Annotated in this window: 53 protein-coding genes and 1 other RNA gene (1 of these 54 cut by a window edge); 36 read left to right on the plus strand and 18 right to left on the minus strand. The window is 68.3% G+C overall.

All coding sequences use genetic code 11. From position 1 onward, the window contains the following. Window positions 1-1179, plus strand: partial view of an aminotransferase class I/II-fold pyridoxal phosphate-dependent enzyme gene (locus FBZ89_RS09980; RefSeq protein ID WP_145749853.1) — the 3' portion only. Its footprint begins 3 nt before the window's first position; only the last 1179 of its 1182 coding nucleotides appear in the window; its start codon lies beyond the left edge, outside the window; the stop codon is at window positions 1177-1179. Next, complete coding sequence (bioD, locus tag FBZ89_RS09985) at window positions 1176-1874, plus strand: dethiobiotin synthase (RefSeq protein ID WP_145749854.1); 699 nt, start codon at window positions 1176-1178, stop codon at window positions 1872-1874. Before FBZ89_RS09980 ends, bioD begins: the two co-directional genes overlap by 4 nt. A gap of 3 nt (window positions 1875-1877) precedes the next feature. Here bioD and FBZ89_RS09990 read toward each other — a convergent pair whose 3' ends face one another. The 7 genes from FBZ89_RS09990 to FBZ89_RS10020 form a co-directional block, all read right to left on the minus strand. Next, the gene (locus FBZ89_RS09990; RefSeq protein WP_145749855.1) at window positions 1878-2285 is read right to left on the minus strand and encodes a type II toxin-antitoxin system HicB family antitoxin; all 408 of its coding nucleotides are present in this window, start codon (window positions 2283-2285) and stop codon (window positions 1878-1880) included. A gap of 21 nt (window positions 2286-2306) precedes the next feature. Next, a complete protein-coding gene (locus tag FBZ89_RS31895) occupies window positions 2307-2501 on the minus strand; it encodes a type II toxin-antitoxin system HicA family toxin (RefSeq protein ID WP_281292013.1) in 195 nt (64 codons plus the stop codon). A gap of 44 nt (window positions 2502-2545) precedes the next feature. Then, entirely contained in the window at window positions 2546-2776 is a 231-nt protein-coding gene (locus FBZ89_RS10000; protein WP_145749856.1) for a hypothetical protein, read from the minus strand. A gap of 83 nt (window positions 2777-2859) precedes the next feature. After that, window positions 2860-3069, minus strand: a complete 210-nt coding sequence (locus FBZ89_RS10005) for a hypothetical protein (protein WP_145749857.1) — start codon at window positions 3067-3069, stop codon at window positions 2860-2862. Beyond that, complete coding sequence (locus FBZ89_RS10010) at window positions 3066-3401, minus strand: plasmid mobilization protein (protein WP_145749858.1); 336 nt, start codon at window positions 3399-3401, stop codon at window positions 3066-3068. The genes FBZ89_RS10005 and FBZ89_RS10010 overlap by 4 nt, the downstream gene beginning before the upstream one ends. Before the next feature lie 18 nt (window positions 3402-3419). Beyond that, window positions 3420-4811: a class II fumarate hydratase gene (fumC, locus tag FBZ89_RS10015; RefSeq protein WP_145749859.1), complete on the minus strand. Its 1392-nt coding sequence runs from the start codon at window positions 4809-4811 to the stop codon at window positions 3420-3422. Window positions 4812-4872: 61 nt separating this feature from the next. Next, on the minus strand, window positions 4873-5910 hold the full coding sequence (locus FBZ89_RS10020; protein ID WP_145749860.1) for an AIM24 family protein: 1038 nt from the start codon (window positions 5908-5910) through the stop codon (window positions 4873-4875). 245 nt (window positions 5911-6155) lie between these two features. Between FBZ89_RS10020 and FBZ89_RS10025 the strand changes: the two genes are divergently transcribed. The 24 genes from FBZ89_RS10025 (at window position 6156) to lpxC (ending at window position 33534) form a co-directional block, all read left to right on the plus strand. Further along, window positions 6156-7043: a TerB family tellurite resistance protein gene (locus tag FBZ89_RS10025; RefSeq protein WP_342780601.1), complete on the plus strand. Its 888-nt coding sequence runs from the start codon at window positions 6156-6158 to the stop codon at window positions 7041-7043. Between the two features lie 26 nt (window positions 7044-7069). Further along, on the plus strand, window positions 7070-8887 hold the full coding sequence (locus FBZ89_RS10030) for an ATP-binding cassette domain-containing protein (RefSeq protein WP_145749861.1): 1818 nt from the start codon (window positions 7070-7072) through the stop codon (window positions 8885-8887). A 54-nt stretch (window positions 8888-8941) separates the two neighbouring features. Next, complete coding sequence (locus FBZ89_RS10035; protein WP_211115179.1) at window positions 8942-9247, plus strand: type II toxin-antitoxin system TacA family antitoxin; 306 nt, start codon at window positions 8942-8944, stop codon at window positions 9245-9247. 8 nt (window positions 9248-9255) lie between these two features. Beyond that, window positions 9256-9786: a GNAT family N-acetyltransferase gene (locus tag FBZ89_RS10040; RefSeq protein ID WP_145749862.1), complete on the plus strand. Its 531-nt coding sequence runs from the start codon at window positions 9256-9258 to the stop codon at window positions 9784-9786. After that, a complete protein-coding gene (locus FBZ89_RS10045) occupies window positions 9783-10655 on the plus strand; it encodes a DMT family transporter (protein WP_145749863.1) in 873 nt (290 codons plus the stop codon). The genes FBZ89_RS10040 and FBZ89_RS10045 overlap by 4 nt, the downstream gene beginning before the upstream one ends. A 6-nt stretch (window positions 10656-10661) precedes the next feature. Beyond that, window positions 10662-11357: an N-acetylmuramoyl-L-alanine amidase gene (locus FBZ89_RS10050; RefSeq protein WP_145749864.1), complete on the plus strand. Its 696-nt coding sequence runs from the start codon at window positions 10662-10664 to the stop codon at window positions 11355-11357. A 54-nt stretch (window positions 11358-11411) separates the two neighbouring features. Further along, an RNA gene (gene rnpB / locus FBZ89_RS10055) (RNase P RNA component class A) lies at window positions 11412-11842 on the plus strand. Between the two features lie 673 nt (window positions 11843-12515). Further along, on the plus strand, window positions 12516-13010 hold the full coding sequence (locus tag FBZ89_RS10060; protein ID WP_145749865.1) for a division/cell wall cluster transcriptional repressor MraZ: 495 nt from the start codon (window positions 12516-12518) through the stop codon (window positions 13008-13010). After that, window positions 13007-13990, plus strand: coding sequence for a 16S rRNA (cytosine(1402)-N(4))-methyltransferase RsmH (rsmH, locus tag FBZ89_RS10065; RefSeq protein ID WP_145749866.1), 984 nt, complete (start codon window positions 13007-13009; stop codon window positions 13988-13990). Before FBZ89_RS10060 ends, rsmH begins: the two co-directional genes overlap by 4 nt. Further along, window positions 13987-14691, plus strand: coding sequence for a cell division protein FtsL (gene ftsL / locus FBZ89_RS10070; RefSeq protein WP_145749867.1), 705 nt, complete (start codon window positions 13987-13989; stop codon window positions 14689-14691). Before rsmH ends, ftsL begins: the two co-directional genes overlap by 4 nt. Next, window positions 14688-16439, plus strand: coding sequence for a peptidoglycan D,D-transpeptidase FtsI family protein (locus tag FBZ89_RS10075; protein ID WP_145749868.1), 1752 nt, complete (start codon window positions 14688-14690; stop codon window positions 16437-16439). The genes ftsL and FBZ89_RS10075 overlap by 4 nt, the downstream gene beginning before the upstream one ends. Window positions 16440-16544: 105 nt before the next feature. After that, window positions 16545-18026, plus strand: a complete 1482-nt coding sequence (locus FBZ89_RS10080; protein WP_246172125.1) for a UDP-N-acetylmuramoyl-L-alanyl-D-glutamate--2,6-diaminopimelate ligase — start codon at window positions 16545-16547, stop codon at window positions 18024-18026. Next, window positions 18023-19492 (plus strand): UDP-N-acetylmuramoylalanyl-D-glutamyl-2,6-diaminopimelate--D-alanyl-D-alanine ligase, encoded by a 1470-nt coding sequence (locus FBZ89_RS10085; RefSeq protein ID WP_145749869.1) that lies wholly within the window; start codon window positions 18023-18025, stop codon window positions 19490-19492. Before FBZ89_RS10080 ends, FBZ89_RS10085 begins: the two co-directional genes overlap by 4 nt. Window positions 19493-19505: 13 nt before the next feature. Then, a complete protein-coding gene (gene mraY, locus FBZ89_RS10090) occupies window positions 19506-20588 on the plus strand; it encodes a phospho-N-acetylmuramoyl-pentapeptide-transferase (protein ID WP_411861186.1) in 1083 nt (360 codons plus the stop codon). Window positions 20589-20597: 9 nt separating this feature from the next. Further along, window positions 20598-22037, plus strand: coding sequence for a UDP-N-acetylmuramoyl-L-alanine--D-glutamate ligase (murD, locus tag FBZ89_RS10095; protein WP_145749870.1), 1440 nt, complete (start codon window positions 20598-20600; stop codon window positions 22035-22037). Continuing rightward, on the plus strand, window positions 22034-23158 hold the full coding sequence (locus tag FBZ89_RS10100; RefSeq protein ID WP_145749871.1) for an FtsW/RodA/SpoVE family cell cycle protein: 1125 nt from the start codon (window positions 22034-22036) through the stop codon (window positions 23156-23158). The genes murD and FBZ89_RS10100 overlap by 4 nt, the downstream gene beginning before the upstream one ends. Window positions 23159-23169: 11 nt before the next feature. After that, window positions 23170-24261: an undecaprenyldiphospho-muramoylpentapeptide beta-N-acetylglucosaminyltransferase gene (gene murG, locus FBZ89_RS10105; RefSeq protein WP_145750109.1), complete on the plus strand. Its 1092-nt coding sequence runs from the start codon at window positions 23170-23172 to the stop codon at window positions 24259-24261. 106 nt (window positions 24262-24367) lie between these two features. Then, entirely contained in the window at window positions 24368-25798 is a 1431-nt protein-coding gene (gene murC, locus FBZ89_RS10110) for a UDP-N-acetylmuramate--L-alanine ligase (protein WP_145749872.1), read from the plus strand. A gap of 1 nt (window position 25799) precedes the next feature. After that, window positions 25800-26774 (plus strand): UDP-N-acetylmuramate dehydrogenase, encoded by a 975-nt coding sequence (murB, locus tag FBZ89_RS10115; RefSeq protein WP_342780602.1) that lies wholly within the window; start codon window positions 25800-25802, stop codon window positions 26772-26774. Window positions 26775-27022: 248 nt separating this feature from the next. Continuing rightward, window positions 27023-27955, plus strand: a complete 933-nt coding sequence (locus FBZ89_RS10120) for a D-alanine--D-alanine ligase (RefSeq protein ID WP_145749873.1) — start codon at window positions 27023-27025, stop codon at window positions 27953-27955. Then, window positions 27943-28893 carry a cell division protein FtsQ/DivIB gene (locus tag FBZ89_RS10125; RefSeq protein WP_145749874.1) on the plus strand — a complete coding sequence of 317 codons (951 nt, stop codon included), beginning with the start codon at window positions 27943-27945 and terminating at the stop codon, window positions 28891-28893. The genes FBZ89_RS10120 and FBZ89_RS10125 overlap by 13 nt, the downstream gene beginning before the upstream one ends. Before the next feature lie 13 nt (window positions 28894-28906). Beyond that, entirely contained in the window at window positions 28907-30184 is a 1278-nt protein-coding gene (ftsA, locus tag FBZ89_RS10130) for a cell division protein FtsA (RefSeq protein ID WP_145749875.1), read from the plus strand. 130 nt (window positions 30185-30314) lie between these two features. After that, a complete protein-coding gene (gene ftsZ / locus FBZ89_RS10135) occupies window positions 30315-32081 on the plus strand; it encodes a cell division protein FtsZ (protein WP_145749876.1) in 1767 nt (588 codons plus the stop codon). A 496-nt stretch (window positions 32082-32577) separates the two neighbouring features. After that, the gene (lpxC, locus tag FBZ89_RS10140) at window positions 32578-33534 is read left to right on the plus strand and encodes a UDP-3-O-acyl-N-acetylglucosamine deacetylase (RefSeq protein ID WP_145749877.1); all 957 of its coding nucleotides are present in this window, start codon (window positions 32578-32580) and stop codon (window positions 33532-33534) included. A gap of 172 nt (window positions 33535-33706) precedes the next feature. Here the strand turns inward: lpxC and FBZ89_RS30795 are convergent, their stop codons facing one another. The 7 genes from FBZ89_RS30795 to FBZ89_RS10145 all read right to left on the minus strand — a co-directional run bounded on the left by FBZ89_RS30795 (window position 33707) and on the right by FBZ89_RS10145 (window position 36647). Continuing rightward, on the minus strand, window positions 33707-33844 hold the full coding sequence (locus tag FBZ89_RS30795; RefSeq protein ID WP_186457281.1) for a hypothetical protein: 138 nt from the start codon (window positions 33842-33844) through the stop codon (window positions 33707-33709). 77 nt (window positions 33845-33921) lie between these two features. Continuing rightward, a complete protein-coding gene (locus tag FBZ89_RS30800; RefSeq protein ID WP_186457282.1) occupies window positions 33922-34059 on the minus strand; it encodes a hypothetical protein in 138 nt (45 codons plus the stop codon). A 362-nt stretch (window positions 34060-34421) separates the two neighbouring features. Beyond that, window positions 34422-34553 (minus strand): hypothetical protein, encoded by a 132-nt coding sequence (locus FBZ89_RS31905; protein WP_281292014.1) that lies wholly within the window; start codon window positions 34551-34553, stop codon window positions 34422-34424. A 78-nt stretch (window positions 34554-34631) separates the two neighbouring features. Further along, window positions 34632-34769 carry a hypothetical protein gene (locus FBZ89_RS30805; RefSeq protein ID WP_186457283.1) on the minus strand — a complete coding sequence of 46 codons (138 nt, stop codon included), beginning with the start codon at window positions 34767-34769 and terminating at the stop codon, window positions 34632-34634. 367 nt (window positions 34770-35136) lie between these two features. Further along, a complete protein-coding gene (locus FBZ89_RS30810; RefSeq protein ID WP_186457284.1) occupies window positions 35137-35295 on the minus strand; it encodes a hypothetical protein in 159 nt (52 codons plus the stop codon). A 33-nt stretch (window positions 35296-35328) separates the two neighbouring features. Continuing rightward, entirely contained in the window at window positions 35329-35466 is a 138-nt protein-coding gene (locus FBZ89_RS30815) for a hypothetical protein (protein ID WP_186457285.1), read from the minus strand. A gap of 257 nt (window positions 35467-35723) precedes the next feature. Next, complete coding sequence (locus tag FBZ89_RS10145) at window positions 35724-36647, minus strand: AAA family ATPase (protein WP_145749878.1); 924 nt, start codon at window positions 36645-36647, stop codon at window positions 35724-35726. Window positions 36648-36937: 290 nt separating this feature from the next. On the opposite strand from FBZ89_RS10145, the gene FBZ89_RS10150 reads away from it, so the two are divergent. The 10 genes from FBZ89_RS10150 to FBZ89_RS10195 all read left to right on the plus strand — a co-directional run bounded on the left by FBZ89_RS10150 (window position 36938) and on the right by FBZ89_RS10195 (window position 53379). Continuing rightward, window positions 36938-37960 carry an outer membrane protein assembly factor BamD gene (locus FBZ89_RS10150; protein WP_342780603.1) on the plus strand — a complete coding sequence of 341 codons (1023 nt, stop codon included), beginning with the start codon at window positions 36938-36940 and terminating at the stop codon, window positions 37958-37960. Between the two features lie 129 nt (window positions 37961-38089). Next, complete coding sequence (gene recN, locus FBZ89_RS10155; protein ID WP_145749880.1) at window positions 38090-39775, plus strand: DNA repair protein RecN; 1686 nt, start codon at window positions 38090-38092, stop codon at window positions 39773-39775. Between the two features lie 41 nt (window positions 39776-39816). Continuing rightward, on the plus strand, window positions 39817-42075 hold the full coding sequence (gene ligA, locus FBZ89_RS10160; protein WP_145749881.1) for an NAD-dependent DNA ligase LigA: 2259 nt from the start codon (window positions 39817-39819) through the stop codon (window positions 42073-42075). Between the two features lie 227 nt (window positions 42076-42302). Then, window positions 42303-43115: a GIN domain-containing protein gene (locus FBZ89_RS10165; protein WP_145749882.1), complete on the plus strand. Its 813-nt coding sequence runs from the start codon at window positions 42303-42305 to the stop codon at window positions 43113-43115. Between the two features lie 149 nt (window positions 43116-43264). Further along, window positions 43265-43684 (plus strand): VOC family protein, encoded by a 420-nt coding sequence (locus FBZ89_RS10170; protein WP_145749883.1) that lies wholly within the window; start codon window positions 43265-43267, stop codon window positions 43682-43684. A gap of 70 nt (window positions 43685-43754) precedes the next feature. Further along, window positions 43755-44156, plus strand: a complete 402-nt coding sequence (locus FBZ89_RS10175) for a hypothetical protein (RefSeq protein WP_145611471.1) — start codon at window positions 43755-43757, stop codon at window positions 44154-44156. Window positions 44157-44276: 120 nt separating this feature from the next. Next, a complete protein-coding gene (locus FBZ89_RS10180; protein WP_145749884.1) occupies window positions 44277-47270 on the plus strand; it encodes an EAL domain-containing protein in 2994 nt (997 codons plus the stop codon). A gap of 238 nt (window positions 47271-47508) precedes the next feature. Continuing rightward, the gene (locus tag FBZ89_RS10185; protein WP_145749885.1) at window positions 47509-49758 is read left to right on the plus strand and encodes a DUF1302 domain-containing protein; all 2250 of its coding nucleotides are present in this window, start codon (window positions 47509-47511) and stop codon (window positions 49756-49758) included. A 113-nt stretch (window positions 49759-49871) separates the two neighbouring features. Further along, complete coding sequence (locus FBZ89_RS10190) at window positions 49872-50942, plus strand: WD40/YVTN/BNR-like repeat-containing protein (protein WP_145749886.1); 1071 nt, start codon at window positions 49872-49874, stop codon at window positions 50940-50942. Between the two features lie 58 nt (window positions 50943-51000). Beyond that, entirely contained in the window at window positions 51001-53379 is a 2379-nt protein-coding gene (locus FBZ89_RS10195) for an efflux RND transporter permease subunit (protein WP_145749887.1), read from the plus strand. 143 nt (window positions 53380-53522) lie between these two features. Here the strand turns inward: FBZ89_RS10195 and FBZ89_RS10200 are convergent, their stop codons facing one another. From FBZ89_RS10200 to FBZ89_RS10215, 4 genes are all read right to left on the minus strand, one after another. Next, window positions 53523-54032 (minus strand): hypothetical protein, encoded by a 510-nt coding sequence (locus FBZ89_RS10200; protein WP_145749888.1) that lies wholly within the window; start codon window positions 54030-54032, stop codon window positions 53523-53525. 107 nt (window positions 54033-54139) lie between these two features. Beyond that, window positions 54140-55987: an autotransporter domain-containing protein gene (locus FBZ89_RS10205; protein WP_145749889.1), complete on the minus strand. Its 1848-nt coding sequence runs from the start codon at window positions 55985-55987 to the stop codon at window positions 54140-54142. 218 nt (window positions 55988-56205) lie between these two features. Continuing rightward, window positions 56206-56580 (minus strand): c-type cytochrome, encoded by a 375-nt coding sequence (locus FBZ89_RS10210; protein WP_145749890.1) that lies wholly within the window; start codon window positions 56578-56580, stop codon window positions 56206-56208. A gap of 198 nt (window positions 56581-56778) precedes the next feature. Further along, window positions 56779-57270 (minus strand): hypothetical protein, encoded by a 492-nt coding sequence (locus FBZ89_RS10215; RefSeq protein WP_145749891.1) that lies wholly within the window; start codon window positions 57268-57270, stop codon window positions 56779-56781. Between the last annotated feature and the right edge of the window lie 58 nt (window positions 57271-57328).

Genomic DNA, 57328 nt, shown 5'->3' on the forward strand with positions numbered 1-57328 from the left:
CAGTCCCTGACCGAATTCGCCGAGGCCAAGCTGGCCGAGATGGACGCCGCCTCGCTGCGCCGCCGACTGGTGGAGAGCGACCGGGACGGCGACGGCGGCCTTTGGATCACGCGCGGCGGCCGGCGCCTGCTGTCCTTTTCCTGCAACGATTACCTGAACCTGGCCCACGACCCTCGGGTGAAGGCGGCGGCCGTGGCGGCGGTGGAGCGGTACGGCGTGGGGGCTGCCGCCTCACGCTTGGTGACCGGCAACCACCCGCTCTATACCGTGCTGGAGCAGAAGCTGGCGGCCCTGAAGGGGACGGAGGCGGCCTGCGTCTTCGGCTCCGGCTATCTGGCCAACGCCGGCATCATTCCCACCTTCGTGGGGCCTAAGGATCTGGTGGTGGTGGATGAGTTGGCGCACGCCTGCATCTGGGCGGGCGCCAAGCTGTCCGGCGCCACCCTGCGCGTCTTCCGCCATAACGACGTGGACCATGCCGCCCAGGTGCTGGCCACCTACCGGCCCCGCCACGGCCGCGCCCTGCTGGTGACGGACGGCGTCTTTTCCATGGACGGGGATCTCGCCCCCCTGCCCGCCCTGGCCAGCCTGTGCGAGCGGCACGACACCTGGCTGATGACCGACGATGCCCACGGTATCGGCGTGCTGGCCCAGGGCCGGGGTTCCAGCTTCGCCTTTGGCGACAAGCCGCTGGTACCGCTGCAGATGGGCACCTTGAGCAAGGCGGTGGGCGGCTATGGCGGCTATCTCTGCGCGTCCCAGGCGGTCATCGACCTGGTGAAGACCCGCGCCCGCACGCTGATCTATTCCACCGGCCTGCCCCCCGCCACGGTGGCGGGCGCCATCGCGGCGCTGGACATCATCCAGGGTGACCCCGGCCTGTGCGCCCTGCCCGTGGCCAAGGCCCGGCGGTTCACCACCCTGTTGAACCTGCCCGCCGCCGAAAGCCCCATCGTGCCCATCGTGCTGGGCGGCGCCGAAGTGACCTTGCGGGCCCAGCGCCTGCTGGAGGAGGAGGGCCTGCTGGTCACCGCCATCCGCCCGCCCACCGTGCCGGACGGCACCGCCCGCCTGCGCGTCACCTTCACCGCCCGCACGCCGGATACGGAGATCGAGCGCCTGGCCGGCCTGATCCGCGACCGCATCCTGCCGCTTCAATGTGTCGAGAACCTCGAATGACCGTCCCCGCCTTCTTCGTCACCGCCACCGGCACCGACATCGGCAAGACCTTCGTGACATCCGGCCTGGTGCGCCGCCTGCGCGCCAAGGGCATCGCCGCCGCCGCCCTTAAACCGGTGGTCAGCGGCATCGATGTGGAGGACGCCGCCAGCCTGGCGGCCAGCGACCCCGCCCAGCTGCTGGCCGCCATGGGCCGCCCGGTAACACCCGCCGAGGTGGCACGCGTCAGCCCGCACCGCTACGCCGCCCCCCTGTCGCCCGACATGGCGGCGGCGCGCGAGGGCCGTCCCCTGGATGTGGACGGCATGATCGAATGGTGCCGGGAAAAGGCGGCCTTCGCCGCCGCCCCGCTGTTCGTGGAGGGCGTGGGCGGCGCCATGGTGCCGCTGGACGACAGCCGCACGGTGCTGGACTGGATGGTGGCGCTGGACCTGCCCCTCCTCTTGGTCACCGGCAGCTATCTCGGCACCCTCAGCCACACGCTGACCGCCCTGGACGTGCTGGCCCGCCGGGGCCTGAAAGTCGCCGCCATCGCCGTCAGCGCCACCCCCGGCGCCACCGTGCCCATGGCCGAAACCCTGGCCACCCTGACCCGCTTCGCCCCCGGCATCCCGCTGGCGGCGGTGCCGAGGGTGGACCGGGTGGAAGAGGCGGACGCAGCGTTCGACGCGCTGCTGGCGACGTTGGGGCTGTGAGGATCAGGCGCTCTTGCGCCCCGCGTCCCGCAAGGTCAGGGAAGATATATAGCCGGACCGGGTTTCCCCCGCCGCCTTGGCCAAGTTGTCCAGGCGGCGCAGGATGCGGCGCGGCAAGGTGATGTTCACCCGTTCCACCTTGTCATCCAACAGGGCGGGATCGACCTCGATCATGGCGAATATCCAGCCGGCATAGTCGGGGTTGGCCCGTAGCGCCTCCAGGGGAGAGGCGGATGGAACAGCCCCCCCCTCATCCAGCGTGGCGTCCAGCCAGGCGGCGGCCGCTTCCGCCGCTGCCTCCAGCGCCTCATCCAGAGTATCGCCAGCGGAGAAACAGCCGGGCAGATCGGGAACGACCACGCCATAGGCGGTGGCCTCATCACCCGGCTCGATCACTACGGGATACCGCATCCTGTCCTCCGACGTTGGGCGTCACAGCACCGCTTGCTTGCGGATGGCGGCGACCAAGCCCATGCCCAAATCCTTCTTGGGGTGCGGCACCACAACAGTGCCCGGGCGGTGCGGGTATTTGAAAATGTGATGCGATCCCCGCACCCGATCCAATACCCAACCCGCCGCTTGCAACTCCCGAATGAGGTCGGCGCTTCTTATGTGTATGATACACACCGACTGGAAGGTGGGACAGGGAAAACGCCGAAGCGGATTAAACCTCAGCTCAGCGCCGTCTCCGCCCTGATCTCACGGATCAGGTTTTCCATGCGGCGCAGCAGGGCTTCGGCCACCTTGAGCGGCACAACCACCACATCATCCTCGGCATCGAAACCGCCCTGGCGGCGGATGACGATCTCATCCCGGGGGTTGGCGTAGACCGCCACGGCGGTGGCCATGTCGGCCACGATGCTTCCCTGGTCCAGATGCCCCCATTGAAACGCGCCGGCCATATCGTCCTCCATCGCTGACAATGCGAAAGAACAAACTGGGAACAATCAAGGCACAGAACAGGAATTCTAGCAAGGGGAATTTGCTATTCAGTCCCAGAGGCCGGCTTCGCGATACGCAGCGCCGCCCCATCCGGGCGGGCGATCTCAATAATCGTCTCAACACGCACCTGGCGACGGTCGAGGTCCCGCATATCCTTGGTCAACTCGGGAACCGCCGTGCTTACCGAGACGACCTTGCTGTTCAATTCGATGGTCGTCTTGAGACCGTTCAAAATATCCTTGAGCGTGCTCATGCGCGGGTCTCAGCGCGTAACTGTTGGCGAGTCAATTCAATGTCCGCCAACGCCTTGTCCAGGGCCGCCGACGCATCCCGATTGCTGCGATCCAATTCCGCCGCCAGCGCCGCCAACTGGGTGAGCAATGTCGCTTCCTCAGGATCGAACGCGTCAACCGACCGCCGCACGAACTCCCCCACCGACACGCCCACCTTGCGAGCCTTAGCCTCCAGGTTGGCTTTCTCAGGCGGCGTCATGAGTGTGGTGACTCTTTCCGTCGCCAGTTCCTGCCCGCTCACAGCATGGATCACCTCATTATCATAACCTGCACATGATAATGAGGTGATCATCTTCCTCCGCAAGCGCGCTCAACTGGGGTGGATCATGTCCTCCGGCCTCACCCAGGCGTCGAACTCCGCCTCGGTCAGGAAGCCCAGGACCAGGCCGGCGGCCTTCAGGGTGGTGCCTTCGGCATGGGCCTTCTTGGCGATCTTGGCGGCCTTGTCATAGCCGATGTGCGGGTTCAGGGCCGTCACCAGCATGAGGCTTTCGTGCAGCGACTTGGCGATGCGGTCCTCGTTCGCCGTGATGCCCACCACGCAATTGTCGGTAAAGCTGACGGCGGCGTCCGCCAGCAGGCGGATGGATTGGGCGACGTTGTAGATGATGACGGGCTTGAAGACGTTCAGCTCGAAATGGCCGGTGGCGCCGGCGATGGTGACGGTGGTGTGGTTGCCCATCACCTGGGCGCACACCATGGTCATGGCCTCGGACTGCGTCGGGTTGACCTTGCCGGGCATGATGGAACTGCCGGGCTCGTTCTCCGGCAGGCTCAGCTCCCCGATGCCGCAGCGGGGGCCGGAGCCCAGCAGGCGGATGTCGTTGGCCACCTTCATGAGCGAGGCCGCCAGGGTGTTCAGGACGCCCGACACCTCCACCAGGCTGTCATGGGTCGCCAGCGCCTCGAACTTGTTGGGCGCGGTGACGAAGGGCAGGCCGGTCAGGTCCGCCACCTCGGCCGCGAAGGCGACATCGAAGCCCTTCTTGGCGTTCAGGCCCGTGCCCACCGCCGTGCCGCCCTGGGCCAGGCGCAGCAGCGCCGGCAGCGCCGCCTTCACCCGCTCCACCCCATAGGCCAGCTGCTGGGCGTAGCCGGAGAATTCCTGGCCCAGGGTCAGGGGTGTCGCGTCCTGCAGGTGGGTGCGGCCGATCTTGACGATGCCCTTGAACGCGTCGGCCTTGGCGGCCAGGGCGTCGCGCAGATGCTCCAGCGCCGGCACCAGGGTGCGGTGCAGTTCCACCGCCGCCGCGATGTGCATGGCGGTGGGGAAGCTGTCGTTGGACGACTGGCCCCGGTTCACATGGTCGTTGGGGTGCACCGGCTTCTTGGATCCCATCTCCCCACCCAGCAATTCGATGGCGCGGTTGGAGATGACCTCGTTGGCGTTCATGTTGGTCTGGGTGCCGGAACCGGTCTGCCACACCACCAGGGGGAAGTGGTCGTCCAGCTTGCCGGCCGCCACCTCCGCCGCCGCCTGGATGATGGCGCGGCCCAGCGCCTCGTCCAGCTCACCCAGCTTCACGTTGGCCTGGGCCGCCGCCTGCTTCTGGATGCCCAGGGCGTGGACCAGGGCCGGCGGCATGCGCTCCCCCCCGATCTTGAAGTTGCCCAGGGACCGCTGGGTCTGGGCGCCCCAGTAGCGGTCGGACGGTACCTCCAACGGGCCGAAGCTGTCGGTTTCGGTACGGGTTGCGCTCATGGGAATGCTCTCCAGGCTGTGTGGGGCGGAGTTTACCCAAGTCCCCTCGGGACCCGCCATGTCAGCGCTTGTCGAGGATGTTGCCTATGGCGCCAAACACACCCCCCTCTTCCCGGGTTCCCACCAGGGAGGAGGCCAACATGCGGCCGGCCAGGCGGGAGAAGGGCAGGCTTTGCAGCCACACCTTGCCGGGGCCGCGCAGCCGGGCGAAGAACAGGCCCTCGCCGCCGAACAGCATGGACTTGATGCCGCCCACCTGCTCCACATCGAAATCGATGTCGGCGGTCATGGCGGCCAGGCAGCCCGTGTCCACGTGGATGACCTCCCCCGGCTGCAGTGTGCGTTCCACCAGCGTGCCGCCCATGTGGATGAAGACGATGCCGTCGCCTTCCAGCTTCTGCATGATGAAGCCATCGCCGCCGAACAGCCCGGTCAGGATGCGGCGCTGGAAATAGATGCCGATGGCGACGCCGCGCGCCGCCGCCAGGAAGCTGTCCTTGTGGCAGATCAGGCGCCCGCCGTAGTCGGCCAGCTTAAGGGCGGAAATGGTGCCGGGATAGGGCGCGGAAAAGGCCACCGTGCCCGGGCCGCCACCGCGCTGGGTGAAGACGGTGGTGAACAGGGTGGAGCCGGAGAGCACGCGCTTGCCCGCCCCCCACAGCTGGTCCAGCACGCTGCCGCCGTCGCGGCTGGAACCGTCACCGAAGATGGTGTTCATGTCCACGCTGGCGTCCTTGTACAGCAGGGCGCCCGCCTCGGCGATGGCGCTCTCGCCGGGTGCCAGGCTCACCGCCACATACTGCATCTCATGGCCATGGATGGTGTAGTCCAGGGCGCTGGCCGGGCCGGGCGGCGGCGGGGTGAACGGGTTGCCACCGCCGGCGAAGGCGCCCCAGATGCCGCCGCCCGGCGGGGGCGGTGGCGGCGGGGACGAGGCGGTGCCGCCATACAGCTCCGCCACCTGGCCCACGGGCAGCCAGTCGGTGAAGCCCTCCCGCCAGCAATGGGCGCCCGGATTGGCGCGGGCGAAGTTGCGCGCTGCCGCGTCATCCAGCGGGCCCGCCTGCTGCTGACCGTTGTGGAAGAACCATTCCGTCATGGCAACGCACCCCTTCTCTGTTCAACCGGGCCGTTCGTGTCCCCCGCGGACCGGCCCTTGGTATCGCCCCCTTTTACCAAGATGGTGCCGCCCTCACCAGCGCTGGCCCCATTCCCGCCCGGCCATCTGGCCCCTTTGCCGCGGGGTCGCGCCATGACGGCGCCTTGGGGAATATTCCCCCGGCCAGGGCGTCTTTCCAATAGGGCCGGCCTGTGCCGGTCCTTCCCTGCTGAAGGACGCGCATCATGATCACGGTCGGTTCGGGGCATTGGCGGGAATGGATGGGGCAGCTATGGTGCGGCCCGGCCCCCCGCTTCCGGTGGGGCCGGCTGTGGCCGAGGCTGAAAGCGATGAGCATCTGGGGCAAGGTGGTGGGGGGTGTCGCGGGCTTCGCCGTGGGCGGTCCCTTGGGCGCACTGCTGGGCGTGGCCGCCGGCCATGCCGCCGATGCCTGGGCGTCGCAGCCGCCGGCACCCCCGGGTCCGGACGGCCAGCCCGATCAGACCCGCAGCATGGCCTTCACCATCGGCGTCATCGTCCTGGGCGCCAAGATGGCCAAGGCCGACGGCGTGGTGGACCGGGCGGAAATCGACGCCTTCAAGCGCGTGTTCCAAATCCCGGCGGAGGAAGCGCGGAATGTCGGCCGCATCTTCGACCTGGCCAAGCGCGACAGCGCCGGGTTCGAACCTTACGCCCGCCAGCTGGCCGGCATGTTCCGGGACCGGCCGACAGTGCTGGAGGATTTGCTGGGCTGCCTGTTCCACATCGCCACCGCCGATGGCAGCCTGCACCCGGCGGAGCTGACCTTCCTGGCCGGCGTCGCCCGCATCTTCGGCATTTCCGAAGCGACATTCGAGGGCATCCGCCGCATCCACGGTGGCGCCGCCTGCGGGTATGAGGATCCGTTGGATGATCCCTATGCCGTGCTGGGCGTGCCCCGTACCGCCAGCGATGCGGAAATCAAGCTGGCCTGGCGCCAGGCCTTGCGCGACAACCATCCGGACACCGTCATGGCCCAGGGCCTGCCGGCGGAGTTCGTGGACGTCGCCACCCAGAAGACGGCCGCGCTGAACGCCGCCTATGACAAGATTCAGAGCCAGCGGGCCGGTGCGCCCGCCGGTCCGCACCAGTAACCCGTACCCCAGAGCTTATCGCTTCCATGGCCCCCACCCCGCCCATCGTCGCCCTGAAGAACGCCCACATCACCCTGGGCGCCACCATCCTGTTCGAGGGCGTGGACGTCGCCATCGGCCGGGGGGACAAGATCGCCCTGGTCGGCCGCAACGGCAGCGGCAAGTCCACCTTGCTGAAGGCCCTGGCCGGCGTCGTCGACCTGGACAAGGGCGAACGCTACATCCAGCCGGGTGCCCGCATCGGCTACCTGCATCAGGAACCGGACTTCAGCGGCCACGCCACGGTGGCGGACTTCGTCAGCGCCGGCCTGGTCGAGGACGCGCCCTATCGCGTGCAGGCGGTGCTGGATGAGCTGACCCTGCCCGGCGACCGCGCGGCCGCCACCCTGTCGGGCGGCGAGGCGCGCCGCGCCGCCATCGCCCAGGCCCTGGTCAGCGACCCCGATGTCCTGCTGATGGACGAGCCGACCAACCACCTGGACCTGCCCACCATCGAGTATCTGGAAAAGGCGCTGCAGGCCTTCCGCGGCGGGCTGCTGCTGATCAGCCACGACCGCGCCTTCCTGAACAATCTGGCGCGCAAGACGATGTGGCTGGACCGGGGCACCATGCGCGAAACCGAGCGCCCCTTCGCCGAGTTTGAAGCCTGGCGGGACGAGGTGTTCGCGGCCGAGGACCTGGCCTACGCCAAGCTGGACCGCAAGATCGCGGTGGAGATGAAGTGGCTGCGCGAGGGTATCAGCGCCCGGCGCACCCGCAACATGGGCCGCGTCCGGGCCCTGCACGGCCTGCGCAAGGAGCGGGCGGACCGCAACCGCCAGGGCCAGGTGAAGCTGGCGGTGTCGGACGCCGAGAACTCCGGCCGGCTGGTGATCGAGGCGACCAACGTCGCCAAGAGCTTCCAGGATGCGGAAGGCAACACCCGAATCATCGCCCGCGACTTCTCCACCCGCATCCTGCGCGGCGATCGGGTAGGCCTGATCGGCCCCAACGGCGCGGGCAAGACCACCATCCTGAAGATGCTGATGGGGGAACTGGCGCCCGACAGCGGCACCATCCGTCTCGGCACCAACCTGGAAACGGTGGTGTTCGACCAGCGCCGGGCGCAGCTGGACCCCAACCAGACCATCCGCCAGGTGCTGCTGCCCTTCGGCGGCGACAGCGTGGTGGTGGGCGGCACGCCGCGCCACGTCGCCTCCTACATGCGGGACTTCCTGTTCGACGGCGGCATGCTGGAACAGCCGACCCGGGCGCTTTCGGGGGGCGAGCGCAACCGCCTGCTGCTGGCCAAGCTGTTCGCCCAGCCCAGCAACCTGATGGTGCTGGACGAACCGACCAACGACCTGGACATGGACACGCTGGACCTGCTGGAAGAGGTCTTGAGCGACTATCCCGGCACCCTGCTGCTGGTCAGCCACGATCGTGACTTCCTGGACCGGCTGGTCACCTCCACCATCGCGGTCGAGGGCGACGGCGTGGTGGCGGAATATGCCGGCGGCTACAGCGACTACCTGACCCAACGCCCGGCCCGCACGCCGGTCACGGGTGGCATGTCCAAGTCGGCGGACACCCCCAGGGCGGCGGAAGCCCCGAAGGCCAAGCGTAAGCTGGGCTACAAGGAACAGCGGGAGCTGGACCAGCTGCCGGCCCTGATGGACAGGCTGGGCGATCAGGTGAAGAAGCTGGAGGCCAAGCTGACCGATGCCACCCTCTACGCCCGCGACCCGGCGGCCTTCCAGAAGGGCTCCACCGACCTGGACAAGGCCCACCAGGACCTGGCCGCCGCCGAAGAGCGCTGGCTGGAACTGGAGGCCCTGAAGGAGGAGCTGGAGAACGGCGCGTGAGGGTCTTCCTTTGCGTTGCCCGGCCAATGGCCGTACAGTGTAGGCACGGAGGATATGATGGCCCAATCCGCGACAGATGCCCCTCAGCGCCGTGCCCGCAGCGAACGGCTGGAGGCGCGCATTACCGCCGAGCAGAAAGACCTGATTGAGCGCGCGGCGGCACTGCAGGGCCGGTCGATCACCGATTTCGTCCTGGCCAGCGTGCAGGATGCCGCTCGACGCGCCATCGACGAACATCAACGCCTGGAATTGTCTGTCCGGGACAGCCAGGCCTTCGTCGAAGCGCTCAGTAAGCCGCAGCCGGTGAATGACCGGCTGCGCGATACGATTCGCCGGTATCGTGACGCCACCGGCGCCTGACGGTCGGCATGGCGGAGACCAATCCTGGACTGGAGTCGCTGCGGGTCGATGTGCTCGGTCCACAGCATGACCGACGCTTCTTCGCCAGCGGCGTGGACGCGCTGGATCGTTATTTCCAAACGCACATAGGGCAGGATGCCCGCAAGAACATCGCCGCCCCATTTGTTCTCGTCCTGCCGGACGGCACGGTTGCCGGTTACTACACCTTGTCCGCCACATCCCTGCAATTGGCGGCTCTGCCGGCGGAAACGGCCCGTAAACTGCCCCGCTATCCTCTGGTGCCGGCCACGCTGCTGGGCCGATTGGCAGTGGACAAGCGTTATCATGGCCGCGGATATGGCGGGTATCTGCTGGCGGACGCGATGCGGCGCTGTGTGCGAAGTGAAATCGCGTCGTTTGCCCTGCTCGTGGACGCCTACGACGACAACGCCCGTCGCTTTTACGAACGCATGAGTTTTCTCACCCTTCCCGACACTCTTCGAAAATTGTTTCGACCCCTGGCCGACATCGCTGCGCTCTTCCAGGAGAGCGGCGCGTGAGGCCCCTGGACATCCTGCGCGCGCTGGTCGTCGTGGCCATCTGGGGAATCAATTTCTCCGTCTCCAAGTTCGCGCTGCGCCAGTTCCATCCCGTCACCGCCATGGCCATCCGCTTCGCGCTGGTGGCATTGGTCCTGGTGCCCTGGCGCCGGCTGCCCTGGGCCCATGTGCGGCCGGTGCTGGCCTATTCCGTCGTGCTGGGGGGCCTGCACTTCCCCCTGGTGTTCAGCGGCCTGATGGGATGCAGCGCCGCCGCGGCTTCCGTCGCCATCCAGCTGCAGGTGCCCTTCGCGTCGCTGATGGCGGCGGTGTTCTTCAAGGACAGGCTGGGCTGGCGCCGGGCGGTGGGCATGGCGGCGGCCATCGCCGGCGTCGGCATCATCGCCTACCACCCCGGCGGCACAGACGATCCGGCCCATCTGGGCCTGGTGGTGCTGGCCGCCGCCGCCTTCGCCTTTTCCAGCATCCAGTTGAAATGGATGCCGCCCATGGACCCGTTCACGCTGAACGGCTACATGGCCCTGTTCGCCGTGCCGCAGTTGGTGCTGATGTCCGCCGTGCTGGAGGACGGGCAGTGGGCAGCCATCCAGAGCGCGCCGCCGGCGGCCTGGGCCTCCATCCTGTTCATGGGCCTGGTCTCCACCATCCTGGCCTATGTGCTGTGGTTCCCGCTGATGCAGCGCTACGCCGTGAACCAGACCATGCCCTTCATGCTGCTGGTTCCGGTGTTCGGCGTGGCCGGCGGGGTCATCCTGCTGGGTGAGCCCTTGTCCTGGCACCTGGCGGCGGGCACGCTGGTGACCATCGCCGGCGTGGGCGTGGTGCTGCTGCGCCGCCCCCGCCTGGTGACGGCCCGAACGGCGAGCTGAGAACCCATGGCCCTGCGTGACCGCCCTTCCCCCAACCACGGCCCCCGCCCGGAAGGAACCGCCACCGACATCCTGGTGCTGCACTATACCGGCATGCTGTCGGCCGAGGCGGCGCTGGACCGCTTGTGCGACCCGGCGGCGGAGGTCAGCGCCCATTATGTGGTGGGGGAGGACGGCACGGTCTGGCGTCTGGTGGATGAGGGTCGCCGCGCCTGGCACGCCGGCCGGGGCGCCTGGGGGGACGCCCAGGACGTCAACAACCGCTCCATCGGGGTGGAAATCGTGAACCCGGGCCACGAATACGGCTACCGCCCCTTCCCGCAAGCCCAGATGCGGGCTGTCGTCGAGCTGTGCCGGGGCATCCTGGCCCGCCACCCCATCCCGGCCGGCAACGTCATCGCCCATTCCGACATGGCGCCCGCCCGCAAGCAGGACCCGGGCGAACTGTTCGACTGGCCGGCCCTGGCCCGTGCCGGCATCGGCCTATGGCCGGACGGCGGCTTCCGGGGGCCGGGATGGGACGGCGGCGAGGCGCAGGTCGCGGCCTTGCTCGCGCGCCTGGGTTATGACCCGGCCATCGCGGCCTTCACCGAGACGCTGACCGCCTTCCAGCGCCATTGGCATCCGGAGGCGCTGAACGAGCCGGCCGGTGCGGAAACCGTGCGACGGCTGCATAGCCTGCTGGCTCAATCCGGGCGCTAACCCCCGCCATCGGCGCTTGCATCCCCCGGTCGATGCGCCTAGGGTCGCCGCCTGCCAGATGGCCGGATGGCCGCCTTCCGACAATGGCGAAAGCCGTCGGGGGGAGGAAAGTCCGGGCTCCACGGAAGAACGGTGCCAGGTAACGCCTGGCGGGGGCGACCCTAGGGAAAGTGCCACAGAAAGCAAACCGCCTGCCGCCCGCCCTTTCGGGGGACCGGGGGGCCGGCAAGGGTGAAAGGGTGCGGTAAGAGCGCACCGCGCCCCTGGCAACAGGGGCGGCACGGTAAACCCCACCGGGAGCAAGACCGAATAGGGGCGGCACGGCCGGGCAACCGGCCAAAGCATCTTCCGAGCCGCCGCCCGGGTAGGTCGCGCGAGGCGCCTGGCGACAGGCGTCCCAGATGAATGGCCATCCCACGGCCGCCGCCCCTTTCACAGGGGGACGGGCCGGAGGACAGAACCCGGCTTACAGGCCATCTGGCAGATTTGAATCCAGCAGATGGGGATTTTCCCATCCCCACCCATCGCCGCCCGCCAGGGGCGGTTCGGGCGTGGGATCGCATGGGAAAACGCGCCACAGCTCCCGTGACTCCACCGCCTTATGGGACGGCATGGGATTTTCAGCGTCGTTTGGGCGCCGCATGGGAATTCATGGGAAAGGGCGGTAAAACGACTGCCGCCGGCTACATATCGCGGCCTATGACCTTTCCCTTACCATATTTGGTGCCAGGCCCTAAACCGACGAGTACTTGGGCCTAAAGCCAGCCCCCGAATAACCAAGGTGGCTTATCCAAAAGATTTGGGCGCCGTTTCACTAACGGTTGCGCGGCCGACCCCCTTATCCACAGGATAGGTATCCCCTATCCGAAGGCTATTCGATTCGGCGGAAACCCGCGAATATATGGGGGAAGGACCTACCCGTTCGATTTAGATGCGCTGGTAAGAAGAACGTTTTCCACAACTGTGGAAAAACGCCGTGTGGACAAGCATTGAGCCAAGTCCTCCCATTGACGCCCATAAGTTCCCATGCTACCCCATATGGACCCAAAAACAGGGCGCGCAGGCCTATCCGGTCTTACCCGGACGGGCGGCGCATTCTGAAACTGGGACTGGTGCCGGATCGGGTGGGGCGCGGAGGCGCTGGAGACGCGGGGATCGATGGGCTTGTTCCTGTCCACATATGTAAACAAGGTCGACAAGAAGGGTCGGGTTTCAGTCCCGTCTTCCTTCCGCGGCGTCCTTGGTGGGCAGACGGAGCTGATCGTCTTCCGGTCCCTGCAGGCTAACGCCATCGATGCCTGCAGCGTCGATTACATGGATCGCCTGTCCGAGGCGCTGGACAACCCCAACATGCCCGACGACATGCGCGACCTGATTGAAACCACGGTGTTCGGCGGATCCGTCCGCCTGGCCGTGGACCCCGAAGGGCGCATCGTCCTGCCGGAAAACTTCCTGGCCTTCGCCGGCATCACCGAAGGTGCCGCCTTCGTGGGCCGCCGCCACACCTTCCAGATCTGGGACCCCGACGCCCTCTCCGTCCATGAGGCCGCCAGCCGCGACCGCAGCCGCGCCCAGAACATCTCGCTGTCCACCATCCTGGCCCGTACCAACTCGGTCCTGGCGGCCGGAGCCAATGGCGGGGGTGCGCAGTGAGCGAGACCGATACCCCCGGCGGACCCCAGGTCCACATCTCCGTCCTGCTGGCGGAGGTGCTGGCGGCCCTGGCTGTGCGCGACGGCGGCGTCTATGTCGATGGCACCTTCGGCGCCGGCGGCTATACCCGCGCCATTCTGGAGGCGGCGGACTGCCAGGTCATCGGCATCGACCGCGACCCGGCCGCCATCAAGCGGGCGGAACCCCTGCTGGCCCGCTTCCCCGGCCGCCTGCGCATCATCGAGGGCCGGTTCGGCGACATGGCCGAACTGCTGGCCGCCCACGGCATCGGCCCGGTGGATGGCGTAGCGCTGGACATCGGCGTCTCCTCCCCCCAGATCGACGACCCGGCGCGCGGCTTCTCCTTCCGCTTTGACGGCCCGCTGGACATGCGCATGAGCCTGAGCGGCCCCACCGCCGCCGACGTGGTCAACGATTACGCCGAGGCCGACATCGCCACCGTCCTGTGGCGCCTGGGCGAGGAGCGCCTGTCCCGCCGCGTGGCCCGCGCCATCGTGGCCGCCCGCGCCACGTCCCGAATCGAAACGACGGCGCAACTGGCGGACATCATCCGTGGTGTCGTTCCCCGCTCGAAGAAGGACGGCATCGACCCCGCCACCCGCAGCTTCCAGGCCCTGCGCCTGCACGTGAATGACGAGTTGGGGGAGCTGGACCGAGGCCTGGCCGGGGCCGAACGGGTGCTGGCGCCCGGCGGCCATCTGGCGGTCGTCTCCTTCCATTCCCTGGAAGACCGGCGGGTGAAGGATTTCCTGCGCCAGCGCAGCGGGTCGGAGGGCGCGCCGTCGCGCCACATGCCGGCCGCGCACAGCGGGCCCGCCCCCACCTTCCGTCTTCTGGGCCGCAGCGGGGTTACCCCGGGCGAACCTGAACTTCGCCACAATCCGCGCGCCCGATCCGCTCGGTTGCGCGCCGCCGAACGCACCAACGCCCCCGCTTGGCCCATGGGAGAAGCAGCATGATAGGCAAGTCCACGCTCGTCTGGCTGTGCCTCGCCACCGTCGCCAGCGGCATCCTCTATCACACCAGCTACCGCGTGCAGGAGGAGCAGGAGCACCTGGCCTCCCTCAACCGGCAGATCGCGCAGGAGCAGCAGTCCATCCAGGTGCTGCGTGCCGAATGGGCCTACCTGAACGATCCCACCCGGCTGGAGCGCCTGGCGACCGAGCATTCCACCCTGCGCCCCACCAAGGCGGAGCAGATGGTGGCCCTGGCCGCCGTGCCGATGAAGCCGGAGGCGCCCGCCCCGGTTCCCAGCGCGCCGGCGGACCAGGCGAAGCCCACCCCGGGGCCCGCCCCGGTGCCGGAGTCCACCTACGTCGCCAGTGCGGCGCCGGCCGCCCCCGTCGTGCAGGTCGCCGTCGCCCAGGCCGCCCCGGCGCCCGCGCCCAAGGCCCAGGTCGTGGCGCTGAAGGCGCCGGACGTACAGACGTCCGCCCCGGTGAAGGCCGCCGCCGGCAAGCCGGCCCCCGCCGTGAAGGCGGCGAAGCAGCCTGAGCGGGTGGACAGCATCGGCGCCCTGATGGCCAGCCTGGACGCCGCCGACAAGGCTGGCGGCAAGGTCACCCTCGCCTCCGCTTCCGGCAGCGCCGCCAAGTCCAAGGCCAAGCCCATCCTGATGGCGGAGCAGACCTTGAGCGCCAAGCTGGGGGCCGCCCGATGAGTGATGCGCCCTTTTCCCTGACCGGTTTCGACATCGCGGGCATGGAGCGCATCCAGGCCCCCAGGTCGGAAGGCAGGGTCCGCCTGAACAACCCCACCAGCCACGCCTTGGAGCAGGGCCGGTCGCGCCTTCTGGTGACGGCCGCCCTGTTCGCGTTGGTGCTGGGCGCCATCGGCGTCCGCCTGGCCGACACCATGGTGTTCAGCCGCGAGGCGGAGCCGCCGGTGGCGGAGAACGCCACCGCCCGCCCCCTGCCCGTCACACGGGCGGAGATCACCGACCGCAACGGCGTGCTGCTGGCGACCTCGCTGGCCACCGCGTCCGCCTACGCCGATCCCAAGCTGGTGATCGATGCGGAGGAGGCCGCCCGCAAGCTGGTGGCCACCCTGCCGGACCTCGACTACCGCCAGGTGCTGAAGGACCTGAAGGGCGACAAGCGCTTCGTCTGGATCAAGCGCAACCTGACGCCCCGCCAGGAATTCGAGGTCAACAAGCTGGGCATCCCCGGCGTGTTCTTCCAGCAGGAGGAGCACCGCATCTATCCGCAGGGCAGCCTGACCGCCCACCTGATCGGCCTGACCGGCATCGACAACAACGGCCTGATGGGCATCGAGCAGTCGTTCGACAAGCGCCTGCGCGAGCAGGCGGAACCCCTGCGCCTGTCCGTCGATGTGCGCCTGCAGCACATCGTGCGCAAGGAAATCACCCAGGCCATGCAGGACTTCAACGCCATCGGCGGCGCCGGCCTGATCATGGACATCAAGACCGGCGAAATCCTGTCCATGGTCAGCCTGCCGGACTTCGACCCCCAGAACCCGGGGGAGATGCACGACGAGTCGAAGTTCAACCGTGCCACCCTGGGCGTCTATGAGATGGGCTCGGTGTTCAAGATCCTGAACACCGCCATCGCCCTGGAAACCGGCACGGTGAAGCTGCACGAGACCTTCGACACCAGCCACCCGCTGAAGATCGGCCGCTTCACCATCCACGACGACGAGCCGGTCAACTACTGGATGGACGTGGTCGACATCTTCCGCAAGTCGTCCAACATCGGCTCCGCCAAGATGGCGGAGAAGTTCGGCATCGACGTGCAGCGGGAATATATGGGCCGCTTCGGCATGCTGAAGGCCCCGTCGCTGGAGATCCCCGAGGTCGGCGGCCCGCTGGTACCCAACCCCTGGCGCCCCACCACCCTGCTGACCGTCGCCTTCGGCCACGGCATCTCCGTCAGCCCCATCCAGATGTCCTCGGCCGTGGCCGCCGTGGTCGACGGCGGCATCATGCGCCCGGCCACCCTGCTGAAGCGCGACCCCAACGCCGAGATTCCCGAAACGCGGGTGATCTCGCCCCAGACCTCCGCCATCCTGCGCAAGCTCATGCGCCTGGTGGTGACCGAGGGCACGGGCAAGACGGCCTTCGGCACCGGTGACCTGAAGGCGGCGGACACGCTGGACTATCTGGTGGGCGGCAAGACCGGCACGGCTGAGAAGGTCAGCGGCAAGGGCTACGCCCACAAGTCGCTGCGCACCTCCTTCGCCGGCGCCTTCCCCATGAACGATCCGCGCTATGTGGTGTTCGTCATGGTGGATGAGCCCCATGGCAACAAGAAGAGCTTCGGCTTCGCCACCGCCGGCTGGGTCGCGGCCCCCGCGGTGCAGCGCATCGTCTGGCAGGCGGCGCCGCTGCTGGGGGTGAAGCCGGTGGTCCGCAACGATCCCGAGATTTTGCAGGCCATGGCCATCAACTAACCACCCCCCCTGAAACCCACACGACAGGGCACCGTAAGGTGGGGGTCGACCGATGCCGGGCCGCGCGCTATCAACCCGCCCCGGCATCACGTGTGAGAGGGACCCTTGCGTCTGACCGATCTGATGGCATCGCGCACCGAAATCGCCGTATCGGCGCTGGCCCTGGAACGGGACCCCGAGATCACCGGCCTGACCGCCGACAGCCGCGCGGTCAAGCCGGGTATGCTCTTTGCCGCCATGCCGGGCAGCGCCCGCGACGGGCGGGACTTCATTCCCCAGGCGGTGGCCGCCGGCGCCGTGGCCGTGCTGGCGCCCAAGGGCACCAGGCTGCCTGAAAACCTGCCTCATCCCGTCAGCCTGATCGAGGACGCCAATCCCCGGCGGCGCTTCGCCCTGCTGGCGGCCGCCTTCTACAAGCGCCAGCCCGCCACCATCGCCGCCGTCACCGGCACCAACGGCAAGACCTCCACCGCGCAGTTCACCCGCCAGCTGTGGTCGCTGCAGGGGCATCAGGCCGGCGCCATGGGCACCCTGGGCCTGATCGCCCCCGGCTTCCCGCGTGAGGACAGCCTGACCACGCCCGACCCGGTGGCCCTGCACGGCACCCTGTCGCGCCTGGCCGAGGGCGGCATCACCCACCTGGCCATGGAGGCCAGCAGCCACGGCCTGGACCAGTTCCGCCTGGACGGCGTGCTGGTCACGGTGGGCGGCTTCACCAACCTGACCCGCGACCATTTGGATTACCACGGCACCATGGAGGCCTACTTCAAGGCCAAGGCCATGCTGTTCGACCGGGTGATGCCGCGTGGTGCTACCGCCGTGGTCAACGCCGACATCCCCGAGTTTCAAGCCCTGGCCGACCTGGTGCGCGCCCGCAAGCAGACCTTGATCGGCTTCGGCGAGCAGGGGCGCGAGCTGGCGGTGAAGGCCCTGCGGCCCCTGCCCCAGGGCCAGGCCCTGACGCTGGAGGTTATGGGCACCCGCCACGACATCGTCCTGCCGCTGGTGGGCCGCTTCCAGGTGTGGAACGCCCTGTGCGCGCTGGGCATGGTCATCGGCAGCGGCGCCGAGCCGCAGGCCGCCGCCGGCCTGCTGTCGCAGCTGGACGGTGTGCGCGGCCGGCTGGAACTGGTGGCGACGCTGGACAATGGCGCCGCCGTCTATGTCGACTACGCCCACACGCCCGACGGGCTGGAAACGGTGCTGAACAGCGTGCGCCCCCATGCCCAGGGTCGCCTGTCCGTGGTCTTCGGCTGCGGCGGCGACCGCGACCGGGGCAAGCGCCCCATGATGGGTGCCATCGCCGCCCGCCTGGCCGACCGCGTCATCGTCACCGACGACAACCCGCGCACCGAGATCCCCGGCGCCATCCGCGCCGAGGTGCTGGCCGGCTGCCCCGGCGCCACCGAGGTGGACGACCGCGCCGCCGCCATCGCGCAGGCCATCGGGGAGCTGAAGCCCGGCGACGTGCTGGTCATCGCCGGCAAGGGCCATGAACAGGGCCAGATCGTGGGCAAGGAGGTGCGTCCCTTCGACGACGCCGCCGTCGCCCGCGGCGTGCTGGGCCTGAACGGGGGGACGGCATGACCGCGACCCCGACCAAGAACGTGCTGTGGACGGCAGCCGACGCCGCCGCCGCCGCGAACGGCCGTGCGCAGGGGGCCGATTGGGCCGCCACCGGCATTTCCATCAACACCCGCACCCTGAACCCCGGCGACCTGTTCGTGGCGCTGAAGGGCCCCAACTTCGACGGCCACGCCTTCGTCGAGGTGGCCTTGCAGCGGGGGGCCGCCGCCTGCCTGGTAAGCCAGGTGCCGGACGGCATCGCAGCCGACGCGCCCCTGCTGGTGGTCGACGACACGCTGGCGGCGCTGGAGGATTTGGCGCGGGTGGCCCGGCTGAACACCACCGCCAAGGTCATCGCCGTCACCGGTTCCGTCGGCAAGACCAGCACCAAGGAATTCCTGCGCACGGCGCTGGGCGCCCTGGGGCCCACCTTCGCCACCGAAGGCAACCTGAACAACCACCTGGGTCTGCCCCTGTCGCTGGCCAGCCTGCCGGCCGACGTGCGCTTCGGCGTGTTCGAGCTGGGCATGAACCATGCGGGTGAGATCGGCCCCCTGTCGCGCATGGCGCGGCCGGACATCGCCATCATCACCACGGTGGAGGCGGTGCACCTGGAGTTCTTCGCCTCCATCGAGGGCATCGCCGACGCCAAGGCCGAGATTTTCGAGGGCATGTCCCGCCAGGGCACGGCCATCCTGAACCGTGACAACCCGCAATATGCCCGCCTGCTGGCCGCCGCCCGCACCCAAGGCGTCGGCCATGTGCTGAGCTTCGGCGCCACCGCCGGGGCAGACGCCCGCCTGATCGACCTGGATCTGGGTCCGACCGGCAGCGACGTGACGGCCGAGATCCAGGGCCAGGTCATCCGCTACACCCTGGCCGTGCCCGGCCGCCACCAGGCGCTGAACAGCCTGGCCGTGCTGCTGGCCGTGTCGGCGGCCGGCGGCGACCTGGCCACCGCCGCCCGGGCCCTGGCCACGCTGGCGCCTGTCAAGGGCCGGGGGGTGCGCCAAACCGTGCCGCTGCCCAGCCATCCCCATGGTGGCGGCAGCCTGACCCTGATCGACGAAAGCTACAACGCCAGCCCCGTGTCGGTGGCGGCCGCCGCCGATGTGCTGGGCCATACACAGCCGGGCCCCGGTGGCCGCCGCGTGGCGGTGCTGGGCGACATGCTGGAACTGGGCGCCGACTCCCCCAAGCTGCACGCCGGCCTGGCCGACGCGCTGGTGGCCGCCGACGTGCACCTGGTCTTCACCTGCGGTCCCCACATGCGCCATCTGTTCGACCGCCTGCCGCATGAGCGCCGGGGCGCCCACACCGACACCAGCGCCGAGCTGGCGCCGCTGGTGGGTGCCGCCGTGCGCGCCAACGACATCGTCATGGTCAAGGGGTCCGCCGGCAGCCGCATGGCGCTGGTGGTCGATGCCCTGAAGGCCCTGGACCATCCGCCCCCCTCTTCCTCCTCACCCGCCGTCTCCGGGAGCTAAGACCCGCCCCATGTTGTTCAATCTGCTGTTCCCGCTGGCCGACGACTTCCAGCTTTTCAACCTGTTCCGGTACATCACGTTCCGGACGGGCGGGGCCATGCTGACGGCACTGATCATCAGCTTCGTCATCGGCCCAGGCGTCATCCGCTGGCTGAAATCCATGCAGGGGTCGGGGCAGCCCATCCGCACCGACGGGCCGGAGACGCACCTGAAGAAGAAGGGCACGCCCACCATGGGCGGCCTGATGATCATGATCTCGGTCCTGATCTCCACCGTTCTGTGGGTGGACGTGACCAACGCCTACACCTGGATCGTGCTGCTGGTGACGGTGGGCTTCGGCCTGGTGGGTTTCGGCGACGACTTCCTGAAGCTGACCAAGCGCAACACCAAGGGCCTGTCCGGCCGGGGCAAGATGGTGGCGATGATCGCCGTCTCCGGTGTCGCCACCGCCTGGTACCTGCATGTGGCGCAGAGCCCGCTGGACACCAGCCTGGCCGTGCCCTTCCTGAAGGACGTGCTGATCCCCCTGGGCTTCCTGTTCGGGCCCTGGGCCGTGTTCGTCATCGTCGGATCCAGCCATTCGGTGAACCTGACGGACGGCCTGGACGGCCTGGCCATCGTGCCCATCATGATCGCCGCCGCCAGCTTCGGCCTGATCGCCTACCTCTCGGGCAACGCCGTGTTCGCCAACTACCTGCAGATCCACCACGTGCCCGGCACCGGCGAACTGGCGGTGTTCTGCGGCGCCCTGGTGGGCGCCGGCCTGGGCTTCCTGTGGTTCAACGCGCCGCCGGCCATGGTGTTCATGGGCGACACCGGCTCGCTGGCCATGGGTGGCGCCTTGGGCACCGTCGCCGTCATCACCAAGCATGAGCTGGTGCTGGCCATCATCGGCGGCCTGTTCGTGCTGGAAACCGTGTCGGTCATCGTGCAGGTCGCCAGCTTCAAGATGACGGGCAAGCGGGTGTTCCGCATGGCGCCGCTGCACCACCACTTCGAGAAAAAGGGTTGGTCGGAACCCACCGTCGTCATCCGCTTCTGGATCATCGCCGTCATCCTGGCCCTGGCCGGCCTGTCCACCCTGAAGCTGCGTTAAGCCCCGCCCATGTCCCAGCCCATCCTCCTTCCCTCCTTCAAAGGCCGCCGCGTGGCGGTGATGGGCTTGGCGCGATCCGGCCTGGCGGCAGCGCGCGTGCTGGCCGCCAGCGGGGCCGAGGTGCTGGCCTGGGATGACGGCGCCGGAGGCCAGAAGGCGGCCGAGGCCGCCGGCATCCCCCTGACCAACCTGCATGAGGCTGATCTGGCCGGGGTCGCCGCCCTGGTGCTGTCGCCCGGCATCCCCCACACCTTCCCGGCGCCGCACCCGGTGGCGGCCCGCGCCAAGGATGCGGGCGTTCCCATCATCGGCGATGTAGAGCTGCTGCGCCTGGCCCAGCCGGACGCCGCCTACGTCGGCATCACCGGCACCAACGGCAAATCCACCACCACCGCCCTGACCGGCCACATCCTGGCCCATGCCGGCCGCACCCTGGCCGTGGGCGGCAACCTGGGCATCCCCGTCCTGACCTTCCCGGCGCTGGGTGAGGGCGACGTGTACGTCCTTGAAATGTCCAGCTACCAGCTGGAGCTGACGCCCTCCCTGGGCTTCGATGCCGCCGTACTGCTGAACATCACGCCGGACCACCTGGACCGCCACGGCGGCATGGACGGCTACATCGCCGCCAAGCGCCTGATCTTCCAGCCGGGCGCCCGCGACCCGTCGAAGGCCCCGCCCGTCGCCATCCTGGGCGTGGACGAGCCCAACACCGCCGCCATGGCCGACAGCCTGGAAGCGGAGGGCGGACGCACAGTCATCCGCATCTCCTCGGAACGCCCGGTGCCGGGCGGCGTCCACGCCGCCGACGGCGTGCTGGTGGACGATACCGGGGACCAGGCCCGGGCCGTGGTCGACCTGCGCCAGTGCCCCGCCTTGCCCGGCCGCCACAACTGGCAGAACGCCTGCGCCGCCTATGCCGCCACCCGCGCCGTGGGCGTGGCGCCCGAGGTGATCGCCGAGGCGATGCGCGCCTTCCCCGGCCTGGCCCACCGGCAGCAGGCCATCGCCACCCTCGACGGCATCCGCTTCGTCAACGACAGCAAGGCCACCAACGCCGACGCGGCGTCCAAGGCCCTGGGCTGCTACGAGGACATGTACTGGATCGTTGGCGGCAAGGCCAAGGAGGGCGGGCTCAGCGGCCTGGAACCCTTCATGGGCCGGGTGCGCCACGCCTTCCTGATCGGCGAGGCGACGGAGGAATTCGCCCCCTGGCTGGAGGGCAAGGTCAGCTACGGCCGCTATGGCACGCTGGACCAGGCCGTGCCCGCCGCCTACGCCATGGCCCTAAAAGATAAAAAGGGCGAGGCCGGCGGCGGCACGGTGCTGCTGTCGCCCGCCTGCGCCAGCTTCGACCAGTATCCCAATTTCGAGGTGCGGGGCGACGCCTTCGTCCGCATCGTGCGCCAGTTGGCGGATCAGTCGGAAAACGGAAAGGACGGGGCGTCATGATCACGCTGTCGCGTACCGACCAATCCGTCATCGGCCGCTGGTGGTGGACCGTCGACCGCTGGACCCTGGCCACCGTCTTCCTCATCGCCACCATCGGCGTGGTGCTGATCCAGGCCGCCAGCCCGCCGGTGGCGGAGCGCATCGGCCTGGATAACTTCCACTTCATCCAGCATCACGTGATGATGCTGATCCCCACCCTGATCATCATGGTGGGCGTGTCGCTGCTGTCGCCCAAGGGTGTGCGGCGCATGGCCATGATCATGTTCCTGCTGTCGCTGGTGGGTGTGGCCCTGACCCTGGTGTCGGGCGTGCAGATCAAGGGCGCCACGCGCTGGATCCACCTGCCCGGCCTGTCGGTCCAGCCCTCGGAATTCATCAAGCCCGCCTTCGCCGTGGTGGCCGCCTGGATGTTCGCCCAGGCCCGGCACACCAACAACGTGGTCTATTTCGGCGTCTGCATCGTCTTCTACCTGATGATCGTCGCCCTGCTGCTGATGCAGCCCGACCTGGGTATGACCTTCGTGGTCAGCGCCGTATGGTTCGGCCAGTTCTTCATCGCCGGCCTGCCCATCCTGCTGGTGGCGGTGCTGGTGGTGTGCGGCCTGTCCGGCCTAGTCGGCGCCTATTTCCTGTTCCCGCACGTGCAAAGCCGCGTGAACCGCTTCCTGGACCCCGCCGCCGGCGACAACTACCAGGTCCAGCGCGCGCTGGACGCCTTCCAGCACGGCGGCCTGTGGGGCACCGGCCCCGGGCAGGGCACCGTCAAGATGACCATCCCCGACGCCCACGCCGACTTCATCTTCGCCGTGGCGGGGGAGGAGCTGGGCATGCTGTGGTGCCTGTTCATCGTGCTGCTGTTCGGCGTGGTGGTGATGCGCAGCTTCGCCCGGGCGTACGGCGAGCAGAGCCTGTTCGTCATGCTGGGCTCGGCGGGCCTGGCCATGCAGTTCGGCCTACAGGCCTGCATCAACATGGCCTCCAGCCTGCACATGATGCCGACCAAGGGCATGACCCTGCCCTTCATCAGCTATGGCGGTTCGTCCCTCATCGCGCTGGGCATCGGCGTCGGCATGCTGCTGGCCCTGACCCGCAAGCGCTTCGGCCAGGGGGACCTGCCGTGACCGCTTCCCCCATGGGCCCTATCGTCCTGGCGGCCGGCGGCACCGGCGGCCACCTGTTCCCGGCGGAGGCGCTGGCCCGCACCCTGCGTGCCGGGGGCCTGCCCGTCGTGCTGGTGACCGACACCCGCGGCCACGCCTTCGGCGAGGGACTGTCCGACATCCCGGTGCACCGGGTCAGCGCCGGCACGCCCGGCCGGGGACTGGTGTCCAAGGCGCGCACGGCCCTGTCCCTGTTGGCCGGCACGATGCAGGCCCGCCGTATTCTGAAGGATCTGAAGCCAGCCGTCGTGGTGGGCTTCGGCGGCTACCCCTCCGTCCCCACGGTGTTCGCGGCCCAGCGCCTGGGCATCCCCGTGGTGCTGCATGAGCAGAACGCCGTGATGGGCCGGGCCAACAAGATGCTGGCCGGCGGCGCGCGGCTGATCGCCACATCCTTCCCCCAGGTCAGCGGCCTGCCCCGCCACGTCGCCAGCGTGCGCACCGGCAACCCCGTGCGCCCGGCCATCCTGGATCTCGCCAGCCGGCCCTACACGGCCCCCACCGGCACCCTGTCCATCCTGGTGACGGGGGGCAGCCAGGGCGCCTCCGTCTTCAGCACCATCCTGCCCGCCGCCGTTGCCCGCCTGTCGCCGGAGCATCGCCTGCGCCTGAGCATCAAGCAGCAGGCCCGGCCGGAGACCATGGAGCAGGCGCGGGAGGGGTACGCCGGCCTGGGCGTTGACGTGGAACTGGCCCCCTTCTTCCGCGATATGGCCGGCCGCCTGGACGCCTGCCACCTGGCCATATGTCGTTCCGGTGCCGGAACGGTGGCGGAACTGGCCGTTGCCGGCCGCCCCGCCATCCTGGTGCCCTACCCCCAGGCCATGGACGACCACCAGACCGCCAACGCCAAGGCCTTGGTGGAGGCCGGCGGCGCCTGGCTGATGCCGCACGCCCAATTCACCGCCGAGGCCCTGGCCGAGCGCCTGGCCGCCTTCCTGGACGACCCGGCGCCGCTGGTCCTGGCAGCCGCCGGTTCCCGCTCCTTCGCCATTCCGGATGCGGCCGAGCGCTTGGCCGACGCGGTGCTGGACATCGCCCGTGGCGGGAGGGCCGCCGCATGAGCACCCCTCGTAAGACAGGCTTCCCCACGGTGCCGCCCTTCGCCTATGGTCCCGCCGCCGCGGGCTGGACCCGCGCGCATTCCCCCTATCGCAGCGGAGACGGCCAATGAGGGCAATGCCCCTGTCCATCGGCACCATTCATTTCGTGGGCATCGGCGGCATCGGCATGTCCGGCATCGCCGAGGTTTTGCATAACTTGGGCTATTCCGTCCAGGGCAGCGACCTGGCCGACAATTACAACGTCAAGCGCCTGCGTGACCTGGGCATTCCCGTGTCCATCGGCCAGCGGGCGGAGAATTTGGGCGACGCCGCGGTCGTCTGCATCTCCTCCGCCGTGAAGCGCGACAACCCCGAGGTCATGGCCGCCCGCGCGGCCTTGATCCCGGTGGTGCGGCGCGCCGAGATGCTGGCGGAACTGATGCGCCTGAAGTGGTCTGTGGCCATCGCCGGCACGCACGGCAAGACCACCACCACCTCGCTGGTGTCGGCCCTGCTGGACGGCGCCGGCTTCGACCCCACCATCATCAACGGCGGCATCATCAACGCCCTGGGTACCAACGCCAAGCTGGGCTCTGGCGACTGGATGGTGGTCGAGGCGGATGAAAGCGACGGCACCTTCACCAAGCTGCCGTCCACCATCGCCGTGGTCACCAACATCGATCCCGAGCACCTGGACTTCTACGGCACCTTCGACAAGGCGCGCGAGGCTTTCGACCAGTTCGTGCAGAACATCCCGTTCTACGGCTTCGCGGCGCTGTGCATCGACCATCCCGAGGTGCAGGCCCTGATCAGCCGGGTGGACCGCCGCATCGTCACCTATGGCTTCAACCCCCAGGCCGACCTGCGCGCCACCAACCTGCAGACCACGGTGCAGGGCGCCTTCTACGACGTCGTCGTCTCCGACCGCGTGGCGGGGGAGGAGCGGACCATCACCGGCCTGCACCTGCCCATGTACGGCCTGCATAACGTCCAGAACTCGCTGGCCGCCATCGCCGTCGCCCTGAACATGGGCATCAACGACGACAGCATCCGCCAGAGCCTGGCCAAGTTCAGCGGCGTGAAGCGCCGCTTCACCAAGACGGGCGAGAGCAACGGCATCGCCGTCATCGATGATTACGGCCATCACCCGGTGGAGATCGCGGCCGTGCTGAGTGCCGCCCGCACCGCCGGCACCGGCCGCACCATCGCCGTGGTCCAACCCCACCGCTACACGCGGCTGCAGAGCCTGTTCGAGGAATTCTGCACCTGCTTCAACGACGCCGACGCCGTCATCGTCGCCGACGTCTATGCCGCCGGTGAGACGCCCATAACCGGCGTCACCAAGGAGGCGCTGGTCGATGGCCTGCGCACCCATGGCCACCGCCACGCCCTGCCCCTGCCCTCGCCCGAGGCGCTGCCGTCCATGATCCGCGACATGGCGCGGCCGGGCGACCTGGTGGTGTGCCTGGGCGCCGGCAACATCACCAACTGGGCCAACGGCCTGCCGGCGGAGCTGGACCGCCTGTTCGGCACCTCCATTCCGGGGAGCCAAGGCTGAGATGATGGCGGAACGGCGCACGATGGATGAAGGAGAGGTCAGCCGGGGCACCACCCTGCTGCGCCGCCTGCCGTCCGCGCGCGGCCGCCTGACGCCCGACGCCCCGCTGGGCCCCCTGACCTGGTTCCGCGTGGGCGGCCCGGCCGATGTGCTGTTCCGCCCGGCGGACGAGGATGACCTGGCCCAGTTCCTGGCCGGCTGCCCGGCCGACGTGCCGGTCACCGTCATCGGTGTCGCCAGCAACCTGCTGGTCCGCGATGGCGGCGTGCGCGGCGTGGTCATCCGCCTGGGCGGCAGCTTCGCCCAGGTCTCCGTCGAGGGTGACCGGGTCCGCGCCGGCGCCGGCGCCCTGGACCTGACCGTGGCGCAGACGGCGCAGGCCGCCGGCCTGTCGAGGCTGGAATTCCTGTCCGGCATCCCGGGCACCATCGGCGGCGCCATCCGCATGAACGGGGGCGCCTATGGCGGAGAGACGGTGGACGTGATCGAGGGCGCCGTGGGCATCGACCGCCAGGGTCGCCGCCGTGTCTACGGTCGCGACGACCTGCACCTGACCTATCGTCACTGCGGCGTGCCCGAGGACGTGATCTTCACCGCCGCCACCCTGCGCGGGACGGCCGGCGACAAGGCCGCCATCCAGGCCCGCATGGACGAGATCGCGACCGCCCGGGCCGCCAGCCAGCCCGTGCGCGCCCGCACCGGCGGCTCCACCTTCGCCAACCCGGCCGGCGAGAAGGCCTGGGCCCTGGTGGACAAGGCCGGCTGCCGCGGCCTGGTGGTCGGCGGCGCCCAGATGTCGGAAAAGCACGCCAATTTCATGCTGAACCTGGGCGACGCCACCGCGGCCGATATCGAGGCACTGGGCGAGGAAGTGCGGCGCCGCGTCCTGGAAACTTCGGGCATCACCCTGCGCTGGGAAATACGCCGCATCGGGGTGCCCTTGGACACGGTTGAGGGGCCCGCGAATCAGTCCTGAGCGGGTGCGGCAATCGCTGGCGGCCGAGTCGATTTGCGACCCGTCCGGAGGACATAGGGAAAGACTACGGGTAGTTATACCCCGGTTGCACCGGTCTGGACATTTCAACGCTATAGCTAGCGGTTTTCAAAAAGAGGCGCCAAGAAACTCACAAAATGTTGCGTTTCCCAGCGGTTCTGCAAAGGTGGGCTATCCTCTAGGGATTGTGTCGCCTGGCTGAACCGCCTCAGCCGATAGGGAGCCGTTTGATGAGTGGTCACCAGCCTAAGCATGTCACCGTCCTGATGGGCGGGTGGTCTGCCGAGCGCGAGGTGTCGCTTGTCAGCGGCGCGTCCATCGTCATCGCCCTGGAATCCAAGGGATATGTCGTGCGCGCCGTGGATGTGCAGCGCGACCTGGCCGGCCTGCTGGCAGCGCTGACACCCAAGCCGGATGTGATTTTCAATGCCCTGCACGGCCGTGGCGGCGAAGACGGCATGATCCAGGGCGTGCTGGAATATCTGGGTGTGCCCTACACCCATTCCGGCGTCATGGCCTCCGCCGTGGCCATGGACAAGGCCATGACCAAGCGCGTGCTGGGCACGGTGGGCATGCCCATCGCCCAGGACGTGATCGCCGCCCGCGAGGCGGTGCTGGCCGGCCATGTCATGGAACCGCCCTATGTCATCAAGCCGGTGGATGAAGGCTCCAGCGTCGGCGTGCGTATCGTGCGCGCGGGCCATAACGGCCCCGCCATCGAGGCGGAGCACTGGGTCTACGGCGACACCGTCATGGTGGAAAAGTTCATCCCCGGCCGCGAGCTGACCGTGGGCGTGGTGGGCGACCGCGCCCTGGCCGTGACCGAGATCGTGGCCAGCACCGAGTTCTTCGACTACACGGCCAAATACACCGAGGGCCACGCCGTGCACGTCTGCCCGGCTCAGATCCCGGCCGAGGTGGCGGAGGAGGCCAAGCGCCTGGCCCTGCTGGCCCACCAGACCCTGGGCTGCAGCGGCGTCAGCCGCAGCGACTTCCGCTGGGACGACGGCAAGCCCGGCGTCACCGGGCTGTGCTTCCTGGAGACCAACACCCAGCCGGGCTTCACGCCCCTGTCGCTGCTGCCGGAACAGGCTGCCTATGTCGGCCTCAGCTACGCCGACCTGTGCGGCTGGATTGTGGAGCATGCGGCATGCCACGGGTGACCCATCCTTCCAGCCCCGGCTTGTTCCCCGAGGGCGACACCCCGCGCAGCCGCATCGCGTACGAGACGCGGCGGACGACGCAGAAGGCCGCCCAGGCCGCCAACCGCCGCCGCGCCGTGCCGCGCTGGCAGCAGTTCCTGGGCCGCCGGGCCACCACCCTCGTGCCGCTGGCCCTGGTCGGCGGCCTTGTGCTTTGGGGATGGGCCAGCGGCAAGCTGGCCGCGGCCGGCAACGCGGTGGATGCCGCCTTCCTGGACGTGACCGCGCGCGGCGGCCTGCGGGTGCAGGAGGTGCTGGTCAAGGGCCGCAAGGAAACCGACGGCGCCCAGGTGCTGGCGGCCCTGGGCGTGGAGCGCGGGTCGCCCATCCTGGGCTTCGACCCGCACGCCGCGCGCAAGCAGCTGGAGCAGATTCCGTGGATCGCCAGCGCCCGCATCGAGCGGCGCCTGCCCGACACCCTGTTCGTCGTGCTGACGGAACGCCAGCCCATGGCCATCTGGCAGCATGAGCAGAAACTGGCCCTGGTGGATGCCGAGGGCACGGTGCTGACCGACCATAACCTGGACCACTTTCCCAACCTGCCCATCCTGGTGGGCGAGGGCGCGCCCAAGCAGGGCCGCGCCCTGCTGGCGGCGCTGGCGTCCGAGCCCACCATCCAGTCGCGCGTCGATGCCGCCGTGCTGGTGGGCGCCCGCCGCTGGGACCTGCACCTGAAGGGCGGCCTGGAAGTGCGGCTGCCGGAAATGAATTTCGAGGCGGCCGTGCACCAGCTGGCCGCCCTTGAGGCATCGGATAAGATTTTGGAGCGCGACGTGGTCGCCATCGACCTGCGCGTGCCGGACCGGCTTGTTGTCCAATCCTCGCCCGCCGCGATCGCGGCCAAGGCGGCGGCGAAGGCCGCGGACAAGAAGCGCCAGGCAGCGGCGAAAAAGAACTGAGGCGGACCAGACCATGGCATTCACCGTAACCGGCCGGTCCAAGCCCAAGCGCGTGGCGCGCGGCGGAACCATCGCGGCCCTGGACGTGGGCAGCAGCAAGGTCGTGTGCTTCATCGCCCGGGTGGAGGAGCCCGGCTCCATCCGTGTGGTCGGCATCGGCCACCAGGTGTCGCGCGGCGTGCGCGCCGGCGCCATCGTGGACATGGAGGCAGCGGAGACCGCCATCGGCACGGCCGTGCATGCGGCCGAGACCATGGCGGGCGAGCAGATCCGGGAGGTGCTGGTGGGCCTGTCGGGTGGCCAGCCGGAAAGCCAGACCCTGACGGTGGAGACGGGCATCTCCGGCTCCGAGATCACCGACCACGACCTGCGCCGGGCGTTGGCCCACGCCCGCAACCTGAACGTCTCGGCGGATGCGGAGCTGATCCATTCCATTCCCGTGGGCTATACGGTGGACGGGTCCAGCGGCATCCGCGACCCGCGCGGCATGGTGGGGGAGCGGCTGGGCGTGCGCCTGCACGTGGTGACCGCCGCCGCCGGCCCGGTGCGCAACCTGAATTCCTGCGTCGGGCGCTGCCACCTGGGCGTGGAAGGCTTCGTCATGTCCCCCTTCGCCGCGGGCCTGTCCTGCCTGGTGGAGGATGAGATGGACCTGGGCGTCACCCTGATCGACATGGGCGGCGGCACCACCAGCATCTCCGTCTTCTTCGACGGCAAGATGGTGTGGACGGACAGCGTGCCCATCGGCGGCAGCCACGTCACCAGCGACATCGCCCGCGGCCTGACCACGCCGCTGGCCCATGCCGAGCGGTTGAAGACCCTGTACGGCAGCGCCCTGCCCGCCCCGTCGGACGAGCGCGAGATCATCGACGTGCCGCAGATCGGGGAAGAGGACCGGGCCCAGGCCCACCACGTGCCGAAGTCCCTGCTGGTCGGCATCATCCAGCCCCGGCTGGAAGAGGTGTTCGAGTTCGTGCGGGGCCGCCTGGACGCCTCCGGCTTCGCCAAGCTGGCCGGCCGCCGCGTGGTGTTGACCGGCGGCGCCAGCCAACTGCCCGGCATGCGCGAACTGGCCCAGCAGGTGCTGGACAAACAGGTGCGGCTGGGCCGCCCCCTGCGGATCGGCGGCCTGGCGGAGTCCGTGGGCGGCCCCGCCTTCTCCGCCGCCGCGGGCCTGCTGGCCTATGCCGTCCAGCAACATGCCGAGGCCCCGGCCCTGGCCCCCCTGATGGAGCCCAGCGGCAGCGGCTGGCTGGGCCGCATGGGCAACTGGCTGAGGGACAATTTATGACCCCGGCGACCGCCCTCAAAAGATTCAGGCCACCGCCATTGCGAACGCGATGTCCCGGCCGAAGACCGACGAACCCGACCCAAGACCTAACCGCACCGTATTCCGGACGCTCCGCAGAGGGGACAACGCCATGACCATCAAAGTCACCATTCCGCCGGTGGAAGTGCTGACCCGCCCGCGCATCACCGTGTTCGGTGTCGGCGGCGCCGGCGGCAATGCCGTCAACAACATGATCCGCTCCAACCTGGAAGGGGTGGAGTTCGTGGTCGCCAACACCGACGCGCAGGCGTTGACCGGCAGCGAGGCCACCAAGCGCCTGCAGCTGGGCAGCACCATCACCCGCGGCCTGGGCGCCGGCTCGCGCCCCGACGTGGGCCGCGCCGCCGCCGAGGAGCAACTGGAGGAGATCCTCTCCTACCTGGAAGGCACCAACATGTGCTTCATCACCGCCGGCATGGGCGGTGGCACGGGCACGGGTGCCGCCCCGGTGATCGCGCGCGCCGCGCGGGAACAGGGCATTCTGACCGTGGGCGTGGTGACCAAGCCCTTCCACTTCGAGGGCGCGCACCGCATGCGCATCGCCGAGTCCGGCATCAATGAGCTGGCGGGCTACGTCGACACGCTGATCATCATTCCCAACCAGAACCTGTTCCGGGTGGCGAATGAGAAGACCACGTTCGCCGACGCCTTCAAGATGGCCGACGACGTGTTGCACTCCGGCGTGCGCGGCGTGACCGACCTGATGGTCATGCCCGGCCTGATCAACCTGGACTTCGCCGACATCCGCACCGTGATGACGGAGATGGGCAAGGCCATGATGGGCACGGGCGAGGCCACCGGCGAGCGCCGGGCCGTGGAGGCCGCCGAGGCCGCCATCAGCAACCCGCTGCTGGACGACGTGTCGATGAAGGGCGCCCGCGGCGTTCTGATCAACATCACCGGCGGCTACGACATGACCCTGTTCGAGGTGGATGAGGCGGCCAACCGCATCCGCGACGAGGTCGATCCCGACGCCAACATCATCTTCGGCTCCACCTTCGACGCCCAGCTGGACGGCAAGATGCGCGTCTCCGTGGTGGCGACGGGCATCGAGACCCTGGCCGGCCAGCAGCCGCGCCAGCAGCCGGCCGCCCCGCAGCTGGCGGTGGTCAGCACCAACGCCGTGCGCCGCGCACCCGCCCCGGCGGCCACGCCCTCGGTCAGCACGCCCGTGCGCCCAGCCGGCGCCAGCTACCACGCCGCCCTGACCCCGGCGCCGGTGGCGCCGACGGCCGCCGCCCCGGCGGTCCCGGCCCCGCTTGCAGTCCCCATGGCGGCGGCGCAGCCCGCGCCGCAGATGGCCGTACCCGCCCCGGCCCCCTTCACCCCGGCGGTCGAGGCGGCCCCCGCCCCGATGGCGGCCCCGGCCGCCGAGATGGCGCCGGAGCCGGTGGCCGAGCAGCCGGCCCCGCGGGCGGAGGTGCCGATGCGCGCCCCCGCCCCCGGCGCCCTGAGGGGTGAGCGCAGCGGTGCCGGCTTCATCCCGCCCCGTCCCGCCGATGCCGGTCCGCGCCTGGGCGCGCCCAACCCCGAGCGCTACACTCCGCCGCAGGCGGAACCGCGCAAGAAGGGTATCTTCCAGCGCATGTTCGGTTTCGGCGGCGATGATCCGGCCCCGGCCCCGCAGGTCCAACACCCGCAGCCGGCGCAGCGTCAGCCCGCCCCCGCCGCGCATTACGCCCCGCAGCAGCACGCGCCGCAGGTTCAGCACCCGCAGCCGGCGCAGCAGCACGCCCCGGCCCCGCAGGCGGCCCCCCGCCAGCAGCCGGCCGTGCATCAGGAGCCCGGCCTGGGCCGCGCCCCGGGCGAGGACAGCTCGCTGGACATCCCGGCGTTCCTGCGCCGCCAGGCGAACTGACGGGGCCGAATTGCCGGCACGCGTGTGACTGACGTCACTGCATTGCATCATGTGAAGGGCCGCTTCCCACGGGAAAGCGGCCCTTTTAATTTGCGGCGGAAAAAAGGCGAATTTGCATTTGTGCTCAAGTAGATACGCATGGCTTCACGTAACATTCGGTAACAAAGAGTGATTTGAAGCCTGGCGCCTACGTTGTTACTTAGGCAGCGTGACGTTCGGCTTTGGATGCACCGCAACACGCGGTTAAACACCGGGGCCGGCGTCACAGCCCAAGGCGGCAAGGCGGCAGGGTCGATCATTCGACCGCAAGCCGGACCGGTCGCCGGACGTGGATGGTAGGCCCGCACATCGCGATTGAGGTGGTCACGGTTGGACCGCCCCGCCCGCCTCCCCCCGTCCGAACGCAAAGTCCCCGGTGGATATAACCCTGGGGCGTACGTGATGCAGGAAAGGCCCCGGCCCGACCGTATCACGGCCGAATAAGGAAGTTGGAACCGTGTACGCCGATCGTGAACCCATCACCGCCGCCCGCCAGCAGACGCTGAAGGCCCCCATCAATTGCACCGGTGTCGGCCTGCATTCCGGCCTGCCCGTTGCCATGACGATGCGCCCGGCGCCGGTGAACACCGGCATCGTGTTCCGCCGGGTGGATCTGCTGCGCGGTGGCGCCAGCGAGGCCCAGGCGGCCGTGCCGGCCCGCTGGGACGCGGTGGTCGACACCCGCCTGTGCACGGTCGTCGCCAACGCCACGGGTGCCACGGTGGGCACGGTCGAGCATGTCATGTCGGCCCTGCGCGGCTGCGGCATCGACAACCTGATCATCGACCTGGACGGGGCCGAGGTTCCCATCATGGACGGCAGCGCCGCCCCCTTCGTCTTCCTGATCGAGTGCGCCGGCATCACCCAGCAGGAGGCTGCCCGCCGCGTCATCCGTGTGCTGCGCCCCGTGTCGGTGGTGGAGGGCGAGAAGGTCGCCACCCTGACCCCGGCCTCAGGCTCCAGCTTCGCGTTCGAGATCGACTTCGCCAGCGCCGCCGTCCGCCGCCAGGAAGGGTTCGTCCGCCTGGGGGCCGACAGCTTCAAGGATGAGGTGGCCGAGGCCCGCACCTTCGGCTTCCTGCAGGAAGTGGACATGCTGCGCCGCGCCGGCCTGGCCCGGGGCGGCTCCATGGACAACGCCATCGTCATCGATGGTGACCGCGTCCTGAACGAGGGCGGCCTGCGCTTCGATGACGAGTTCGTGCGCCACAAGATCCTGGACGCCGTGGGCGACCTTTACATGGCAGGCTACGCCATCGTCGGCCACTACTCCGGCATCCGTTCCGGCCACGCCCTGAACAACAAGCTGCTGCACGCTCTGTTCGCCGACGCCTCCGCCTACGAGATCGTGGAAGAGATCGATGCGGCCTTCGTCCCGGCCTGGGAACAGCCGCTGCTGGCAGCCACCGCCTGACACCCTATTAGACGAACCACGCCGCCGTCCGTCCGGCCAACAAGCACCAAAATCAAACACAACACCAATCACTGAGCCTCAAACGAAAAGGCCTTCTTCCCCATCCGGGAAGAAGGCCTTTTCCGTTTCCGGCCGGAAAACCGGGCCGCCAGGTCTGGATGGTGTCGGCGCCTTACAGCATGGCGTTGATGCACAGGGCGATGACGGCGGCGATGGAGAGCATGCCGGCGGCCTCGACGAAGGAAGTGAGGCGGGCGGCGAAACCATTGGTGAGGGCGGCGGCGGTCTGGTTGGCGGTAACGGTGGTCATGATCTTTGTCCCCTTATGATGGATGATCGCTGGTCGGGCGATGGTCGTTGATAAAGCGCGTGAGGGTCCGGGTCGGCTTACAGCATGGCGTTGATGCTGGCGGCGATCAGCAGGGCCACGGCCATCATGGCCACGCCCTCGACGGCGGCGGTGTCGGGCAACAGCTTGAAAAAGCGGAAGGAAGTGGTGCGGCTGGAAGCGGCGAAGGTGGTCATTTCTCTCTCCATCGGTGCGTTGGTCGGTGATGTCCCTATAAGAGCAAGGGCCGTGCCAACTCATCGAAATGGCGGAAATCCTGGAGTTCGGGGGTCCGCCAATCACCGCGCCGCTATGCCCTCACCAGAATTTGGCCACAATGGCGATTTAGTGTGAAGATAAGCGATTCTAATTTGAACGGCGGCGGACACTGTCCGTTTACGAACACCCCCGTTGTCCGCTGGCGCACGCCCTGACACGCACCGGGCACAAAAGCGAAAGGCCCTCTTCCCCATTCAGGAAGAAGGCCTTTTCGATTGCGCCGGAACCCCGGCCGGCGCGCCCCAATCACGGCAGGGCGCGCGTAGTGATCAGCCTAGCCTCACAGCATGGCGTTGATGCACAGGGCCATGACGGCGGCGACGGACAGCATGCCGGCGGTCTCGACGAAGGAGGACAGGCGGGCATAGAGGCCGGTGGTGACGGCGGTCTCGGTGGCGGTGACGGTGGTCATGATCTTTATCCCCTTATGATGGATGATCGCTGGTCGGGCGATGGTCGTTGATAAAAGCGCGTGAGGGTCCGGGTCGGCTTACAGCATGGCGTTGATGCTGGCGGCGATCAGCAGGGCCACAGCCATCATGGCCACGCCCTCGACGGCGGCGGTGTCGGGCAACACCTTGAAAAAGCGGAAGGAAGTGGTGCGGCTGGAAGCGGCGAAGGCGGTCATTTCTCTCTCCATCGGGATCGTTGGTCGGTGATGTCCCTACAACAGCAAGGGCCGTGCCAACCCATCGAAATGGCGGAAATCCTGGAGTTCGGGGTTCCGCCAATCACCGTGCCGCCGCGCCGTCACCAGAATCTAGCCACAATGGCGATTTAATATGAAAATGAGCTATTCCGTCCTGTACGGCAGTGGACACTGTCCGTTTATGGACACTTTCCTCCGACCGCCAGCGCGCCCTGATAGCGCCGGGCACAAAAGCGAAAGGCCCTCTTCCCTACGCGGGGAGAAGGCCTTTTCGGTTGTGCCGGCGATCCGGCCAGCGCCGCCCCTTTTATGACGCACAGGGGCGGCGCGCGTATTCCTGTGGGCTTTACAGCATGGCGTTGATGCACAGCGCGATGACGGCGGCGACGGCCAGCATACCGGTGGTTTCGACCACGGCGGCGGCGCGGGGCAGGATGGCGGCCAGGCGGTCGGCCAGGCTGGCGGTCTCAGTGCTGCGCGCGGCGGTGACGGTCCGGGTGGTCATGATTTTCGTATCCCTTCAGCTGATATGGTCGGTTCAAAGCATCGTGTTGACGCTGACGCTGATCACCAGCGCCACGGCCAGCATGGCGACAGTCTCGACCATCTCGGCGCTGGGCAGATACTTGAAGAAACGGAAGGAAGCGGTGCGGGGCGCGGCATTGAAGGACGACATCTTGATCTCCATCGGAGGGTGGTTGGCTGATGCTTCCCCTATCAGCAAGGGGTGTGCCAACCGCCGAAAGCCGCGGAATCCCATCGTTCTTGGTTAAGGGTTTATGGATCGTTGACCAGACAGCGCCACTAATTAGCCGCATTCGCCACATTTGGCGAATATGGCTACCATTTCAGCGTCCGGAATCGCCCACTGTCCGTTTGCGGACAGGCGGAACCGTTCATCACCGAACAGCGGGCCGCTTTCGACGGCCGCCGTCAGCCGCCGAACCACACCTTGGTGTCGAGATAGCGCGACGCCAGGAAGCGATAGAGGCGGCCGATCTCCAGCATCGCCTCGTCCCTGGCCGGGTCCAGCGTCTTCCAGCGCTGGGGAAGGTCCTCCCAGGCCAGGGTTTCGAAGTGCAGGTTGTCGCGGTGCCGGCGCAGCATGGCGACCGTGCCCTCGAACTGCTTCAGCGCCGCCACGGCCTCGCCCGTGCCGGCCTCGACCTCATCGAACCAGGCACGATACTTTTCCACCGGCACCTTCAGCAGCGACTGGATGCGCCGCAACTGGTGGTCCAACTCGCGATCACCTCGGGCCAGCTTCTGCATCTCGCGCAGCTTGCGGCCGATGTCGAACACCGGCTTGAAATACTCGCGCAGCGCCTCCAGGAAGGCCAACTCATTGGCCAGCACCTCCACCCTATCCACCACCTCCTGCTTGCGCTCGGCGGCGACGCCGACCAGGGCGGCGATCTCGGCCGCCTGCTCGCGCATGCGGCGCTTGGCTTCCTCGCTCTCATCCAGGGCGGCGGCCGCGTCGGCGCGGGCGCCGGCGATGGCCTTCAGCAGCGACCCGCCGATCTTGATGAAGGCCAGGTCGCGGTGGCGGGACTCGATGGTCCAAGAGGCCGTTCCGTCCACGATTTCCGACGGGATGCGATCCCCGTTATGGATGATGCGCACGAAGCGCAGGCTCTGCGCGACCATGCCCAGCAGCTGGCCGTCCCCGCTTTCGGGGGAGATGGAGAACATCTGCGCCACCTGGCGCAGGGGAATGGCCCCCCGGGCATCGCCCAGGTCGATCTGCAGCACCGGTTCGCCATGGCTGAGCGTGAAAAAGGAATTGGGCAGACACAACGCCGGATGCGCGAAGTTGAATTCCGTGATGCTGAGCTTGGCCGTCTTGTCGGGCATGGCGGTGGAAGAGTGTCCTGGAAAGGCGACTTAATAAAGTATCTAGCGGTTGCCCTGCCGTACATCCACCCCCGAACGCGGTCGGGTGTCGATGCAAAAATGCCCCGCCAGCCCCCATCCTATACACCCGTGTAGGATAAGCACGCTGGGGGCCGAGGTTCCCGGCAGGGCCGGTTTTTGAGAAATTTCGCTGTCAGGCCGACAATGTGCCGCTTGGCGACGGGCGGTTGACCCGTGCTATAACACGCCGTCGCGCATCCCGCCGCCTATTCCGCTCCGAGAAGATGCCCTTGTCCTTCCCTCGCATTGCCTTGTCGCCCCGTCGCCTCCGCCGCCTGGTCCCGCTCGCCGCCCCCCTGGCGCTGCTCGCGGTCGCGGCTTGCTCCAGCGATGAGAAGGAGGCGCCCTATATCGAACGCCCGGTGGAGCAGATCTACTCCGAAGCCGGCAACGCCATCGATCGCGGCGAATACCAGAAGGCGGCCCTGCTGTTCGGCGCCGTGGAGCAGCAGCACCCCTATTCGACCTGGGCCATGCGCGCCGAGCTGATGGCCGCCTACGCCTATTACCAGGCCAACAAGTATGAAGAGGCCGTCGGTTCGCTGGACCGCTTCATCAGCCTGCACCCCGGCAACCCCAACGTCGCCTACGCCTATTACCTTAAGGGCCTCTGCTATTATGAGCAGATCTCCGACGTGCGGCGCGATCAGACCCCGACCGTGCAGTCGCTGAAGGCGCTGGAAGAGGTCATCCGCCGCTTCCCCACCAGCCCTTACGCCCGCGACGCCAAGCTGAAGATCGACCTGACCCGCGACCATCTGGCGGGTAAGGAGATGGACATTGGGCGCTATTACCAGAGCGTGGGCCTGAACCTGGCCGCCATGAAGCGCTTCCGTCAGGTGGTGGATCAGTACCAGAGCACCAGCCACGTGCCGGAGGCCCTGCACCGCCTGGTGGAGGTCTACCTGTCGCTGGGCATGCTGGATGAGGCGCGCAAGGCCGCCGCCGTGCTGGGCTACAACTACCCGGGCAGCGACTGGTACCAGGACACCTACGACCTGGTGAAGGACCTGCCCAAGCCGCGCGTCATCCCCGTCAACCTGACGGCCCAGCCCGCCGACACGCCGGCGGCCGGCCCCCGCGCCGGCGCGCCGGTCGCGGCCCCCGAGGGCCAGACGGCACCGGCTGTGGACAAGCCGGACGCCAAGCCGGCCGACCTGAAGGCGCCGGACCAGAAGGCCGACGACAAGGGCGAGAAGCCCCGCCAGGAAAGCAAGGACCGTGGCTTCTTGGGTTGGCTTTTCGGCGATTAAGTCCTAGAAAAATCATATCCCGACAGCGGGGCTCCGGATCGGCGACAGACCAGTCCGGGGCCCTTGTCGTCTAAAGAATGCCGTCTGAAAAGTATCGTCCCCAAGGCTCGCAAAACCGGGTGAGTTGCCATGCTGGCGTCCCTCTCGATCCGTGACGTGGTCCTGATCGAACGGCTGAACCTGTCGTTCGGCCAAGGCTTGTGCGTGCTGACCGGTGAGACCGGCGCCGGCAAGTCCATCCTGCTGGACGCGCTGGGCCTGGCCCTGGGCGGCCGGGGCGACAGCGGCCTGGTGCGCCACGGCGCCGACCAGGCGACGGTGGTGGCCGAGTTCGATCTGGCCGCGCGTGGCGCCAATGGCGGATTGGACCACCCCGCCCTGGCCCTGCTGCGCGAGCAGGACCTGGATGCAGACACCACCCTGGTCCTGCGCCGCACCGTCACCGCCGATGGCCGCTCCCGCGCCTTCATCAACGACCAGCCGGTGGGCGTGGCCCTGCTGCGCCGGGTGGGTGAGACGCTGGTGGAGGTGCATGGGCAATTCGATACCCACGGCCTGCTGAACCCCCTGACCCATCGCGACCTGCTGGACGACTACGCCGGCCTGACCGCCAAGCGCGCGCAGCTGTCCGGCCTCTACCGCGCCTGGCAGGCGGCGGAGACGGCCCGCCTGGATGCGGATCGCGAGGCCGCCCGTGCCCGCGAGGAGGAGGAATACGTCCGCCACGCGCTGTCGGAGCTGGACGCGCTGGATCCCAAGGACAATGAGGAAGAGGCCCTGGCGGAAAAGCGCGCCGTCATGATGCACCGGGAAAAGCTGGTGGAGGCACTGACCGGCGCCGCCGGTGAGATCGCCGGTGAGCGCGGTGCCGAACGGGCGCTGGCCAACGCCCTGCGCCACCTGACCCGGGTGGCCGACAAGGCCGCCGGCCAGCTGGACCCGCTGATTTCCATCCTGGACCAGGCCGCCGCCGAGATCGGGGAGGCGGCGCGCGCCCTGCAGGTCATGGCCGGCGACATGGACCATGACGGTGCCACCCTGGAAAAGCTGGAGGAGCGGCTGTTCGCGCTGCGCGCCTGCGCCCGCAAGCACGGCATCGCCGTCACCGGCCTGGCGACCCTGCGTGCCGACTTCGCCCGCCGCCTTTCGCTGATCGAGGACCAGGGCGACCTGCTGACCCGCCTGGCCAAGGACGCCGCCGAGGCGAAGCAGGCCTACGCCACCGCCGCCGCGTCCCTGACCGAGGAGCGGCGCCGGGTGGCCGGCAAGCTGGACCGGGCCGTGATGGCCGAACTGGCCCCCCTGAAGCTGGAAAAGGCCCGCTTCGTCACCGCCGTCGACACGGTGGGTGAGGCCGAATGGGGCCCCGGCGGCAGCGACCGCGTGGCCTTCACCGTCGCCACCAATCCCGGCGCCCCGCCGGGCCCGCTGGCCAAGATCGCGTCCGGCGGCGAACTCGCCCGCTTCATGTTGGCGCTGAAGGTGATCCTGGCCCAGGTCGGCACCGTGCCCACCCTAGTGTTCGACGAGGTCGATACCGGCATCGGCGGTGCCGTGGCCAATGCGGTGGGTGAGCGCCTGGCCCGTTTGGGTGCCGGCCTGCAGGTTCTGGTGGTGACGCACAGTCCGCAGGTGGCGGCGCGCGGCCAGCAGCACCTGAACGTGCGCAAGCGCGTGGCTGCCGGCAAAACCACCACCGACGTGGTCATCCTGTCACCGGAGGAGCGGCGGGAAGAGATCGCCCGCATGCTGTCGGGCGCCGAGATCACCGCCGCCGCCCGCGCCGCCGCGTCCGAGCTGATGGCCGCCGGCTGAGCCGGCGCCATCCCCTTCCGCCTTTCATCCCGAGTACTGCCATGGCCGCCAAGCAAGCCATCGACACCCTGACCCTAGCGGATGCCCGGGCGGAACACGCCCAGCTGGTGGCGGAGATCGGCCACCACCGCGCCCTCTATTACCAGAAGGACGCGCCGGAAATTTCCGACGCCGACTACGACGCCCTGGAACGGCGGCTGGCGGCCATCGAGCAGCGCTTCCCCGAACTGGCCGGCGCCCATAGCCCCACGGCCACGGTGGGGGCCGCCCCCGCCGCCGGCTTCGGCAAGGTGAAGCACAAGGTGCCCATGCTGTCGCTGGGCAACGCCTTCGAGGATGAGGACGTCACCGACTTCGTCGCCAGCATCCGCCGCTTCCTGGTGCTGGACGAGACCGCCCCGCTGGATTTCGTGGCCGAGCCCAAGATCGACGGCCTGTCCCTGTCCATCCGCTATGAGGACGGCCAGCTGGTACAGGCCGCCACGCGCGGCGACGGGGCGGAGGGCGAGGACGTCACCGCCAACGTCCGCACCATCGACGACATCCCCAATACCTTGCGCGGCAAGGCGCCGGCGGTGCTGGAGGTGCGCGGCGAGGTCTATATGCGGCGCGAGGACTTCCTGGCGCTGAACAAGGCCCAGGCGGAAAAGGGCGAGAAGGTCTTCGCCAACCCGCGCAACGCCGCCGCCGGCAGCCTTCGCCAGCTGGACGCCAGCATCACGGCGGGCCGGCCCCTGCGCTTCTTCGCCTATACCTGGGGTGAGCTGTCGGAGCCGCTGGGCGCCACCCAGTCGGAAAGCCGCCAGCGCCTGGCCGACCTGGGCTTCACCATCAGTGAGCCGTCGCGCCTGTGCCGCACGGCCGACGCGCTGCTGGACTATTACCACTGGATCGGCGGCCAGCGCGCCACCCTGCCCTTCGACATCGACGGCGTGGTCTACAAGGTGGACCGCCTGGATCTGCAGGAACGCCTGGGCTTTCGCACCCGCACGCCGCGCTGGGCCACCGCCCACAAATACCCGGCGGAGAAGGCGCAGACCCTGCTGAAGGCCATCAGCATCCAGGTGGGACGCACCGGCGCCCTGACCCCGGTGGCCGAGCTGGAGCCCATCACCGTGGGCGGTGTCGTCGTCTCGCGCGCCACCCTGCATAATGAGGATGAGATCCGCCGCAAGGACGTGCGGGTGGGCGACACCGTCATCGTCCAGCGCGCCGGCGACGTGATCCCCCAGATCGTGAGCGTCGTCGCCAACCTGCGTCCCGCCGACAGCCATCCCTTCGAATTCCCCACCCACTGCCCCGCCTGCGGCAGCCTGGCCGTGCGCTCCACCGCCGAGAAGGCGGACGCGGCGGCGGAAGTGGTGGCGGTGGAAAGCGGCAGCCCGGAGGACGGTGCTGCCATGGAGGATGCGGAAGCGCCCGCCCCCGAGGAAACGGTGGCCGAGCCGGACGGCGTGGTGCGGCGCTGCACCGGCGGCCTGATCTGCCCGGCCCAGGCGGTGGAACGCCTGATCCATTTCACCAGCCGCCTGGCCTTCGACATCGAGGGCCTGGGCATCGAGCGCATGCGCCTGTTCCACAGCCAGGGGCGCATCCGTGAGCCGGCCGACATCTTCACCCTGGAAAAGCGGGAAAGCGAACGGCTGGACCGCATCGTCACCATGACCGGCTTCGGCAAGAAGTCGGTGGAGAAGCTGTTCGCCGCCATCGAGGCCCGCCGCACCATCGGCCTGGACCGCCTGATCTACGCCCTGGGCATCCGCCAGGTGGGCGAGGCCACGGCCAAGCTGCTGGCCCGCCACTATCTGACGGTGGACCACTGGCGCGCCGCCATGATCAAGGCGGCCGAGGAGCGGGCCGCCCAGCCGGCCGAGCGCAAGCCCGAGCTGGTGGGCGAGTCCTATGCCGAGCTGTGCGCCATCGAGCAGATCGGCGTCGGCGTGGCCGACGACATGATGGCCTTCTTCCGGGAAGAGCATAACCGCGCCGTGCTGGACCGCCTGCTGGCCCAGATCACCGTGGAAACCTACCAGCGGCCCACCACCACCGGGTCGCCGGTCGTGGGCAAGACCGTGGTCTTCACCGGCACGCTGGAGACCATGGGGCGCAGCGAGGCCAAGGCCAAGGCCGAGAGCCTGGGCGCCAAGGTCGCCGGCTCCGTCAGCGCCAAGACCGACTATGTCGTCGTCGGCGCCGACGCCGGGTCCAAGGCCACCAAGGCGCGCGAGCTGGGCCTGACCATCCTGACCGAACAGGAGTGGGCGGACCTGATCAGCGGCAAGACCGGCGCCCCGGAATAATGGCGAAATCCACCATCCGCCTGGCGTGAACGGCGATTAAATTGCCGTTCACGTTGGACAGATGGCACCCCACCCTAGGGTTTCCGCCGCGCCGACATTTGGCACATCCCTTGCGATAAAGGCCCTAACCGGCCCGGCACGTTGGGCCGGACCGATCCGGAAGCCCCGCCCGCGCAACATCACCGGGGCTGGCGCTTCCCGCCTTATCGTCAGGGAGACCCCGCTTCATGTTCCGCATGCCCCACCGCCTGGCCACCCTGTCCCTGGCGCCGCTGGCCGCCGCTCCCTTGGCCGCCGCACTCATCGCCTTCACCTCGGCCCCGGCCTACGCCGGCACCATCGGCCCGCAGACCCTGCACGGCCGCACGCTGGAGTTGGAAGGCCTGGTGGCCAATGTCGAGATCACGGTGTCGTCCTCCGCCAAGGAGATCACCGTCACCGCCACCGGCGACGACGACCAGGTCAACCGCCTGTCCTTCCACAGCGAGGGTGACAAGGCCAAGGTGGAGCAGGAGCACCGCCACCACGAGCATTACAGCGACCGCGACTTCATGAAGGTCAGCGTCACCCTGCCCGCCGGCACCAGCCTGGCGATCGACGATTTCGTCGGTGACCTGACCGCGGGCGACCTGAACGCCGACCTGGCGATCGAGGACCTGCATTCCGGTTCCGTCACCGTCGGCCGCGTGCACTCCGCCGCCTTGGACGTGACCGGCAGCGGCAACATCACCGTGGGCGACGTCGCCAAGGCCGTCTCGGTGGAGATCAAGGGCTCCGGCAAGGTGCGCACCGGCAAGACCAATGGCGAGGTGTCGCTGGAGATCAGCGGCTCCGGCAATGTCGACATGGCCTCGGTCAACGGTGCCGTGTCGGCCGAAATCCACGGCAGCGGCAACGTCACCATCCATGCCGGCAAGGCCGACCCGCTGTCGGTGGACATCGCCGGCTCGGGCGACTTCAGCATGGACGGCGTCGCCACCAACCAGTCCATCAGCCAGCACGGCTCCGGCCAGGTGCGTATCCGCAATGCCGGGCATTGAGACTTCATCAATCACGTCGACCGAAGGGCGATGCCGCGCGGGGCGGCGCCGTCCCTTCAGAAAGCCCGCCGGGAAACTGGCGGGCTTTCGTCTTTTGCGGCAAGGGCATAAGGTCCAGATCCCACACGACATCACCTGGGACTGCGTCGATGAAATACCTGCACACCATGGTCCGCGTCACCGACCTGGACGCCTCGCTGGACTTCTACGTCAACAAGCTGGGCCTGCAACTGGTGCGCCGCCGCGATTATGAGAAGGGCCGTTTCACCCTGGTCTATCTGGCGGCCCCGGGCTCGCCGGAGTCGGAGGTGGAGCTGACCTGGAACTGGGATCCGGAGGTTTATACCGGCGGCCGCAACTTCGGCCACCTGGCCTTCGCCGTGGACGACATCTACGCCACCTGCCAGCGCCTGATGGACGCCGGCGTCACCATCAACCGCCCGCCGCGTGACGGCCACATGGCCTTCGTTCGCTCCCCCGACCAGATCTCCATCGAGCTGCTGCAGGCCGGCGACGCCCTGCCCCCGCGGGAGCCCTGGGCCTCCATGCCCAACACCGGCACCTGGTAAATCGCCCTCCCCGGGGCCGGCCCCGCAGCGCGCGGTTGCGGGGCCGGCCCGTTCATTCTATCCCTACCCCATGCTGCTGCTGATCGTCCTGGCTGTGATGGGGGTGGGTTTGGCCCTGGCGCTGGTCGCCTGGCTGGCCACGCGCGGCCCGTCCGAAGCCGAAATCTTCCGCCGCTTCGACGCGCTGGAAGGTTTCACCATCACCGAACGCCACGCCCATGAGGGCACCGGCATCGCCGCCGACGAGGCGCGCGGCCGCGTGGCCGTGATCGGCAAGGGCCTGGACAAGCGCCCGCCCGTGCTGCTGGCCGCCAAGGACCTGACGGCCTGGCGCTACCAGGCCAAGGACCAGCATTTCGAAATGACGCTGAAGACGCGCCGCTTCCCGCAGCCCCTGGTCGTCAGTTTCCGCAAGCGCGCCACCGCCGACGAATGGCTGAAGATTTTCCGCAACATCGTCGAGGAGCGTTGACCTATCCCACAGCGCGGCCCGTACGGAAGTGCGAGACTCTGGGACCCCATACGTCTTAAGGTCATGATGAGGCGGTTGTACCGCCCGCTGTTTTAAACGCCCCGCGACCTAAAGGTTGGCATGACGCCCCCACCGTCCTCCGAGGCACCGTCGTCGTCCCGTACCCTGGCGCAGTTCGGGAACGCATCGCCCGTCACCGGCGGAACCCCCCGCGACGGGAACGGCCAAGGAGGCGGCGCCCAGGCGCCGGGCATGGGGCCGGAGGATGGCAAGGCGGCGGCGCGCAAGAAGGTGCGCCTGCCGCTGCGCAAGCGCCTGTCCTACAAGCAGGCGCGCAACACCGCCCTGCTGACCCTGGCGCTGGGCATCATCCTGAACACCGCCCAGATCACCTACGACCTGTTCAACGTCGAGCAGCAGACCGACCAGCTGGTAAAGCAGGTGCTGAGCACGGCGCGCCAGCCGGCGGCGGAGGCAGCCTACGCCTTCGACCAGGCGCTGGCGGAACGGGTGCTGACCGGCCTGTTCGAGTACCGCCCTCTGTACCATGCCGTGATCTATGAGGATTTCGGCAACCAGCTGGCCGCCAAGGACCGGCCTGAGACGGAAGGCGGCCTGAAGTGGCTGGCGGAAATCCTGCTGCCCCAGGAAAAGACCTTCTCCATCCAGCTGGTCATCGAGCGCCACCATCAGAACGTGGGCGTGCTGAAGGTCAGCGTCGACCGCTATCTGATCGCGCTGGATTTCTTCCGCCGCTCGGCCATCGTGCTGGGCGTGGGCCTGGTGTGGACGGTGGCGCTGGCGCTGATCCTGGTCGTGGTCTTCTACATCTCGCTGTCCAAGCCCTTCCTGCGGCTGACGCGCGGCATCGCCGCCGTGGACGCCCGCCGCCCGGCCGACCTGCTGCTGACCGTGCCGCCGCAGCATGCGGACGACGAGCTGGGCCTGCTGGCCAACACCACCAACGAGTTGCTGCTGGAATTCGACCGCGCCCTGGTGGAGCGCGAGCGGGTGGAGGCCCGCCTGCGGGAGCGCGAGACCCACCTGTCCGGCATCATGGACAACGTGGCCGATGGCATCATCACCCTGGATGAGGACCTGCGCGTCGCCACCATGAACCGCGCCGCCCACCAGCTGTTCGGGTATGAGCCCGGCCAGGCGGCGGGGCAGCCCTTCGTCAGCTTCATCGCCGACGAAGACTGGCCGCGGGTGTCGATGGAGCTGATGACCAGCCTGCGCCGCCAGGGCGGCAGCCACGGCGGGGAGCAGCGGTCGGAGGTGCAGGGCCGCCGGCGCGACGGCACCGTCTTCGCCATGGCCTTCGGCGTCAGCCAGATGCGCCTGGGCACCCGCCGCACCGCCATCTGCGTCATCCAGGACATCACCCAACGCAAGCGGTCGGAACGCGCCGTGCGCGAAAGCGAGGAGCGGCTGAAGCAAGCCGTCAGTGCCACCCGGTCCGGCGTGTTCGACGCCGACTTCGCCACCGGCCTGACGTGGTGGAGCCCCGAGTTCCTGGAGATGCTGGGCTATCCCGGCGGCGCCAGCCCCTGGCATGACAAGCCGCTGGAGGCCCTGCTGCACCCAGACGACGCGCCCGGCACCATGGGCACCATCGAGCGTTACCTGTCGGGCGAGAGCGGCGACTACCTGAGTGTCTTCCGCCTGCGCAAGAACGACGGCAGCTGGCTGTGGATCGAGGCGCGCGGCCTGGCCATCCGGGATGAACGGGGCCGCCCCCTGCGCTTCACCGGCACCATGACCGACGTGACCGACCGCAAGCGCTTCGAGGAACAGCTGCTGTATGTCAGCACCCACGACCCGCTGACCGGCCTGGCCAACCGCACCCTGCTGCAGGACCGTCTGCAGCACGCCATCGCCCATGGCGCCCGCAAGGGCACGTCGGTCGCCGTGCTGGTCATGGATCTGGACCGGTTCAAGCTGGTGAACGACAGCCTGGGCAGCCAGGTGGGGGACAAGCTGCTGCGCGCCCTGGGGCAGCGCCTGGTGTCGTGCGTGCGCGCCGCCGATACCGTGGGCCGCATGGGCGCCGACGAGTTCATGGTGATCGCCGAGGATTTGCCGGAGCCGCAGGTGGCCGCCCGCATCGCCGAGGCCATCCTGGTGGGCCTGACCCGCCCCTTCGCCATCGACGGCCAGCAGTTGTTCATCACCACCTCCATCGGCATCAGCCTATTCCCCGGCGACGCGTCGGACACCGACGCCCTGCTGCGCGACGCCGCCACCGCCATGGACAACGCCAAGGCCGCGGGCGGCAACAGCTACCAGTTCTTCACCCCCCGCATGAACGAGGAGGCCGTGGCGCGGCTGTCCATGGAGCACGCGCTGCGCGAGGCCCTGGACCTCAACCAGTTCACACTGCACTACCAGCCCAAGATCGACCTGGAGACGCTGCAGCCGGTGGGGACCGAGGCGCTGATCCGCTGGCACCATCCGGAGATGGGCCCCGTCTCCCCCGCCCGCTTCATCCCCATGGCGGAGGAGAACGGCCTGATCGTCCCCATCGGCGAATGGGTCATGCGCACCGCCCTGGCCCAGATCCGCGCCTGGCAGGAACAGGGGCTGCAGCCCCTGCCCGTGGCCGTCAACGTCTCCGTCCGCCAGGTCTCCTCCGGCCAGTTCGCGGAGCGGGTGCGCCAGCTGCTGCAGGAATACGGCGTGGGCCCGGAATTCCTGGAACTGGAGATCACCGAGACGGCGATGATGTCCAACCTGGCCTATATCGCCGACACGCTGGCGGAACTGCGCGCCCAGGGTATCTCCATCGCCATCGACGACTTCGGCACAGGCTATTCCTCGCTGTCCTACCTGCGGCGCCTGCCCATCACCACGCTGAAGATCGATCGCTCCTTCGTGTCGGAAGCGACCTCCAACACCGACACGGCCGCCATCGCCGCCACCATCATCGCCATGGGCCGTCAACTGGGCCTGACCGTGGTGGCGGAGGGAATCGAGACCGAAGAGCAACTGGACTTTCTGCGCCGGCACCAGTGCGACCAGCTTCAAGGCTTCTTCTTCTCAAAACCCCGCCCGGCGGACGACTTCTGCAAAACTTTTTTGAAGCCGACAAAGATGCACGCGGTGGCCTCCTGAACCCGGCTTGACGCCTACTGGCAACCCGGCAAACACCCCCTCGGAAGCGCCGGAACCCGAGTCGAATGGCGTTGCAGATTTGCCCTATCGGGCGCGGAATCCCTTGATCCTGCTCATCAATGCTTGACGGCAAGGCCCGGAAAACCGAGGCTTGGCGTAGAGAGGCTGGACGCGAGTCCCAGGCAGGAATGCCAGGAATGGTCGTGTCTTAAAAAAAACGTGCAGGGAGGAAAGACGCATGGCGGCGAACGTCTTTGGAAAGTCGTGCCTGAAATCTCGTATTCTGGCGGGTGTGAGCGTCGCGGCGCTAGGCACATCGCTGTTCGCTTCAATGCCGGCGCGCGCCCTGGACTTCAGCAGCGGCGATCTTCAAGGCAGCTTCAACACCACCCTGACCTTCGGCGGCCTGATCCGCGTGCAGGAGCGTGACAAGAATCTGGTGGGCAAGGCCAATGGCGGCAACGCCTCCTCCATCAACCAGGATAACGGCGACCTGAACTACGGCACCGGCCTGGTGTCGTCCACCGGCCGCATGACCAACGAACTGAAGCTGGACTACGACAACATCGGCTTCTTCAGTCGCGCGACCTTCCTGTACGACCCGATCAACAACGACGCCAACAGCACCTCGGGTGCGCGCACCGGCGCCTTCACGCTGAGTTCCACCGCCCGTGACCAGACGGCGGCCTACGCCCGCCTGCTGGACGCCTACGCCTACGGCAACTTCGACCTGGGCGGCGGCACCTCGCTCAGCATGCGTGTGGGCAACCAGGTGCTGAGCTGGGGTGAAAGCACCTTCATCCCCAACGGCATCAACGCCATCAACCCGGTCGACGTCTCCGCCCTGCACCAGCCGGGCACGGAGCTGAAGGAAGTCTTCCTGCCGGTGCCGATGATCAGCGCCAACCTGGGCCTGACTAACAATCTGAGCGTGGAAGCCTTCTACCAGTTCAAGTGGGAGAAGACGCTGCTGGACCCGGCCGGCACCTATTTCAGCAGCGATGACTCGCTGTCGCCGGGTGCCCGCTACCTGTCCCTGCCCTTCGGCAACCCGCTGGCCGCCGACAGCCCGCTGCAGCACGCCATCGAGACCAACGGCACGGTCAAGAACCCCATCCTGGGCCAGGTCACCCCCATCGCGCCCTTCGGCACCAACGTGCCGCGCCTGAACGACCACAACGGCCGCGACGACGGCCAGTTCGGCTTCGGTGTCCATTATTCCGTGCCGGAACTGGACGACACCGACTTCGGCATTTTCTTCCTGAAGTACAACAACCGGGTGCCGGACCTGTCGGTCAAGGTGGGCAGCTTCGGCGACTTCGCGTCCAACCCGGAGACGTTCAGCAATCACAGCGGCTACTTCGCCGACTACGTCAACGACATCAAGATGTATGGCGTCAGCTTCAGCACCAGTGTTGAAGGCGTCGCCATCCAGGGTGAGTACTCGTACCGCCAGGGCCAGCCCCTGCAGTACGACGCCGTGGACGTCCTGCAGGCCATGCTGGCCGCGCCCTCGGTCTTCGGCTTCATCCAGACCGGCAGCCAACAGGGGGCCGCCCTGGGCGCCCAGCAGGGTGCCGCCGCCGGCGCCGCGCAGGGCCTGGCCGCCGCCACCGCCGCCTACCAGACGGCCGTGAACCAGGTGCTGTCGGTCGCCGCCCCGGCGCTGGTCGGCACCAACTTCACCGCGCTGCCGGCCCCGGTCCAGGCCACCGTCCAGGCCGCCATCGCCGGCGCGGGCGGTCCCGCTTCGCTGGCCGCGGCCCAGGCCGCGGGGCAGGCCCAGGGCTCCGCCGCCGGCGCCAAGGCCGGCGCCACCGCCGGCGCCACCGCCGGCGCGCAGCAGGCCGCCACCGCCGCCGCCCATATCTTCAACACCAATGCGCTGATCCAGCGCCTGGGCGGCATCCAGGGCACCACCACAGCGCAGATCGAGCAGAGCGCGTCCCGCCTGTTCGGCACCACCATCCAGGGCTATGGCCGCTACGACATCAGCCAGGTCCAGATGACCTTCACCAAGGACCTGCCGCCCATGATGGGTGCCAACCAGGTGATCCTGGTGGGCGAAGTCGGCGCCGACATCGTGCACAACATGCCGGACGGCGTGCACTTCAGTGGCACAGGCACCAATGTGGGCGGCAATGCCAACTTCCTGGGCCTGGGCGGCATGGAGAGCGTGGCCACCAGCGGCTTCGGCACCGAGTTCTCATGGGGCTACCGCCTGGTCGCCCGCTTCGACTACCTGAACGCCATCGGCGGCATCAACCTGATGCCCCGCGTGGTCTGGGAACATGACGTGCACGGCACCACGCCGCTGCCCGTGGGCACCTTCATCGACGGTCGCAAGGCCGTGTCGGTGGGCCTGACCGCCACCTTCCTGGACAAATGGTCGGCCGACGTGAACTACACCAACTTCTTCGGCGGTGGTGACTTCAACCTCATCAACGATCGTGACTTCATCAGTTTCAGCGTGAAGTACTCCTTCTAATCCTGCCACCCCGTCACGGGATCGCTGGATTTCCCCCGGCGGCCCGTGACAGGGTCAGCATCCCTTTCCCGGTTTTATGGGCGCCGGCCGCCGAGAGGCGGTCCGCGACTTGAATGATGAAATGCCGCCCCCTCGCCGCCCGGCTCGTCGCCGGCGCCCTGTCCCTGGCCCTGGCCTCCAGCCTCGCCCCCAGGGACAACCTAAGAGCGAGGGAGATGGCGGCCGGCGACAGCCCCTCATCATCCGACATCCCCTCGTCATCCGACATCAAGGTCACCGCGCCCATCGCCGGGAAGACCCCGGCCGCCAACGCTCCCATCCCGGCGCTGCTGGCCCCTCTTGCCCCGCGTTCCCTGATCCTAGCCGGCACGCTGGCGGGTACGCGCCTGGTGGCGGTGGGGGAACGCGGGCATATCCTGCTGTCCGACGACAATGGCCACAGCTGGCGCCAAGTGCCCGCCCCCGCCAACGCCACCCTGACCGGTGTGCGCTTCATCGACGCCAAGCAGGGCTGGGCCGTGGGCCATGACGCCACCATCCTGCACACCACCGATGGCGGTGAAAGCTGGACCCTGCAGAACTTCGCGCCCGATTGGGAACAGCCCCTGATGGATGTGCTGTTCGACGACGCCGACCACGGCATCGCGGTGGGCGCCTACGGCCTGTTCCTGGAAACCGCCGACGGCGGCAAGACCTGGACCAAGCGCCGCATCACCGACGACGACCTGCACCTGAACGCCATCTTCGCCACCGGCGGCGACACCCGCATGGTGGTGGGGGAGGCCGGCGGCGTCTACACCAGCCCGGACAAGGGCCGCACCTGGACCAAGCGCGCCCTGCCCTATGAGGGCTCGCTGTTCAGCGGCGTGGCGGTGGACGACAGGGCCGTGGTGGTCTTCGGCCTGCAGGGCCACGCCTTCCGCTCCACCGATGGCGGCCAGAATTGGCAGACCATAGACACCGGCACCAAGGCCGGCCTGATGGGCGGTGTCGCCACCCCCGATGGCCATGTCGTCCTGGTGGGCGCGCTGGGCACCGTGCTGAGCAGCAGCGATGGCGGCGCCAGCTTCAAGCTGACCTACCGCCCCGACCGCCTGGCCCTGGCCGATGCGGTCCGCGGCGCCGACGGCACCTTGGTCCTGTTGGGCGATGAGGGCCCCAAGCTGGTGGGCGCGCTGCCCTGACCGCCAGCGCCGCCCCTGACCGCCTTTTCCCGGTTCCCCCGTTTCCCCCGAGTGCCCGATGACGTCCCTGCCCCGCTTCCTCGACGCCCTGATCTTCCGCCACCGGCAGGTGGTGCTGGTGCTGTTCGCGCTGGCCACGGCCTTCTTCGCCTGGCAGGCCAGCCACCTGGCGGTGGACACGGCCTATGAGAAGCAGCTGCCGCAAGAACACCCCTATATGAAGACCTTCCTGCAGTATCAGAAGGAATTCGGCGGGGCCAACCGGGTCGTGGTGGCGCTGAGCGTGAAGAAGGGCGACATCTACACGCCGGAATTCTTCACCAAGCTGAAGCAGGTGACGGACGAGGTGTTCTTCATCCCCGGCGTGGACCGGGCCAGCGTCACCTCCCTGTTCACCCCCAACGTCCGCTTCATCGAGATCGTTGAGGACGGGTTCAGCGGCGGCAACGTCATCCCGGCGGAGTTCAAGGCCACACCGGACTGGCTGAACGTGGTGCGCGGCAACGTGCTGAAGTCCGGCCAGGTGGGCCGCCTGGTGGCGGAGGATTTCACCGCGGCCTTGGTCAGCATTCAGCTGCTGGACCGCGACCCCAGCACCGGCGCCAAGTTGAACTACATGGACGTGGCCAAGAAGCTGGAGGCCATCCGGGGCAAGTACGCCGACGATGCCGTGGACATTCACATCATCGGCTTCGCCAAGGCCATGGGCGACGTGGCCGACGGCACGGTGGGCGTCATCGGCTTCTTCGGCCTCGCCTTCGTCATCACCGCCGTCCTGGTCTATGTCTATGGCCGGTCGTTCCGTATGACCGCCGTGCTGCTGGCCCTATCGGTCGTCACCGTCATCTGGCAGCTGGGCCTCCTGGTGCTGATGGGCCTGGCCATGGACCCCATGTCCATCCTGGTGCCCTTCCTGGTGTTCGCCATCGCCATCAGCCATGGCGTGCAGAACGTGGGCACCATCACGCAGGAGATCGGCAAGGGGGCGGACGCCTTCTCCGCCGCCCGCATCAGTTTTCAGCGCCTGCTGGTGCCCGGCGCCAGCGCCCTGGTGGCCGACGCCATCGCCTTCCTGACCATCCGCATCGTCAAGATCCAGATGATCCAGGAACTGGCGCTGTCGGCCTCGGTCGGCATGGTCATCATCGTCATCACCCACCTGATGATCCTGCCGGTGGCCCTGTCCTTCCTATCCTTGGGCGACAGCTACCGCCGCCGCGTTTCCGGCCAGGTGGACCGCTTTGACGCGGTGTGGAAGGTCTTCACCGTCTTCGCCCGGCCCAAGGGCGCCATCCCGGCCCTGATGATCGGCCTGGCCGTCTTCGCCTGGGCGCATCATGAATCGGGCCGGCGCGTCATTGGCGACGCCGAGGCCGGCGTGCCCGAGCTGTGGCCGGACAGCCGCTACAACAAGGATGCCGATTTCATCGCCGCCCATTTCGCCATCGGCGTGGACATCATCCAGGTCATCGCCGAGGCGCCGGCCAACGGCTGCATCGACTACAATGTCGCGTCCCAGGTGGACGACTTCGCCTGGCAGATGCGCAATGTGGACGGCGTGCAGTCCACGCTGTCGCTGCCCCAGGTGATGAAGACCGTCAACATGGGCTGGAACGAGGGCAACCTGAACTGGCGCGTCCTGCCCCGCAACAGCCAGGTGCTGGTACGCGCCGTCTCGCCCGTCGAGACCTCAACCGGCCTGTTGAATGCCGACTGTTCCGTCATGCCCATCATGATCTTCACCAAGGACCACAGGGCAGAGACCATCGACCGCGTGGTCAAGGCGGTGGAGACCTACAACAAGGTCCACGGCACCGACGCCAAAGATAAGGGCGCCATCCGCTTCCGCCTGGCCACCGGCAACGTCGGCGTCATGGCCGCCACCAACCAGGCGGTGACGGCGGCCGAGACCCCCATGCTGCTGTGGGTCTACGGCACCGTGCTGGTGTTCTGCGCCCTTACCTTCCGCTCCGTCGTCGGCACCATCGCCACCGTGTTGCCGCTGATCGTGGTCTCGGTGCTGTGCGACGCGCTGATGGCCGAGCTCAAGATCGGCCTGAAGACGAGCACCCTGCCGGTCACCGCCTTGGGCGTGGGCATCGGCGTGGACTACGGCCTCTATATCTTCAACCGCCTGCAATCCTATCTGAAGCACGGCCTGGGCTTCGCCGAAGCCTACTACAAGACCCTGCAGGAAACCGGCAGCTCCATCCTCTTCACCGCGCTGACCCTGGCGGTGGGTGTCGCCACCTGGTCCTTCTCCGCCCTGAAGTTCCAGGCCAACATGGGCGAGCTGCTGACCTTCGTCTTCATCGCCAACATGTTGGGCGCCATCATCCTGCTGCCCGCCATCGCCGCCACGCTCTATCGCCTGTTCCCCCGCCTGTTTGAGAGCGAGGTCAAGCGGGCGCAGAAGCGGACCTTCGCGGCTCACTAGTTCGGTTGCCTCAAGCGCCGGCGGAGCGTCCGGCCGCTTGGCCATCCTCGTTCCGCTCACTCCGGGGCCTGCCGTCACAGGTCTGGAAGAATAAAAGACCCCCGTCCGGTCCGTCCGGCGGGGGTTTTTCTTTTCAGGTCGGGCTATTGCGCCTTGGGCTGCGCCGCTTCCCATTCCGGATCCACGGTGCCGCCATCGAAGATGAAGCGCCAGGGGGCGTCCTTGGTGGCGCGGCGCCATACGGTGACGTAGCGGACGGGCGGACGCTCCACCACCGTGCCGTCGGGCTTTTTGAGGCGGGAGCGTGCCCTGCCCCAGCTGTAGCCCAGCGTGCCGTCGGCCGAGACCGAGGCATCCTCCGGCGCCCATTCCAGCTCCAGCCCCGCCGGGAACAGGGTGGCCAGTGCCGCCCGGTCCACCTTGGCCTGCGGACGGTTCAGCAGGGTGACCTCATCTGCGGCAAAGGCCTGGAAGGCGGCCCCCACGCCCACCTCCTGCGCCTTGGCGGCGAAGGCGCGGTCGGTGTCCAGGATGGCCTGGGCGGGGTTACCGGCGGCGGGGTTGCTGGGGCTGGGGAGCGGGCCGGCGCCCACCAGAAAGGGTGCCGCCAGGACGCAGGCGGCCAAGCCCAAGGGGAACCGCAAACGGGACATGATCTTATCCTCCCTCGCGTCGTTGTTCTCGGCCGCCAGGGTAGCAACAAAAGGGGCGCGGGAATATCCTGCGCCCCCCAGTCAACCTTGCACTGTTGCTTATGGCCTTAGAAGCCGATGCGGATGTGGCCCATGACGGCGTGGTCCGTGCGGTCGCCGTTGTCGAACGTCCCCTGGTAGGAAACGGCGACGTTGAAGCCGTTGGCCTGGATGGCGATGCCGCCGCCACCATAGTAGGAGGTGCGCTTGCCGGCACCCGCGTCCGTCTCCGCCACCTGGCCGCCCGGCAGGGTGGCCTGGAAGACGCGGCCGGAGTTCAGAAACTCATGCTGCACGCCGGCCTGGATCTGCGGCGCAACCACCACGTCCCCCATGACGAAGGGGATGGCCAGCTGGCCGCCCGCCTGGGCGCGGAAGCTTTCCGCGTCGAAGTCCGGCACGCTCAGCGCCAGGGCGCCCGCGTCCTTTTCCGTGTAGCTGTGAATGCTGGCGCGGGTGTAGCGCAGGCCCGCCGTGGGGCCCAGGGCCACATTGCCCAGCGTCACATTGTAGCCGCCGGACAGGCTGGCGCCATAGGTGCTGCCGTTGGGCGTGGCGTTGCCCCAGGGCTGCGGCGCGAAGCCGGTCTGGCGCTGCATCTGGGTGAACTCGTCATAGCCGTAGCTGATCATGCCGTCAGCGTAGAAGGCGCCCATGTTGGCAGTGGCGTAGGCCATCAGATTGTAGGCGTGCAGCTCATCCTTGCCGAAATTGTTCTGGAAGCGCATGCGGTTGTCGCCATAGCCCAACGCGATGCCGGTGGAGACGACGTCCGTCACCCGGTAGTCCACACCCAGGGCGCCGGTGTAGCTGTCGTAGTTGTAGCCCATCTGGCCTGCGATGGCGTCGCGATCACCGGTGCCGTAGTTGCCATAGAGGAAGATGCCGACGCGGCCGTCGCGGCCGGTGGCGGTGCCGGTCCCCATGCCGCCGCCCACGCCGGCGACAGCGGTGCCGGAACGGATGCCGTTCAGGCGGGCGCGGACGGCGCCGGTCATGCCGTCATCGGCGATGAAGTTCAGCTGCGTGGCCGCCACCGCCGCCTGCGGCGCCTGCAGCACGGTGGTCAGGGTGCCCGCCACATATTCCGCCACCAGGGTGTGGCCTGTGGTGGTGGGATGCACGTCGTCCCAGAACAGCATGGTGTTGATGTTGGCGGGGGTGCAGTAGCCCGTGGCCTTGCCGCCCAGCAGGCAGGAATGGGTGGCGTCGGTGATGCCGTAGGCCGACGGGTTGGCCTGGATCATGCTGAAGATGGTGTTCACGTCCACCAGGATGACCCGGGCGCCACTGGTGCCGTTCAGGCTTTTGGTCAGGGCCAGCACGTCGGCGTTGTGGATGGCCGTCAGCTGGTTGGCCTGCAGCGAGGCGTCCGCCCCTTCGGCCGAGATGGACGGAGTATTGCCCAGGTTGGGAAGGTTGAAGATCAGGAAGTTGCGGGCGCCGGCGGCGATCAGCTTGTTGGCGCCGGTGCCGATGTTGCCCACCACCGTGGCCGCCTCCGTCGCCGCGTCCACCGAGGAACCGCTGGTGGCGTACTGGAAGTAGTCGTTGGCGCCGATCCACAAGGAATACAACTGGCTGCTGGTGATGGTAGGCTTGGCCGCCAGGAAGGCGTTGATCTGGTTCAGGAAGTCGATGGGCCGTTCCGCCGTGGAGCGGGCGCCGCCATAGGCGTAGCTCTTGAACGGCACGCCACCGATCAGCGCGCCCACCTTCTCATCCCACAGCGGGCCGTTGGAGAAGCGGCCGTTGTAATAGGGCGGCGGCGGCGCCAGGCCCAGGGGCACCAGATTGCCCGGGTCGCTGAGGCTGTCACCGAAGACGATACCGGCGGAATATTGCTGCGCGTGCGCGGTGAAACCGACGAAAGACGCCATCAGCGCCACCGCCATGGCGGTGGTCGTGCGTAACATCCGGCTGGTTATGGGCTCCCTCTATCCCTTCACGGCGGGCCGTTCAGGCGGCCTGCTCGTTCTTGACGCGAGGGCAGAGTCCCATGAAAGCATCCCCCGGCGTCAAGGGCCCAAAAGTCACAAGGCCGCGAATATCACCGGTTGTGTCGTGGCGGCAGCAGTTGGGGGATCGCAACGATCCGGCCCCACCTTGGGGGCGGGGCCGGAACCGGAAACGCTTACTTCAAGCCGGACAGATAGGCGATGACGTCGGCCCGGTCCTGGGCGGAGGGAAGGCCGGGGAACGCCATGCGGGTGCCGGGCACCAGGGCCGCCGGCTTGGTCAGGTAGACATCCAGCGTGGCGGCGTCCCAGGTCTTGTTGGCAGCCTTCATCGCCGGGGAATAATTGAAACCGTCCTCGCTGGCCGACTTGCGGCCGACCACACCCCACAGGTTGGGGCCCAGCTTGTCGGCGCCATCCTTCTCGGCGCTGTGGCAGGCCTTGCAGCGCTGGAACACCTTTTCCCCCTTCACGGGGTCGCCGGCCGTCTGAGCGGCGGCGGTGCCAGCGACGGCGATGGCCAGGACGGTGATGGCGGCGGCAATCTTCATGAAACGACCCCTATTGTTCTTCGTGTGACCCTATTTGCCGAGACCATGCGGGGCCTGGGCTGAAGTGGCGCGACGGTAGGGGGCGGCGGATGACGCTGTCAATCGGACGGACTGTCCCGATCCGTAAAAAGGCGGGCCAAATTAGAGGGATGACACAGCCGGGGGAGGACGGCGGCGCACCGTCCTCCCCCGCAGGCTTCAGTCGCCCACATCCAGGGTGGGCTGGCCGCGCAGGCCGCCGCCGTTGAAGCGCCCCATATGGTCGGCGGCGCGCTGGGCCGCCTGGGCGCCGCGTTGCACCAGGTTGGTCTTGGCGGGCTGGGCCTGGGGCACCGCATAGACCCGCACGGGGCGGTTGGGCCGCAGCACCCACAGCACCGCGAGGGCCGCGACCGCGCCCACCGCCGCCGGCAGCAGGGAGACTGCGGCGGCCACCAGCCCGGAAACCACGGTCAGGTCGAACAGCATCCCGGGACGGGCGGGTGTGACCACATGGGCCAGCAGCACGCCCACGCCGATGACCAGGACCCAGACACCCCACTGGCGGGGGGCGGCCACCGACAGCAGGAAACCGGCGATGGCCAGCATGACCAGGGTGCCGTCCAGACTGGCGGAGGTCAGGTCCCACAGGCCGGCGGCGGCACCGAAGCCCGCGGCCGTCAGGGGCAGAAAGACAGTCTTGAGCAACATGGCGGCACGCTGATCCCGAAGGGGAAACATCCGTCCGGCACCCCCTACCCCCATTGGC

This window comes from Nitrospirillum amazonense, assembly GCF_007828045.1.
Classification (GTDB): Bacteria; Pseudomonadota; Alphaproteobacteria; order Azospirillales; family Azospirillaceae; genus Nitrospirillum; species Nitrospirillum amazonense_C.

Coding starts and splice junctions, on each gene's coding strand:
- FBZ89_RS10185 (WP_145749885.1), top strand. CDS start 47,509: ATGGCGGCGAACGTCTTTGGAAAGTCGTGCCTGAAATCTCGTATTCTG.
- FBZ89_RS10005 (WP_145749857.1), bottom strand. CDS start 3,069: ATGAGCACGCTCAAGGATATTTTGAACGGTCTCAAGACGACCATCGAA.
- murC (WP_145749872.1), top strand. CDS start 24,368: ATGAGGGCAATGCCCCTGTCCATCGGCACCATTCATTTCGTGGGCATC.
- murG (WP_145750109.1), top strand. CDS start 23,170: ATGGGCCCTATCGTCCTGGCGGCCGGCGGCACCGGCGGCCACCTGTTC.
- FBZ89_RS10145 (WP_145749878.1), bottom strand. CDS start 36,647: ATGCCCGACAAGACGGCCAAGCTCAGCATCACGGAATTCAACTTCGCG.
- FBZ89_RS10210 (WP_145749890.1), bottom strand. CDS start 56,580: ATGAAGATTGCCGCCGCCATCACCGTCCTGGCCATCGCCGTCGCTGGC.
- FBZ89_RS10010 (WP_145749858.1), bottom strand. CDS start 3,401: ATGATCACCTCATTATCATGTGCAGGTTATGATAATGAGGTGATCCAT.
- FBZ89_RS10125 (WP_145749874.1), top strand. CDS start 27,943: ATGCCACGGGTGACCCATCCTTCCAGCCCCGGCTTGTTCCCCGAGGGC.
- ligA (WP_145749881.1), top strand. CDS start 39,817: ATGGCCGCCAAGCAAGCCATCGACACCCTGACCCTAGCGGATGCCCGG.
- FBZ89_RS10180 (WP_145749884.1), top strand. CDS start 44,277: ATGACGCCCCCACCGTCCTCCGAGGCACCGTCGTCGTCCCGTACCCTG.
- ftsL (WP_145749867.1), top strand. CDS start 13,987: ATGATAGGCAAGTCCACGCTCGTCTGGCTGTGCCTCGCCACCGTCGCC.
- FBZ89_RS10025 (WP_342780601.1), top strand. CDS start 6,156: ATGATCACGGTCGGTTCGGGGCATTGGCGGGAATGGATGGGGCAGCTA.
- ftsA (WP_145749875.1), top strand. CDS start 28,907: ATGGCATTCACCGTAACCGGCCGGTCCAAGCCCAAGCGCGTGGCGCGC.
- FBZ89_RS09990 (WP_145749855.1), bottom strand. CDS start 2,285: ATGCGGTATCCCGTAGTGATCGAGCCGGGTGATGAGGCCACCGCCTAT.
- FBZ89_RS10175 (WP_145611471.1), top strand. CDS start 43,755: ATGCTGCTGCTGATCGTCCTGGCTGTGATGGGGGTGGGTTTGGCCCTG.
- FBZ89_RS10195 (WP_145749887.1), top strand. CDS start 51,001: ATGACGTCCCTGCCCCGCTTCCTCGACGCCCTGATCTTCCGCCACCGG.
- FBZ89_RS10215 (WP_145749891.1), bottom strand. CDS start 57,270: ATGTTGCTCAAGACTGTCTTTCTGCCCCTGACGGCCGCGGGCTTCGGT.
- FBZ89_RS10000 (WP_145749856.1), bottom strand. CDS start 2,776: ATGGCCGGCGCGTTTCAATGGGGGCATCTGGACCAGGGAAGCATCGTG.
- FBZ89_RS10190 (WP_145749886.1), top strand. CDS start 49,872: ATGATGAAATGCCGCCCCCTCGCCGCCCGGCTCGTCGCCGGCGCCCTG.
- FBZ89_RS30800 (WP_186457282.1), bottom strand. CDS start 34,059: ATGACCACCTTCGCCGCTTCCAGCCGCACCACTTCCTTCCGCTTTTTC.
- FBZ89_RS30815 (WP_186457285.1), bottom strand. CDS start 35,466: ATGTCGTCCTTCAATGCCGCGCCCCGCACCGCTTCCTTCCGTTTCTTC.
- FBZ89_RS30795 (WP_186457281.1), bottom strand. CDS start 33,844: ATGACCACCGTTACCGCCAACCAGACCGCCGCCGCCCTCACCAATGGT.
- murD (WP_145749870.1), top strand. CDS start 20,598: ATGTCCCAGCCCATCCTCCTTCCCTCCTTCAAAGGCCGCCGCGTGGCG.
- FBZ89_RS10100 (WP_145749871.1), top strand. CDS start 22,034: ATGATCACGCTGTCGCGTACCGACCAATCCGTCATCGGCCGCTGGTGG.
- FBZ89_RS10165 (WP_145749882.1), top strand. CDS start 42,303: ATGTTCCGCATGCCCCACCGCCTGGCCACCCTGTCCCTGGCGCCGCTG.
- FBZ89_RS10170 (WP_145749883.1), top strand. CDS start 43,265: ATGAAATACCTGCACACCATGGTCCGCGTCACCGACCTGGACGCCTCG.
- FBZ89_RS10030 (WP_145749861.1), top strand. CDS start 7,070: ATGGCCCCCACCCCGCCCATCGTCGCCCTGAAGAACGCCCACATCACC.
- FBZ89_RS30805 (WP_186457283.1), bottom strand. CDS start 34,769: ATGACCGCCTTCGCCGCTTCCAGCCGCACCACTTCCTTCCGCTTTTTC.
- fumC (WP_145749859.1), bottom strand. CDS start 4,811: ATGAGCGCAACCCGTACCGAAACCGACAGCTTCGGCCCGTTGGAGGTA.
- FBZ89_RS10060 (WP_145749865.1), top strand. CDS start 12,516: ATGGGCTTGTTCCTGTCCACATATGTAAACAAGGTCGACAAGAAGGGT.
- FBZ89_RS10035 (WP_211115179.1), top strand. CDS start 8,942: ATGATGGCCCAATCCGCGACAGATGCCCCTCAGCGCCGTGCCCGCAGC.
- FBZ89_RS10040 (WP_145749862.1), top strand. CDS start 9,256: ATGGCGGAGACCAATCCTGGACTGGAGTCGCTGCGGGTCGATGTGCTC.
- bioD (WP_145749854.1), top strand. CDS start 1,176: ATGACCGTCCCCGCCTTCTTCGTCACCGCCACCGGCACCGACATCGGC.
- FBZ89_RS10050 (WP_145749864.1), top strand. CDS start 10,662: ATGGCCCTGCGTGACCGCCCTTCCCCCAACCACGGCCCCCGCCCGGAA.
- FBZ89_RS30810 (WP_186457284.1), bottom strand. CDS start 35,295: ATGACCACCCGGACCGTCACCGCCGCGCGCAGCACTGAGACCGCCAGC.
- FBZ89_RS10075 (WP_145749868.1), top strand. CDS start 14,688: ATGAGTGATGCGCCCTTTTCCCTGACCGGTTTCGACATCGCGGGCATG.
- recN (WP_145749880.1), top strand. CDS start 38,090: ATGCTGGCGTCCCTCTCGATCCGTGACGTGGTCCTGATCGAACGGCTG.
- ftsZ (WP_145749876.1), top strand. CDS start 30,315: ATGACCATCAAAGTCACCATTCCGCCGGTGGAAGTGCTGACCCGCCCG.
- FBZ89_RS10200 (WP_145749888.1), bottom strand. CDS start 54,032: ATGTCCCGTTTGCGGTTCCCCTTGGGCTTGGCCGCCTGCGTCCTGGCG.
- murB (WP_342780602.1), top strand. CDS start 25,800: ATGATGGCGGAACGGCGCACGATGGATGAAGGAGAGGTCAGCCGGGGC.
- FBZ89_RS10205 (WP_145749889.1), bottom strand. CDS start 55,987: ATGTTACGCACGACCACCGCCATGGCGGTGGCGCTGATGGCGTCTTTC.
- FBZ89_RS10120 (WP_145749873.1), top strand. CDS start 27,023: ATGAGTGGTCACCAGCCTAAGCATGTCACCGTCCTGATGGGCGGGTGG.
- FBZ89_RS31905 (WP_281292014.1), bottom strand. CDS start 34,553: ATGACCACCGTCACCGCCACCGAGACCGCCGTCACCACCGGCCTCTAT.
- FBZ89_RS10085 (WP_145749869.1), top strand. CDS start 18,023: ATGACCGCGACCCCGACCAAGAACGTGCTGTGGACGGCAGCCGACGCC.
- FBZ89_RS10020 (WP_145749860.1), bottom strand. CDS start 5,910: ATGACGGAATGGTTCTTCCACAACGGTCAGCAGCAGGCGGGCCCGCTG.